53 protein-coding genes, 3 tRNA genes and 1 pseudogene (2 of these 57 cut by a window edge) are annotated in these 57,671 nt (G+C 54.2%); 10 read left to right on the forward strand and 47 right to left on the reverse strand.

What is annotated here, in order from left to right; all coding sequences use genetic code 11:
* From gpJ to AQ981_RS07530, 12 genes and pseudogenes are all read right to left on the reverse strand, one after another.
* Nucleotides 1-6,858 carry the 5' portion of a TipJ family phage tail tip protein gene (gene gpJ, locus AQ981_RS07475; protein WP_058911135.1) on the reverse strand. 3,879 nt of this gene lie to the left of the window's left edge, so only the first 6,858 of its 10,737 coding nucleotides appear in the window; its start codon is at nt 6,856-6,858; the stop codon falls past the left edge of the window.
* 55 nt (nt 6,859-6,913) lie between these two features.
* Complete coding sequence (locus AQ981_RS07480) at nt 6,914-7,525, reverse strand: tail assembly protein (RefSeq protein WP_058911136.1); 612 nt, start codon at nt 7,523-7,525, stop codon at nt 6,914-6,916.
* A gap of 199 nt (nt 7,526-7,724) precedes the next feature.
* A complete protein-coding gene (locus tag AQ981_RS07485) occupies nt 7,725-8,048 on the reverse strand; it encodes a hypothetical protein (RefSeq protein WP_058911137.1) in 324 nt (107 codons plus the stop codon).
* 128 nt (nt 8,049-8,176) lie between these two features.
* The gene (locus tag AQ981_RS07490) at nt 8,177-8,884 is read right to left on the reverse strand and encodes a C40 family peptidase (protein WP_058911138.1); all 708 of its coding nucleotides are present in this window, start codon (nt 8,882-8,884) and stop codon (nt 8,177-8,179) included.
* A 2-nt stretch (nt 8,885-8,886) separates the two neighbouring features.
* Complete coding sequence (locus AQ981_RS07495) at nt 8,887-9,642, reverse strand: phage minor tail protein L (RefSeq protein WP_058911139.1); 756 nt, start codon at nt 9,640-9,642, stop codon at nt 8,887-8,889.
* On the reverse strand, nt 9,639-9,983 hold the full coding sequence (locus AQ981_RS07500; protein WP_058911140.1) for a phage tail protein: 345 nt from the start codon (nt 9,981-9,983) through the stop codon (nt 9,639-9,641). The genes AQ981_RS07495 and AQ981_RS07500 overlap by 4 nt, the downstream gene beginning before the upstream one ends.
* A gap of 6 nt (nt 9,984-9,989) precedes the next feature.
* Nucleotides 9,990-12,077 carry a phage tail length tape measure family protein gene (locus tag AQ981_RS07505; RefSeq protein WP_058911141.1) on the reverse strand — a complete coding sequence of 696 codons (2,088 nt, stop codon included), beginning with the start codon at nt 12,075-12,077 and terminating at the stop codon, nt 9,990-9,992.
* Nucleotides 12,046-12,375 (reverse strand): phage tail assembly protein T, encoded by a 330-nt coding sequence (locus AQ981_RS07510; RefSeq protein WP_058911142.1) that lies wholly within the window; start codon nt 12,373-12,375, stop codon nt 12,046-12,048. Before AQ981_RS07510 ends, AQ981_RS07505 begins: the two co-directional genes overlap by 32 nt.
* A gap of 20 nt (nt 12,376-12,395) precedes the next feature.
* Complete coding sequence (gpG, locus tag AQ981_RS07515; RefSeq protein WP_058911143.1) at nt 12,396-12,815, reverse strand: phage tail assembly chaperone G; 420 nt, start codon at nt 12,813-12,815, stop codon at nt 12,396-12,398.
* Nucleotides 12,816-13,009: 194 nt separating this feature from the next.
* Nucleotides 13,010-13,465, reverse strand: a pseudogene (locus AQ981_RS07520) (phage tail tube protein); the annotation flags it as partial.
* Nucleotides 13,466-13,472: 7 nt separating this feature from the next.
* Nucleotides 13,473-13,877 (reverse strand): phage tail terminator protein, encoded by a 405-nt coding sequence (gene gpU, locus AQ981_RS07525; protein WP_058911145.1) that lies wholly within the window; start codon nt 13,875-13,877, stop codon nt 13,473-13,475.
* Between the two features lie 126 nt (nt 13,878-14,003).
* Nucleotides 14,004-14,699, reverse strand: coding sequence for a YdhT family protein (locus tag AQ981_RS07530; protein ID WP_058911146.1), 696 nt, complete (start codon nt 14,697-14,699; stop codon nt 14,004-14,006).
* Between the two features lie 420 nt (nt 14,700-15,119).
* Between AQ981_RS07530 and AQ981_RS07535 the strand changes: the two genes are divergently transcribed.
* On the forward strand, nt 15,120-15,950 hold the full coding sequence (locus tag AQ981_RS07535; RefSeq protein ID WP_058911147.1) for an alpha/beta fold hydrolase: 831 nt from the start codon (nt 15,120-15,122) through the stop codon (nt 15,948-15,950).
* Nucleotides 15,951-16,176: 226 nt separating this feature from the next.
* Here AQ981_RS07535 and lysC read toward each other — a convergent pair whose 3' ends face one another.
* From lysC to gspC, 24 genes are all read right to left on the reverse strand, one after another.
* The gene (lysC, locus tag AQ981_RS28510) at nt 16,177-16,434 is read right to left on the reverse strand and encodes an Rz1-like lysis system protein LysC (RefSeq protein WP_071608830.1); all 258 of its coding nucleotides are present in this window, start codon (nt 16,432-16,434) and stop codon (nt 16,177-16,179) included.
* On the reverse strand, nt 16,334-16,729 hold the full coding sequence (locus tag AQ981_RS27595) for a hypothetical protein (protein ID WP_154675914.1): 396 nt from the start codon (nt 16,727-16,729) through the stop codon (nt 16,334-16,336). Before AQ981_RS27595 ends, lysC begins: the two co-directional genes overlap by 101 nt.
* Nucleotides 16,708-17,196 carry a lysozyme gene (locus AQ981_RS07545; RefSeq protein WP_058911149.1) on the reverse strand — a complete coding sequence of 163 codons (489 nt, stop codon included), beginning with the start codon at nt 17,194-17,196 and terminating at the stop codon, nt 16,708-16,710. The genes AQ981_RS27595 and AQ981_RS07545 overlap by 22 nt, the downstream gene beginning before the upstream one ends.
* A complete protein-coding gene (locus tag AQ981_RS07550; protein ID WP_058911150.1) occupies nt 17,174-17,371 on the reverse strand; it encodes a phage holin family protein in 198 nt (65 codons plus the stop codon). The genes AQ981_RS07545 and AQ981_RS07550 overlap by 23 nt, the downstream gene beginning before the upstream one ends.
* 165 nt (nt 17,372-17,536) lie before the next feature.
* Nucleotides 17,537-17,863: an antitermination protein N gene (locus tag AQ981_RS07555; protein ID WP_058911151.1), complete on the reverse strand. Its 327-nt coding sequence runs from the start codon at nt 17,861-17,863 to the stop codon at nt 17,537-17,539.
* Nucleotides 17,864-18,420: 557 nt separating this feature from the next.
* Complete coding sequence (locus AQ981_RS07560) at nt 18,421-19,113, reverse strand: XRE family transcriptional regulator (protein ID WP_058911152.1); 693 nt, start codon at nt 19,111-19,113, stop codon at nt 18,421-18,423.
* Nucleotides 19,114-19,305: 192 nt separating this feature from the next.
* Nucleotides 19,306-20,475 carry an ABC transporter permease gene (locus tag AQ981_RS07565; RefSeq protein ID WP_249226286.1) on the reverse strand — a complete coding sequence of 390 codons (1,170 nt, stop codon included), beginning with the start codon at nt 20,473-20,475 and terminating at the stop codon, nt 19,306-19,308.
* Nucleotides 20,456-21,604, reverse strand: a complete 1,149-nt coding sequence (locus AQ981_RS07570) for an HlyD family secretion protein (protein WP_071608831.1) — start codon at nt 21,602-21,604, stop codon at nt 20,456-20,458. Before AQ981_RS07570 ends, AQ981_RS07565 begins: the two co-directional genes overlap by 20 nt.
* Before the next feature lie 159 nt (nt 21,605-21,763).
* Nucleotides 21,764-22,267, reverse strand: a complete 504-nt coding sequence (locus AQ981_RS07575) for a MarR family winged helix-turn-helix transcriptional regulator (RefSeq protein WP_058911154.1) — start codon at nt 22,265-22,267, stop codon at nt 21,764-21,766.
* 289 nt (nt 22,268-22,556) lie between these two features.
* Nucleotides 22,557-24,392: a glycoside hydrolase family 19 protein gene (locus AQ981_RS07580; protein ID WP_058911155.1), complete on the reverse strand. Its 1,836-nt coding sequence runs from the start codon at nt 24,390-24,392 to the stop codon at nt 22,557-22,559.
* Between the two features lie 142 nt (nt 24,393-24,534).
* Nucleotides 24,535-24,978 carry a type III secretion system invasion protein IagB gene (gene iagB / locus AQ981_RS07585; RefSeq protein WP_058911156.1) on the reverse strand — a complete coding sequence of 148 codons (444 nt, stop codon included), beginning with the start codon at nt 24,976-24,978 and terminating at the stop codon, nt 24,535-24,537.
* A gap of 130 nt (nt 24,979-25,108) precedes the next feature.
* Nucleotides 25,109-27,829, reverse strand: coding sequence for a glycosyl hydrolase family 18 protein (locus AQ981_RS07590; protein ID WP_058911157.1), 2,721 nt, complete (start codon nt 27,827-27,829; stop codon nt 25,109-25,111).
* A 267-nt stretch (nt 27,830-28,096) separates the two neighbouring features.
* Entirely contained in the window at nt 28,097-28,894 is a 798-nt protein-coding gene (locus AQ981_RS07595; protein WP_058911158.1) for a prepilin peptidase, read from the reverse strand.
* Nucleotides 28,891-29,376, reverse strand: a complete 486-nt coding sequence (gene gspM, locus AQ981_RS07600) for a type II secretion system protein GspM (RefSeq protein ID WP_058911159.1) — start codon at nt 29,374-29,376, stop codon at nt 28,891-28,893. Before gspM ends, AQ981_RS07595 begins: the two co-directional genes overlap by 4 nt.
* The gene (gene gspL, locus AQ981_RS07605) at nt 29,373-30,518 is read right to left on the reverse strand and encodes a type II secretion system protein GspL (RefSeq protein WP_058911160.1); all 1,146 of its coding nucleotides are present in this window, start codon (nt 30,516-30,518) and stop codon (nt 29,373-29,375) included. The genes gspM and gspL overlap by 4 nt, the downstream gene beginning before the upstream one ends.
* A gap of 15 nt (nt 30,519-30,533) precedes the next feature.
* Nucleotides 30,534-31,550, reverse strand: coding sequence for a type II secretion system minor pseudopilin GspK (gene gspK / locus AQ981_RS07610; protein ID WP_058911161.1), 1,017 nt, complete (start codon nt 31,548-31,550; stop codon nt 30,534-30,536).
* The gene (gene gspJ, locus AQ981_RS07615) at nt 31,547-32,170 is read right to left on the reverse strand and encodes a type II secretion system minor pseudopilin GspJ (RefSeq protein ID WP_058911366.1); all 624 of its coding nucleotides are present in this window, start codon (nt 32,168-32,170) and stop codon (nt 31,547-31,549) included. Before gspJ ends, gspK begins: the two co-directional genes overlap by 4 nt.
* 44 nt (nt 32,171-32,214) lie before the next feature.
* Nucleotides 32,215-32,595, reverse strand: coding sequence for a type II secretion system minor pseudopilin GspI (gspI, locus tag AQ981_RS07620; RefSeq protein WP_058911162.1), 381 nt, complete (start codon nt 32,593-32,595; stop codon nt 32,215-32,217).
* Nucleotides 32,588-33,073: a type II secretion system minor pseudopilin GspH gene (gspH, locus tag AQ981_RS07625; protein WP_058911163.1), complete on the reverse strand. Its 486-nt coding sequence runs from the start codon at nt 33,071-33,073 to the stop codon at nt 32,588-32,590. Before gspH ends, gspI begins: the two co-directional genes overlap by 8 nt.
* Nucleotides 33,073-33,522, reverse strand: a complete 450-nt coding sequence (gene gspG / locus AQ981_RS07630) for a type II secretion system major pseudopilin GspG (RefSeq protein WP_058911164.1) — start codon at nt 33,520-33,522, stop codon at nt 33,073-33,075. The genes gspH and gspG overlap by 1 nt, the downstream gene beginning before the upstream one ends.
* 2 nt (nt 33,523-33,524) lie before the next feature.
* Nucleotides 33,525-34,733, reverse strand: coding sequence for a type II secretion system inner membrane protein GspF (gene gspF / locus AQ981_RS07635; RefSeq protein ID WP_058911165.1), 1,209 nt, complete (start codon nt 34,731-34,733; stop codon nt 33,525-33,527).
* Nucleotides 34,733-36,211, reverse strand: coding sequence for a type II secretion system ATPase GspE (gene gspE / locus AQ981_RS07640; RefSeq protein WP_058911166.1), 1,479 nt, complete (start codon nt 36,209-36,211; stop codon nt 34,733-34,735). Before gspE ends, gspF begins: the two co-directional genes overlap by 1 nt.
* A gap of 14 nt (nt 36,212-36,225) precedes the next feature.
* Entirely contained in the window at nt 36,226-38,163 is a 1,938-nt protein-coding gene (gspD, locus tag AQ981_RS07645) for a type II secretion system secretin GspD (RefSeq protein ID WP_058911367.1), read from the reverse strand.
* A 10-nt stretch (nt 38,164-38,173) separates the two neighbouring features.
* Nucleotides 38,174-38,947, reverse strand: a complete 774-nt coding sequence (gene gspC / locus AQ981_RS07650) for a type II secretion system protein GspC (protein WP_249226287.1) — start codon at nt 38,945-38,947, stop codon at nt 38,174-38,176.
* A gap of 390 nt (nt 38,948-39,337) precedes the next feature.
* Between gspC and AQ981_RS07655 the strand changes: the two genes are divergently transcribed.
* Both AQ981_RS07655 and AQ981_RS25815 read left to right on the forward strand, forming a co-directional pair.
* Entirely contained in the window at nt 39,338-40,912 is a 1,575-nt protein-coding gene (locus AQ981_RS07655; protein WP_058911167.1) for an ExeA family protein, read from the forward strand.
* Nucleotides 40,912-41,721 carry a general secretion pathway protein GspB gene (locus AQ981_RS25815; RefSeq protein WP_071608833.1) on the forward strand — a complete coding sequence of 270 codons (810 nt, stop codon included), beginning with the start codon at nt 40,912-40,914 and terminating at the stop codon, nt 41,719-41,721. Before AQ981_RS07655 ends, AQ981_RS25815 begins: the two co-directional genes overlap by 1 nt.
* A 73-nt stretch (nt 41,722-41,794) precedes the next feature.
* On the opposite strand, the gene AQ981_RS07665 is transcribed toward AQ981_RS25815, so the two are convergent.
* Nucleotides 41,795-42,418, reverse strand: coding sequence for a helix-turn-helix domain-containing protein (locus AQ981_RS07665; RefSeq protein WP_058911168.1), 624 nt, complete (start codon nt 42,416-42,418; stop codon nt 41,795-41,797).
* 669 nt (nt 42,419-43,087) lie between these two features.
* On the opposite strand from AQ981_RS07665, the gene AQ981_RS07670 reads away from it, so the two are divergent.
* The 5 genes from AQ981_RS07670 to AQ981_RS07690 all read left to right on the forward strand — a co-directional run bounded on the left by AQ981_RS07670 (nt 43,088) and on the right by AQ981_RS07690 (nt 48,466).
* Entirely contained in the window at nt 43,088-43,624 is a 537-nt protein-coding gene (locus AQ981_RS07670) for a fimbrial protein (RefSeq protein WP_058911169.1), read from the forward strand.
* A gap of 76 nt (nt 43,625-43,700) precedes the next feature.
* Entirely contained in the window at nt 43,701-44,375 is a 675-nt protein-coding gene (locus AQ981_RS07675; RefSeq protein WP_058911170.1) for a fimbria/pilus periplasmic chaperone, read from the forward strand.
* Between the two features lie 40 nt (nt 44,376-44,415).
* On the forward strand, nt 44,416-46,959 hold the full coding sequence (locus AQ981_RS07680; RefSeq protein WP_082683162.1) for a fimbria/pilus outer membrane usher protein: 2,544 nt from the start codon (nt 44,416-44,418) through the stop codon (nt 46,957-46,959).
* A gap of 12 nt (nt 46,960-46,971) precedes the next feature.
* A complete protein-coding gene (locus AQ981_RS07685) occupies nt 46,972-47,955 on the forward strand; it encodes a fimbrial protein (RefSeq protein ID WP_058911171.1) in 984 nt (327 codons plus the stop codon).
* A 4-nt stretch (nt 47,956-47,959) separates the two neighbouring features.
* Nucleotides 47,960-48,466 (forward strand): fimbrial protein, encoded by a 507-nt coding sequence (locus tag AQ981_RS07690; protein ID WP_058911172.1) that lies wholly within the window; start codon nt 47,960-47,962, stop codon nt 48,464-48,466.
* A 333-nt stretch (nt 48,467-48,799) separates the two neighbouring features.
* On the opposite strand, the gene AQ981_RS07695 is transcribed toward AQ981_RS07690, so the two are convergent.
* From AQ981_RS07695 to uvrY, 6 genes are all read right to left on the reverse strand, one after another.
* Nucleotides 48,800-48,886, reverse strand: a tRNA-Leu gene (locus tag AQ981_RS07695).
* 12 nt (nt 48,887-48,898) lie between these two features.
* Nucleotides 48,899-48,972: transfer RNA gene (locus tag AQ981_RS07700), tRNA-Cys, on the reverse strand.
* Between the two features lie 48 nt (nt 48,973-49,020).
* A tRNA-Gly gene (locus AQ981_RS07705) sits at nt 49,021-49,096 on the reverse strand.
* Nucleotides 49,097-49,247: 151 nt separating this feature from the next.
* Nucleotides 49,248-49,796, reverse strand: a complete 549-nt coding sequence (pgsA, locus tag AQ981_RS07710) for a CDP-diacylglycerol--glycerol-3-phosphate 3-phosphatidyltransferase (protein ID WP_058911173.1) — start codon at nt 49,794-49,796, stop codon at nt 49,248-49,250.
* 54 nt (nt 49,797-49,850) lie between these two features.
* Complete coding sequence (gene uvrC / locus AQ981_RS07715) at nt 49,851-51,683, reverse strand: excinuclease ABC subunit UvrC (protein WP_058911174.1); 1,833 nt, start codon at nt 51,681-51,683, stop codon at nt 49,851-49,853.
* Nucleotides 51,680-52,336 (reverse strand): UvrY/SirA/GacA family response regulator transcription factor, encoded by a 657-nt coding sequence (uvrY, locus tag AQ981_RS07720; RefSeq protein ID WP_058911175.1) that lies wholly within the window; start codon nt 52,334-52,336, stop codon nt 51,680-51,682. Before uvrY ends, uvrC begins: the two co-directional genes overlap by 4 nt.
* A 445-nt stretch (nt 52,337-52,781) precedes the next feature.
* Between uvrY and AQ981_RS07725 the strand changes: the two genes are divergently transcribed.
* Nucleotides 52,782-53,006 (forward strand): DUF2594 family protein, encoded by a 225-nt coding sequence (locus tag AQ981_RS07725; RefSeq protein WP_058911176.1) that lies wholly within the window; start codon nt 52,782-52,784, stop codon nt 53,004-53,006.
* Nucleotides 53,007-53,063: 57 nt separating this feature from the next.
* On the opposite strand, the gene sdiA is transcribed toward AQ981_RS07725, so the two are convergent.
* Nucleotides 53,064-53,786, reverse strand: coding sequence for an autoinducer binding domain-containing protein (gene sdiA, locus AQ981_RS07730; RefSeq protein WP_058911177.1), 723 nt, complete (start codon nt 53,784-53,786; stop codon nt 53,064-53,066).
* A gap of 131 nt (nt 53,787-53,917) precedes the next feature.
* Here sdiA and AQ981_RS07735 point away from each other — a divergent pair, with 131 nt between their 5' ends.
* A complete protein-coding gene (locus AQ981_RS07735) occupies nt 53,918-55,282 on the forward strand; it encodes a CoA transferase (RefSeq protein ID WP_058911178.1) in 1,365 nt (454 codons plus the stop codon).
* Between the two features lie 3 nt (nt 55,283-55,285).
* Here AQ981_RS07735 and tcyN read toward each other — a convergent pair whose 3' ends face one another.
* The 3 genes in view from tcyN to dcyD are tightly spaced (at most 23 nt apart) and all read right to left on the reverse strand, a layout consistent with a single transcriptional unit that may run on beyond the window.
* Nucleotides 55,286-56,038, reverse strand: a complete 753-nt coding sequence (gene tcyN / locus AQ981_RS07740; RefSeq protein ID WP_058911179.1) for an L-cystine ABC transporter ATP-binding protein TcyN — start codon at nt 56,036-56,038, stop codon at nt 55,286-55,288.
* Nucleotides 56,035-56,703, reverse strand: coding sequence for a cystine ABC transporter permease (tcyL, locus tag AQ981_RS07745; protein WP_058911180.1), 669 nt, complete (start codon nt 56,701-56,703; stop codon nt 56,035-56,037). Before tcyL ends, tcyN begins: the two co-directional genes overlap by 4 nt.
* Nucleotides 56,704-56,726: 23 nt before the next feature.
* Nucleotides 56,727-57,671, reverse strand: partial view of a D-cysteine desulfhydrase gene (gene dcyD, locus AQ981_RS07750; protein ID WP_058911181.1) — the 3' portion only. 42 nt of this gene lie beyond the right edge of the window; 945 of the gene's 987 nt are visible here — the last part of the coding sequence; its start codon lies beyond the right edge, outside the window; the stop codon is at nt 56,727-56,729.

Genomic DNA, 57,671 nt, shown 5'->3' on the forward strand with positions numbered 1-57,671 from the left:
AATACCACTACTAAAATCGCCATTAGGAATTAAACTATCGCCACTACCAGCAATAAAGTTCACCGAGTTATTCAGCCTGGTAATATTGATACCCTGACTGGCAATCGTATCCCCCTGTTTAGAAACGGAAGATTCCAGAGCATTGACTGCTGTTTGATTTGCTTTACCGGCAACGTCAGTCTCCAGTTTAGTAATACTTTTTGCCTGGCTGTTAATTTTCCCTTCTGTAGATTCCACGCGAGTAGCCAGACTGCTTAGAGCACTTGCATTAGCCTGGTTTTCGAGCGTATCGGTTATATCCAGAACATATACATGGTCCAGATAAATCGTTGTATGCGCGGTATTATTAACAATATCAAAGCGGGCAAAAGCAGCATTTGCCGGAAAGGCTGCATAGTCATAGGAGAAAGTCTGCCAGGATGTGGTCACATTGGCCGTGTAATCACCTAAGACATCGGAGCTACTAATATTATCAAGCCTATATCTACGCCGTAGACGTATTTCCGCCGCCGCGTTTGCTTTTGCCCGAACCACAATCCGATAACGTCGCGACCCGATAACCGGAATATAAACCGTATAGAGTGTCGCACCAGCACTGGTACTATTGATTAATTTGGCGGCAGCACCCTTATTTTCACCTTCGTTGTTGCTCCATACTACTTGTGAAGAACCGGATAACTGCCACCCCGTTAATCCATTAATAAAGCGTGGGTTGGTCGTAATAGCGTCACCGGATGCGGCATAATCCTGTAATGCCCCATTAATACCCGTGATAGACGCATTCAGATTGGTTATGCTCGAAGACTGGCTTTCGATTTTTCCTTCAGTGTTGGTAACGCGAGTTGTGAGTCCACTGATCGCAGAAGCATTGGCCGTTGCTGCTTTTTGAGCCTCATAGGCCTCAGACACTTCACGAATCACCAAATCGTCAACATACGCGCTCCATCCCCTACCTGATGATCCCAGGCTATCTCTGATTGAGAACCATACAATACCTTGCGAGTACTGACGTGAATCAGAATCGACCGGAACACGGCAAACACCAGCAACCTTAACCCAGGCATCATTTTTTAATGGCTCGGAAGACAGCCCCCCACCCGAATTTGCTGTGCTAAGGGTCGAACTGAATGCTGCAGGCCAGGATGAATAATTGGTTCCCGCTGTACGCCGATCGACAACTGTCAGCCCCATGACAAATGTGCCGGTTGACGGCATATTTGAGGCCCTAATTCTTGCCTCGAATGAAAATACCGCATTGCCACGCACAGAGAAGTAAGATCCTAAAGTACGATCGGCATTACCCGATTCGCTGGCTGAACGCGTTAACTTCAGTGCACGAGCCCCCTCAAAAACAGGGCTATCAACAATGACTGCATTCACTCCGTTATTGAACTGGGTTCCGGTAGCGAATGACTCAAAAGAGCCGTCATGCCACACATTACCTGCGCTCTTTTGCAAAGAGGCGCTAATGCTGGTCAAACTGTCAGCACGGGCTTCATTGTCAGTCACTCGAGAACTCAGCGCCGAGATTGCGCTGGCATTTGTCTCAATTTTAAGCGTATCGGTTATGTCGACCAGCTTCACATGACTAATGGCCACTGCGCCGAGAGAAGAGGCGCTGCCGCTATATGGAAAGAGATATAATTTGGCCTGTTTCGCCACCGTCGTGGAGGTAACAACTCCTGAGTATTCCGTCCATTCGTCACCAAAAACGCTGCGAACCTCATTGTATGATTCGCTGCCATCTTCTGCGATACTCACCAGACGCATTAGCAGCGTTTTGTGTCCGCTAATACCTTTCGCCTTAACAGTGACTTGATATTTTCTTCCCGGTTCCGTGGGGAATGGCGCCAAAACACCGCCAGCCCCTGTCGGAGTCCTGAGTGACGGATTCGAGGTCGTGCTACCTTTTGTCAATATGACTCCCGGGCCACCATCCCCGAAATTCGCCCCCCACTCGACAGTGTTACGATTATCTCCGATTGCCTGCTGCCATAGTCCGGTACCATTTTTAAAGTCAAAGTTAGGAATGAGATTGTCACCCATGCCGGACAGATAACCGATACTATTGTCCAGCAATGTAATACTCTCTCCCTGGCTACTCACCTTATTACCCTGCTGAGTAACAGTCGTCTGCAGTAATGACAGTGCAGATGCATCAGCCTTATTAGTAATATTATTTTCGGCAGTAGTTAACCGACCAGAAAGAGAAGTAATTGAAGACTGATGAGCCGCAATGTCTGTCTCAGTTTTGGTTACACGATTAGTCAGTGCGGTTACCGCGGTACCATTCGCTTTTTTCGCGACTTCAGCATTCGTGGCAGAAAGATCATTCTTCAGTTGGGTAATCTGAGTTCCCTGGCTCGTTATCGTGTTATCCAGTTGAGTTACTGTGGAAGATAACCCGGAAATCGCATTCGCATTTGCGCTAATATTCGCGGCATTAGTCACATCCTCCACAACCACATCATCAATATAGAGATTCCCGCCATTAAGAGACGCATAGATACCAATGATATGATCGCCTGTGGCTGCTGAAGTCCAGGAGATTGACGATTTTGTCCATGCCGTTTTTGTCACATCAAACAGTGCTGCCGCCAGCAATACATTAGTCGAGTTGGCTATTCTCAATTTATGGTTGGCGCTATCCGAAAGCACAGAACCACCCTCATGACGATACCAGCAGGAAATATTATAAGTACGACCAGCAACAAATTTTACCGTCTGTGAAATCTGCGCATTGTTGGTTCCCGCGCCCACCGTAGCCTTTGGCGATATATAACGAGCGATTCTTAATCCGCTAACAGGATTAACAGCATTTAAATAATCCCACGCAGCTACGGTCCCGGTAATACTCCAGTCAGAAAGCGCCCGTTCAAAAGAGGCATTACTCAATAGATTATTCGGAGTATTTACCGCCGTTTTCAGATCATTGGTCAGCGCTGAAACACCGGCATTCAGGGTTATCAGATTATTATTAAGCTGTGTAATCGAACTGCTCTGATTTGTGATATTTCCTTCCGTTGCGCTAACTCGAGTTGTTAGTGCAGTCAGAGCGCTGGCGTCGGCTTTGGCATTAATTTTATTTGTCAGACTGGTATTCTGAGTATTTAAATCACTGCGCAAATTAGTTATTTGTGTTGCCTGAGCCTCTGTCCTGGTATTAAGTGTCGAGAGCTCCGTCTGAATCTCAGAAACAGAATCATCCACTTTCGTTTCCAGCGCCTGGCGCGCCGTCGCTTCGGCTCTGTCGGCGGCGACCCGCGCCTGGCGCTCAGAATAGATAAGCCCCGCGCTGACCTGATTAACATCATTGCCGGTATAGCCGCCGCGCAGTTGGGTGGCCAGCGTTTCGCGCGCCACCGCCTGCGCCGCGTCAGCGTTCGCCCGGGCGGTTCTCTCTTCTTCGACCATCCCCACAGATGCCCCTGGTGCCGGGCGCCCGGTGGCGATGTAGTCAATCAGGAAATAGTCATTTTCCGTCTGCGCCGCAGCCAGATCGATACGGAAGCGGCGAATCACCCCTTCCGAAGGTACATCGGCAATATTGAAGGTGGCAACGCCATCAACGTCATAATCCGGTTCCGGGAAATTTAACGTTCTGGCGTTTTCCCAGCCCGTTGCCTGCGGTGACAGCGTCCACAATTTGCCGGCCCAGCGTGGATTACCCACTTTCTTCACCCGCAGCTTGATGAAATTGTATTTATCGCCGTCGATGTCCAAATCGTTGGGCGATGCCACCGCCGCCGGCGTTTTATCCGCCGGGCGAATCCAGCCCCCCTCAACCCAACCGGGGATGTCCGGATTTGCCGCGCCATTCCAACCCTCGATACCTTTGTCGAAATACCAGATCTTCGCGCTGTCAAACTGTTCACCGGTACCGGCAGACACCTGACTTATCATCTGCGCCAGGCTGTCATAATTGCTCTGCACAATAGTCCGGGTATTTTCGATCGTCGCCACGCGCTCGTTTTTCTCATTGAGAATCGCATCGGCACGCGCCCGGGCCTCATCGGCGATAGCTTCAGTACGCTCCCTGGCCTCCTGTACCAGCGCGTCGTTAAACTGGCTCTGCGCCAGGTCAAGCGCCTGCTGCGCCTGCGCCTGCGCATCGGCGGCTAACGCTTCAGCCTGAGCGCGAGCCTCGGCCACGAGTTGTTCGGTCTGGCTGATACTTTCCTGCAGACTGGCTTCGGTATCGGCGATACTTTTTTGGGTATCGTCCAGCGCTTTTTGCGTTTCCTGAATGGCGTTATCCACGGTTTGCTGAACATCATTCAGGCTGTTCTGCACCCCGCTAATCGCGTCATCAATATCGCCCTGGGTCACCTTGCCGCCGATTTCCGCCAGCAATTCCTGGCCCAGTTCCGTCTCGGTAATTTTCCCGGTCAGATAGCTGGTGATTTCTTCGGCATCCGTCGATGCCTGCCCGATTACTGCGTTGCAGTAATCGGAGCGGTTGCCGGACTTATCGCTGAATACGGCCCGGAACCAACGACGAACGCCAGCCGCCAGACCGGTGATGGCATAGCTGTTCTGGGGATAGGGTACATCCGCCAGCAGGGTTTCATCCGCCAGATCGGCGCTGCCCGAAACATAGAGCGAGGTTTTCAGACCATCGGCAGTACCCTGACCAAATCCCCAGTTCAGATTGATACCGAAGACAATATCAGCGCTGGCCGTCAAACCGGCAATCGCCGCGGGCTTGCCGACTTTGCCGGCCAGCGTGGTTTCCTGTGAATAGGCCCAGCCGCTGGAAATCTCCGCGGCGTTAATGGCGCGCACCCGCACCAGATAACGCCCGGCATAAACGCCGCTGACCTCAAAAGAGGTGGTGGAACCGCGCGGAACATTAACCCAGTTGCCGTTATCACGCCGCCACTGGGCCTCATAGGCGACGGCATTCGCCGCCGGCGACCAGTTAACCCGCATATGATCGACATGGATGCCCTGGTTCACCACCGAGAAAGTCTCAATCACTATCTCCTGCGGCGCCGCCTGATTACCCGGCGGAATCACGCTTACCGGGCGCTGGTCGATAACCACGCCGGTGTCGATGCGGGCATACTTGTCCGGATCGTGGCTGGCGGCGCTGATGGTAAAGGTTCCGTCATTATTATCCGCGACGCTGACCACCCGATACTGCTGGGCATACAGCGTGCCGGACTCGACGACCCAAACCCCCTCCGGCTCGGGAGACTCGCTGTAGCCGGCGGTTACCGTGATGGTGCTGTCGTCAATCGCCGCGATACTGCGGCTCTGGGATACCCCGGATGGCAGGTTGACGATCAGCCGATCGCCGACGCTGGCATCCGGTATCCGATCCAGGGTGATCACCCGACCTTCAACGGCGCGAATACGTCCGCCGTTCACCTTGCCGGACAGCAGTTCATCTGCCACGGTGATAATATACCCGGGCTGCGGGATATTGCCGTCCAGCCCCACCGAGAAGGTCACCACCCGGTCTTTATTGTTGGTCAGAATCGCCCAGCGCCCCTTACGGTTGGCCTCCGACTGGCGGGTACAGCCAATGGCGGTGACTTCCAGTTGGTTAAATCCGTAGCGGGCAACCAGATCTTTTTCAAACACCGGTTCCATGGCGTCAGAATAAGCGTTATCCGGATCGGACCACGACACCAGCGCGCTGGTATAGCGTGATTTAGAGGTACTGCTGGAGTAGACAAACTTGCCGTCAAGCACATTGGCGCGGGTATAGTTAAAGTCGATATCGCGCGGCATATCCGCCATACAGACAATCTGATCGCCGCCGCTATAGGTCATGCCGCGGAAGATAGCCGCGATATCCCGTAACACCGTATAGGCTTCGTTGCGATCCTGAATATAGATATTACAGACGTAGCGCGGCTCAGTCCCGTCGCCGCCTTTGCCATCCGGCACCGGCTGATCGCAGTACTGCGCCACCTGGTAAAGCATCCATTTATCGATATTCGCCGTCGACAGGCGATGCCCGAGGCCAAAACGATCGTTAACCACCAGGTCATAAAACACCCACGCCGGGTTATCGCTCCACGCCCACTTAAACGTCCCGCTCCAGATACCGCTATAGCTGCGGGTTTCCGGGTCGTAGTTGTCCGGTACGCGGATCACCCGGCCGCGCGGCTCACAGGCGATTTGCGGAATGCTGCTACCGAACTGGCTGGAGTCAAATTCAATGTACAACAGCGCGGTATTGGGATAGCTGAGCTTGGCGTCAATCACCTCGGTATAGCTTTCCAGCGACATTTTATCGCCGATTTTCGCGCTGTTAGCATCGACGCTTATTTTACGCAGGCGCAGCGTCCAGCTGGTTTGCGCCGCCGGCAGATCGATACGGTGGCAGCGCTCATAGCCGGAGGTGGTTTTACCGGTCACCGCGCTATCCACTACGCTCTGCCAAGTCCCGCCGTCAGTCTGCAGTTCAATCAGGTATTTCACCGAATTCCCAAGCAGATCGCCATTATCTTCCTGCTTAAACAGGGATGGCCATTTCAGGCGCAGACGAATAGCGGAAAGCTGAGTGTTGGTAAAAGTATGGGTCCAGGCCTGAGTACTGGAAATTTCAATGCCGGCGTTGATCTCATTTTCCGATCCCGGCATCCCCTGGATATAGCTCTGCGACTGGCTCCCGGGGCGGAACTCCCAGCTAACGCCGCTAAAGTTTTTGGTACCATCGGCGTTCTCCAGCGGCGTACCGTCGAGGAAAATGGTCTGCGCATTCAGTTCCCCGGCAAACTCTCCTTCCCCCAGCGCCAGCAACAATTTCGCTCTGGCGACTGACTGTAAATCATCCGGCTGTTCTACGGGCGTGCGCGATTGCGAGCTGCCGCCTTTACGCCCTTTAATCAATTTATTTTCCATATTACACCCATAAAAAAAGCCGCCCGTGGCGACCTGACTGGAATTCTGTGTCGTATTACTGCTTTTCTTCTACGTAAATACCGGCGGAAATAATCGCCCCGCCGATGCGTCGTTTACCGTACAGCAGCGGCACCGGATAGCCCTGGGCGGTGGTATTGGTTACGCCGCCGAACGCGTAGGACGCCTTATTATCGGCGCCGGGGCTCATCGCCAGCCCGGTGGGCTGCGGGAACAGGAGCTGAACAACGCCGCCCAGCATCATTGAAGCGCCGAGCATGGCCGTCGAACCCCATGCGCCGGCGGCGGCAAGCCCCCCCGAAGCGATAACACCGCCGGGAACAAACAGCGATACGGCGACCAGTACGGCGCCCAGGATAGTCTGTAGCCCACCCGCACGTTTACTGCCGATAATCACCGGGACAATACGGATGGTTTCACCCGCCGCCGGGAAGGGCATCTCTTCAAGGTTAATATTCTTTCCCCCGGAGAATACTGCATAGGTCAGCCCCTGCTGTTTACTGCGATTAAGAAATTGCTCAAATCCGTCCAGGGTACAGCACAGCGCCCGTACGGCTTCATTGCGGGTCCTGACAACCCGCTGATGTACTTTTCCGAAGCGTTTACCCAGCGCGCCGCCGAGTTCGATTCGCGTCATTGTTTCTTGCATTTTATCCTCCGCACAGCACCAGCCCGCCCGGTGGCAGGACCCAATGCTGAACGATTAACGGGAGGCCAGTGGCCGGGAGAAATAGCGTGCCAGCCCGGGAATTCTGAGGTTTATATTGAGCCCGGACGGCGCCAGAGTATGTGAAGTTTTGCGATGAGAACGAAAGTGTCAAAACCGCCCGGCGGCGGGTAGATAGCGGCTACAGACAGGACACTGCGGTTTCCGCCCAGTCGCGGTTCATCCCTTTACTCAGGGCATATACCGCAACGTCAGTGCCGCCGTTTTCCCGGGGCCTGACCAGCGCCAGAGCAACCGTCCCCACGAGTGCCCTTGTCGCCGCGATCCGGTAACCGGAATCGGTGCGGCTGCTGGCGATGTCCACGGCAATGTGCTGCCATTGCGCCACCAGACAGCGATTCACCCCGGCGGGCATTTTTGTTGAATGGCCGTTGAGAACCGGCTTTTGCTGTTCGGGACCGAAAGCACAGCCGCTAATAGCGATAATGGCGCTAAGCAGGGCCATTTTTTCATCCTTTACTCCTTAGAGCCTGTCCCGGCAGGCGCATACTGACGCCGTCAGCCTGATAAGATAAGCTCTTAACCCCATCCATAACTGACATCTATAGTGTAACGGTTGAAATAAGGAAAAAACTAACCCAAATCTTTGTAGCGCAGAGTTTTCACCGTGCGTTCCCGCCAGTACCCGCCATAAGGGATCCGCTGGCTGAGACGCCCGTACAGATGGTGCAACAGCATATTGCCTTCCAGCAGTACCCCCGCATGGTTCGCCACCGGCGCCGACACTTGCATGATAGCGACATCCCCGGGCTGTGGCGGCCCGCTGAATTCGCGAAAACCGCATTCAAACCAGTTATCCAGATAGCGATTATCTGCGCCGGACTCCCACCACGGGTAATCGACGCGGTAGTCGGGCAGTTCAATTGCATGGATTTGCCGGAAATAGCTCATCACCAGCCCCCAGCAGTCGGTATGCCCGAGCACGAACGGACGCCCGATAAGCGGCAATTCACCGCGCGGCTGCAGCGTACACAGATCGCCCTCCGGCCAACTGAGGATATGCCAGGGCAGGCCGGTGGCATCGCACTGGGCCTTGTCCAGCTCGCTCGGCTGGCTGGTGGCGTCCGGGTGACTGTGAACAACCCCGATGACGGTCCCCCACGCTTCCGCGGCGGCATAATCTTCCGGGGCCATCTGAAACTGCCCGGTGGGATCGCTGTCCTGGTTGCGGCAGGGAAAATAGCGCGTCTCGCGCCGCCGTTGAACCACCAGTCCGCAACATTCGCGCGGATATTCGCTGGCGGCATGCTGGCGAATGGCATCGATAAGTCGCTGGTCCATCGCTAGCTCCTGATCAGAGACGTCCCCGGAAATCCGCCGAACGGCAACTCGTCATGTTCGCCAAAACGCAACTTACAGGCCGACAGGGTGCCATTGCACTCATCCCGCGCCGGGTCATCCACCGGGTTATTGTGTTTATCGAAGTAGCGGGAGCCGGCATAGTGGCAACCGTCTCCGGAACGATATTTATTGCGGATGCACCAGGTACACAGCGCGTGCAACTGGCGGGACGGTAATAACATGCCCTGCAAATCCAGCGGACTGGAGAGAGTGAACTCCACTACTTCGTTGTTCTCCGCCGATTTACTGTCGATATAGAAAACCCGCAGTTTTTCCTGCTGCGGATCGGCGTTCGGGTTACCTTCCGGGAAGTTGCGGGCGTCGAGATACTGCGCCAGGGTATCGTGAATGGTGACTTTGGCCTGCAGCAGATCGTCGTAATGCAGGCACAGGGCGGTGATCGAACTGTCCAGATTTGCCACCGACAGTTTCGGCTGGGCGCTGGCGCCCTCAGTCGAAGTTTCAATGCCTTCGATATGGCACGGCCAGGCGCGATACTCATTACCCTGCCACCACAGTGATTTGGCGGCCAGCCGGGTTTCATCGCCGCCGGCAGCATCAATTTCTTGCGGAGTATGGGGAATGTTGCAGGCGTGGAAACGCAGTACCTCGCTGATACCAAAGGCACTGCCGTCCACATCAAAAAGCCGGACAGTATTGCCCGGCTCAAGTTTCTGATAATCGCGATGTAAGCTCATGGTTTAAAGGCCTGTTCAAAGGTTGCGCTGACGGTGATGACATTTTTACTGTTAATAACCTTTTGCAGACTGTCTGCACCGACGCGCCAGAGCGCTTTTTCTCCGTACGGCGGAGTGAAGATAAAAGCGCGGGTTTTATGGCGGCGCAGGAAATCATAAATTTCCAGTCCGGTGTCCGGTTTGCCGGTAAAGGAGTAGCTGTAAGAGAGCGTTTCATCGTTCAGGCCGTTATAGCTCACCTGGGCATAGCCATCGCCAAACTGCGCCTTGCGAATCGAGTCTTTACAGGTCGTCGTCGGCTGGCTGGCGGACTGAATACGCCAGCTAAATTCTTCAATCATGGTTGATTACCTTTTATGCTGAGTATTCCAGATAAGCCCGCCCGGGCGAATGGCTTTGGCGATACCTTCATTGATGCTTCTGTCGATCACCTGTTGATAGACTTTACCCAGTTGATCCATGCCCTGAGGATTACTGTCGGTGCCCGGTCCAGTACTTTGCACGGTCACCGGGGCATAGACCGAAACGCCGGAAAGCGCCGGCAATGCCGCTGTACTCTCGCCTACATAGCCGCCGCTGGCGTAGCCGCGCATCAGACGATACAGGTTGCTGACCCCAATCCGGCTGGTGGCCTCTTTGGTAAAGACGAATTCACCACGGTGTACCACGCCGGCAGGCTCATATTTAGCGCCCGGGCCGGTATAGCCGCCCAAAGCGTGTCCCGGACTACCGGGGATCATATAATTTATCAGCCCTGCCATTGCCTGTTTCATTAATAGCTGACTTAACATAGATAAAGTAGAACGGGTAAATTCGGCCCAGTTGGCTTTACCGGTAGTCAGCATACTAAGCATATTGTCGCCAATGGCATTAAAGGTTTTTCCGGCAAATTTCTCAACATCGGCAAGCGTTACTTTTAAAGATTTTCCATATTTACTTAATCCTTGTTTTGCCGCCTCCAGCCAATTGATTCCCCCTTCAACCTGCGATTTATGTTCTCCTGTAGAGTCAGAGATTTCTTTTAAGGATGTGTTCTTTACCGCAGGTGAACCCGGCAACCGAATCTGTTTACCAAACTCATTTCCTTCATCTGACGTGTCCGTCATTTTTAGAAGCAGTACATCCAGTTTAATAATGAGTTCATTACAAACCTTCTCGAATGAGTTACAAACACCAGAGAATGAAGAAGTTATACTATTTGATGATACCTTCCCTAAAGCTTCTGAAGCTGGTTCATTTCTCCTGCTAACGTCCTGAGAAAGATTATTAGATGCATGGCTATTAGTAGCATTAGAAAATATCTCATTAATTGCCTTATTATTTTCCTCTCTTATGGTTTGAACTACAACTTTAAGAGACTCTTCAGAGATAATGAGCTGCTTTAAGCTATTTATATCTTTTTTTAGCACTTCAATTTCACGAAGCTGGTTATTTCTTTGCCGATCATAATCTATATTTATTAAATTATTTTCATATTGATAACCAAATCCAGTACGCTCACGCTCTGGTTTTAATCCCCTCTCAAATTCAGCTAATCTTACTTCTTTTTCAGTGAGTTGCTCTCTATATGGCTTAATATTTTTATTTCTTCCACTCTCGCGCAGTCCATCCGATATTTTCTCATAAATATCATTTGCCTGAAGAATCAACTTTTCTCCAAAGCCAAGGCCAGCCAAATGGTTGTTACTCAGGCGTGTTATCATTGAGCTATATAAATCAGCGGCAGTCTCCCCTGCCGTCCCAACACCCTCCAACTGTTCCTGAAGTGCAACCTTTTCAAAGTCTTGTTTAGACAGATACTGGAACTGACTATTTAACTGATAAGAAGCTAATGTCGGCTGGCTGAATATTTTCTTAAAATGACTTATCGTTTCATCTGCTGATTGCAGCTTAGCTCGATCAGCAATAAGCGCAGTTTGAGCAATTTGCTCCATTTGCTCATATTTGAACTGCCCCGTACTCACAATTTTAGCAAGCACATTAGCTGCCTGCCCAACAGAAATCCCTGCGCCAGCAAGTTGTTGGGATAGCCATTCAAGTTGTTTACTCGTCACATCAAACTGCGCGCCGGTAACTGCAATTTGTTTATTAAACTCAGTAGATTCACTGGCGCCTTCCAGATAAGAGCTCCTCAACGCCTCCCCGGTCCGTAATAAAAGATCTATCGATCCAGAAGCAGAACGTGCCTTTTTAATGAAAGGCATCATATCCAGGGCATTACTCACGTTGCCTGATGTCTTAGCTGCTACCGGAACTTTATCTCTGGCATCGTTCGATGTATTTAGCTGCTGACCAGACATCTTTTTCATGTTCTGAACATAGCATTCTGAAACATCTGCCAACTTATCCAGCTGATTATTCGCCCTTGCCAGCGCCTCATTAAATTCGGTGACGTTAAGTTGATTAACGCCCCGCCCGCCCGTTGACTGGGTCATAGCGTATACCTCCTGAAATACCTTCTGCTTTTGCCATCAGCATGTCGTCATCGGGGTCTTCCTGTTCGGTTACCGTTTCCGTGGGGTTAAAAAGGCTGAACGTCCCCGGACTCAGTTGCGAATCGCGGGAGAAAAGCGCAAAAACGGCATATGTCAGACCGGAAAAATGAGCGTCTAACTGGGCATCGTGAAAATAGTGTTGTTGATAGAACACGGCCCAATCGCCAAGTTCTGTGGATGACATACCGGCGAGCATGGCGCGCCAGTCCGGGCGCCCGAACTCCCTCGCCAGTTTCATAACGAAACGTCGCTCGCCGGTCAGTACTTTTCCGCACTGACGGGTTCCCCGGTCTCGCTTACCTCTCCGGGCGCCATTTCGACGATCGTCTCGCTGGTTTCAACAGGTGCTATCATGCCGGACAGCGTCTTCACCCGTAAATCCGCCTCGGCAATAGCCGTCAGCGGCCAGTGATTCATCACTTCTTCCTGAAGGGAAGTCACCTGCGCTTGTACTTCACTGAGGCACTGGGCTTTATTCTCCAGACCGTGCCACAAAGACATGGCCACCAGCAGCGCGCTGGCGCGAATTGTCGCGCCAATCGTCGCCGACATATCGTCTGAGTCAATACGTTCCAGTTCAGCAAGATATTCCAGATGTTCGATACGCTGCAGCGCGGAGAGTTCGTAGAGAGTGACTTCACTGTCGTTATGGCTGAACAATTCTGATTTCAAAAACATGGTGATCCCTTTGCAATATAAAAGAAATAACGGCAGTAACGCCGTTATTATTATGTGGCGTCCACAGCAATGCACCGCAGAGGCGACTATGGCCTCTGCATTGCAGGACAATACATTGTCACCGGCATCATGCCGGCATTAATCTGGCGAATGACCGGTTAGACGTTGCCGGAATCCTGGGAAGCGGCAATCACATTTTCCGCCAGCGACGGGCGGCCGTTGTTGGTAATTTTCACGGTGCGGGTAATCATCTCTTTTGCCGGAACCGCCTTACCCAGGCTACTGACCCAGCCTTTAAAGATGTCCACCGCGCCATTCGGATAGCACATACGGTATGCGCGTTCGCTGCCGTCTTCAAACCAGGCAACCAGAGACTGCTGGCCGGTTTCACCAGGTTTCCACGCCAGAGTAAAGCTGGATTCACCCGCGGACTTTTCCCCCTGAGAGGTGCGCTTCCAGTCACCTTCATCATCATCCAGGTAGGTATCATCGAAAGATTCCGCGGTCAGTTCACCCGGCGTTAGATCTTTGACTTTCGCCAGTCGCACCCAGCCGGTATCCAGTTGCGGATTAGCGAACGGATCGCCGGAACCGTTGTAAATCCACAGAGAAGTGCCATTGCCTTTAACTGATTCATTAGTAGTAATCATCATATCCTCACAGATTATAAATTAAATTGTATTTAAGAACAGCAGCGCGCCAGAGCATGGTCTCTTCGTCGCGCAAATAATCGCAACCCGCTAACACCATACTTTCCAGTTTATCTGCCAGTTGGGGAATACCTTCTTCAATTAACGGATATACTTTTTCCCCAATAAAGATATCCAGGTCGTTATCGCTATTTTCGGCTGCTGAAAAATAACCAATACGTAGCTCAGCGCTCCAGGTATTACCATCCAGTTCATCGCCGGTATATTTAGCTTCGGTTAAATATACCGCGATGGCAGGTAACCCGGTCGCGTTTATTACGCCCGGGTAACCATCATGCCAGGTGAGATTATCCTGAATAGCAGACTGGAGTGCAGCCAAAACCGCAGCGCGAATTTGAGCATGATTAATCATGATATTTCACTTATAGTTAAAATATTACATAACAGGTAACTCCTTTTCATATCTTTGACACCGGAGTCGAGCCGGAAAAGAAGAAACGGCAATAACTCCTTTTATTCAGGAAATATTTTCCCGGAATCAGACTTCAACGACCTGGCCGTTGTGGTCAATATAGTAGGTCAGACCTGCCAGAATATCGTCCTCCCCTTCATAGACGACAGTAATACGCCGCCGCTGGCCGTCGAACCAGGCAATAGCCGCGGCGCCATTTTTTTCCAGGCTGAAAAGAGACGAAGCGTGGGCAGAAAAAAGCAGTGAGTTTTCACCAGGACTGGCACTGCTATTTTCACCGAGCAGCACGACAACATTATTTTCGCCATCATCAAATACCAGGCTGTTCACACCAGCACTGACCAGCGTAGAATCCGAGACATTCTCCCGGGCATGAATACGGGCATTATATCCCGCGGTGTAGGCATGAGAATCGGTGATGATATCCCAGTCCGGATGCACCTCTTCCATATAGCCAATATCAATGGCGGAATTATCATTCAGCGCGCTGGTTCGCGACGCATTACCGGCATAGATAGTTGAATCAAAGCCGGTGGACGAGATCATAGAACCACTTCCCGGATAAAATCCACCAGCCTGTTCTCTTTCTTCGCTGGTACCAATAATATCATCATAGATATAAGCATTTTCACCGCTGTGCACCAGGTTAACGGGCGACGATTTGCAGACAACATTCTGGTTCGGCGTCGCCAGCGCGACTCCCTGATAAGGTGTTCCGCCAATTAAAAACGCCCCTTCAATAAGGCCGCTAACAGTAGCCATAATATATTCCTCCGGTTGTACTATTTGTTAATCGCTGCTGTAACAATCAACTTGATGCTTAATATTTAATGAGTCGCGGTCCTGCATAACCATGATTCTGCGCAGGTGAGAAACGGCCAATCAAAATTTTCTGCAGATTCTCCCGAGCCTGCCAATGAGTTCATGCCAGACGTAGATAAATTTTTATTCTTTATAAATTAAATGGTTAGAAAATTCTGATACGCCAGTATCGCCGATTTCCAGCGCAACTCTGGAAATCATCTACACTTCACACTGCATGTCAGTCGGACACATTTCGGAACAAACGACTGCCAGAATCCATGGAGACATATCCCCGCAGGAGCACGTTCCGAAAAACAAACAAACAGCCGCTCCGTTCAGAAGACCGGCTGTAAGACCGCAGTAACAAGGAGATACTTTGTGAACAACTCAAACTTCCTGAAACTCAAAGATGGTACACAACTGTTCTACAAAGACTGGGGTAAAGGGCAGCCGATTGTCTTCAGTCATGGCTGGCCTCTCTCTTCTGATGCTTTCGAGGATCAGATGTTGTTTCTGGCAAACCACGGTTACCGGGTCATTGCCCACGACCGTCGCGGGCACGGGCGCTCCTCCCAGCCCTGGGATGGTCATAATATGGATCAATATGCCGATGACCTTGCGGAATTGACCCAGCATCTCGATCTGCACGATGCGGTTCATGTCGGTCATTCCACCGGGGGTGGTGAAGTGGCTCGCTATATTGGTCGCCACGGTACATCACGCGTGGCGAAAGCATCGTTGATCGGTGCCGTTCCACCCATCATGCTGAAAACCGATTTCAACCCGAACGGTTTACCGCGCGACGTATTCGACGGCATTCGTGAAGGGGTAAGAAAAGATCGTTCTCAGTTCTTCAAAGATTTGCCTGATGCGTTCTATGGCGCTAACCGCCCGGGTTCGAACGTTTCTCAGGGGCTGAAAGACAGTTTCTGGCTGATAGGTATGCAGGCTTCTATTAAAGCGCTTTATGACTGTGTCGCCGCCTTCTCGGAAACCGACCAGCGTGAAGACCTGAAAAAAATGACTATCCCTACGCTTGTTATTTACGGCGATGACGATCAGATCGTTCCGCCGATTTCATCCAGCGAAGCAGCGCTGAAATTGCTGCCGCAGGGTCAGGGTAAAGTTTATAAAGGGGGCTCGCACGGTATCTGCAGCACCCATAAAGATCAGATAAACCAGGATCTTCTGGATTTCATTCGTAGTTAATCACTGTAGAAATAATACCCCGGAAACTGGACTGGCCCCATAAACCTGGACAGTTCATGTTAAGCGGCTTTCCGGGCCTGGGTTCAGTATTCTACCGGACTCAGGCCTTTTTCTGTTGGTTGTTGTATTAATGGAAAGCGGTCGTCCTTATTAAAGATTTTACAGCATCCCTCTTCTATAAAATTTGCCCACAAAAAGCCCCACCAGCAGACGTCAGAAAAGCAAATTACTGTGGCGAACGTTCCTTTTCTATTTTCCGCACCGCTTCCTTATCCAGATTACACTGCCCGAGGGCGCTATAAAGTTGCACATTCAGTTCCACGCACGAACCCCAGGTAAAAGGTTCCGGTACATCAGGTAGCGGCGTGGCGGCAAGAAGATGGCTATGGAGCGGCGCTGGCGGTAATGTTACGTATTTGATTCTGGTAGTCGCGCAGGCGCTCAATAGCAGAGGCAGGAACAAGCCTGCCAGCACAATCCTCATTTTTCATCTCCTCGCGCAGATAGACAATCTGCCGCTCCCCTTCGCGGGCTACATGCTGTTTTTCTTGATGAGTCACTTCTGATATCTGGTTGATAATATTAACCACACGGATAAGATTTTCGCTGACCGAGTACGCCTGTTTGATTTCGCCCTGTAAACGCCGGACGCTTTCCTGCTCCTGGCGATAACGATCGTGATAATACCTGGCCGACCATGACAGGGCGGCAATACAGCATGAAATAAAAACTACCAACATGACCTGATAGCGCATTTTCACCGTAACTCCCAGGAACATACCTGATGCTCAATTTCCCGTCGATTAATTAAACCGCGCCATTTTTTACCACCGGCATATACCCAGCGCCGCAGTTCATCGCAGGCGCCATGATAGTCCCGGGAATTAATTTTTTTCAGTAACGTCGATTGTATTACCGCGGCGGGTCCGACATTATAAGCAAAGGAATACAGCGCGGCGCGCTGGGTTTCCATTAACGGTACAGTAATATACGGCTCCAGTTGTCTGGCAACATAGGCTAAATCGGCGGCGGTAAAGTCATCACACTCTTTATCGGTATATCTCTTTCCGGGAATAATATCCTTACCGGTATGGCCATCGCATACCGTCAGGACACCGACAACATCGCGATACGCAACATACTCCCTGCCTTCCAGTCCATGCTTCCCACTTAACAATGCGCTGGCAATGACAATCGCGCCACCGCCTAAAGATGCAATCAATTTATTTCTCAGGGCCGGATTCATGCCCTCCTCCTCTGCGAATTTCATAATCTTTACGTTTATAGTACCAGTTGACAATAAACGTCCCGAGGGTACAAACAATACCGACAATAATCGCCCAGTCATTAAGAGAAATAGCGCCAAGCATAGTGGTAAATGAGCCCCAGCCATAAGCGGAACCACTGGCATATTTATCCATTTCTGGTTTTCACCTCCAAATCAGCGTTAATTAATATTTATCTGCTTCATCCATGGCAAATAACAAAAATATTGTCAAAAAGAGAACCATGCCATTAGCGATCTGCGCACCAGATAAATTTATCCCGGCGGCCAGATAAAAAATTTTGGAGGTTATTGCGACGAGTTAAAACAGTGAAATGCGTTTTTTGATTTTCCCGGCACCGACAGAACATGTCACGCCGTGTTCATTACGCGGCTTGCGGTACCAGATACGATGATTACGACGCTGTATGGCCTCAGCATACATTTCCAGTTGCGCCTGGTACTCGGCCAGCGCATTCAGGTTGATGGGCGAAAGGGATTTTTCCACCCGGGATTTACCACACCCTGAAGATGAAACCACTGATACACTTACCGGTCTGGCTCGCACGCCAACCTGCAGCGGGTTCGCAGCCCGCCAGGCAGCCTGTTTTGCCTGACGACGCTCCCGACGGCGAGATTGTGAATCCATACATCCTCCTCTCAGTAAACTTTAGTACAGGCCGGCCTGGCCGTATGACGGCAAAATGCAATTCACCTGCGCGCCTGTCTGAAGTCCACTTTTGGGGTTTGAGCCCTTTTTCAGGGCAGAATGTTTAAGAGCGACACCATCCTGGCGTGTCGTGCGTCCTGTCAATGTCATCACTATACTAAAAACAACTTTACTTGTAAAGTGATTTACAAATATTTTTGTATGAAACCCGCTAACGAATTGTATTGACAGCACATTAAACTTGTATTTTTTGCATAACCGACCAACGCACAGCGATCTTTGTCGTTCTCTGGCGGTGGCAAAACGGGTAATACACCGCCACAGACCGTGCTTCAGTCACAGAGTGAGTCAGCGCCAATCCGCGCAGCAAACAACACCCACTGCACAGACAGAAAAATCGGCAGGCCGAAGTACCAACAGTCGCCGGTTGCGAAATTCGAGTGAACCGGAGAAGAACGCTTCTCCCGGGGAGAGGAATGGCAATCTTGCCCATCGCCGTTGGCGGCGATGGGTTAACCGCGCGAGAAAGTCATGGATTACAGCAACACAGAGTACCAGAACACCCGGCCGATAATTTCCACTTCGCTGGCCGCGACATCCTGATCCTTATGCTCGACTTTGTTGAAACTGCGTACGCTCAGGCGATTATTAGGTAGCTTATAAAGCTGCTTGATCCGCTTCAGACCGCCATGGTTGATGGCGTACAGTTTGCCATCGACAATGCGCTTGTTATTGGTATCCACCGCTACCGTTGTGCCATCGGGGATAATCGGCTCCATACTGTCCCCGGTCGCCGGAAAACACAGCACCCCGGAGCCATCCGTATTCGCACCCACGCGGCGCAGCGTCGCCTTTGAAAAACGCAGCATGAAACCGTTGTAATCCTCATCCATAACGCGACCATCACCGCAAGCAAATTCAATATCTTTCAGGAAAGGAACTTCGACCTCGTCGTCGTCCAGCGGGGTATTCCTGTCCCAGGCTTTAATCCCGCCCCACTCACCTGCGGCTCCGTTTTCCCCTCCCGGCGCCGTGGGCTCGCCATTCAGCAACCAGGCGACATCACACCCCAGCGCCAGCGCCAGTTCAGGAAGATAGCGTGGTCTCCTGGTCTTTCCATCCTCCAGTTGCTGGATCGCCTGCTGAGAGGTGTTGACACGCGTCGCCAGCTCAGCCTGTGTCAGGCCCAGCTCCCCGCGCCTTTGTTTAACTCTTTCAGCGATACTCATAGTTGTGCCTCAATAAAATTGCCGGCCACCAGACAAGAATTATAGTGTCTTTTTGCCGCACAGCTCGCCATTAATAACAAATTTATTTGTTAAAAGCGACAAGTATTTACTTCAGGCACTCTGCCGGAGACAAAAAAGCCCCGCTGAGCCAGCCGGGGCAAACGTGATAAAGCGGCGCCAGCGCGCCGCAGACTACGTCGCTTCCACCACCAGGCCTTTTCTCGCGCGCTGATGAAGTAACGTAATCACCGCGGCGATAACGGTCAAAAACAGCAGGTATGCGCCATAGGTTGGCAGCATTTCGCCAGTTGACTGGCCGCGCAGGGCGAAATCCCGGAAAAACCGATACTGCCAGACCAGCGGAAACAGGTGACTACCGTAAAAGGCCCACAGCGGTAAATATCCCACCGCCATGGTGGCGCCCCCCATAATGAAACCCGGCGGCACCAGGAACACCATCCTGCTGGCCCCTTCTCCCGGGTTGTTGGTTCCCCAGGCCAGAATCAACGCCAGCCAGCCCAGCGCCAGGCCGGTCATAAACAGACTGGGGACATAGGCAATATAGTTACCGTCAAAGCGCAACTGGCCAAAAACAATCAGTAGCGCGCTCACCAGCGTGATACCAGTGGTGTAAAAGAACGCATACGGCACAATGCGCGCCATCAGGGCAAACGGACCGCGGGTCAGCACCTGCTTTTCCCAGGCGCCGGTGATTTTCAGGCGGCCTATCACCATCAGGGTGGTCAACCCATAAGTCAGCGAGGAAAAAAAGTAGACAAAGGCAATGCTGGTGGCGGTGGTTGACGCGTTGGTCGGGTTAAATAGATGGCGGCTCTTCAGTTGCATTGGGCTAAGGGTCGCTTCCACCTGCTCCGCTCCCGGCACCCAGGCGGCGATCCGCTCGGCGCCGATTTCAGCCCCCAGCTCCGGGATCAGTTCATTAAGATTTTGCAGCACTTCGGCATTCTGCGCCCCGTTGCTGTTATCGGCAAAGTAGCCCAGACGCACGCTGCGCAGCCCGGTTTTCAGGCTTTTCTCCAACCCCTTGGGAATGTACAGCACGCCGATATTCTCATCATGCGCGGTCAGCACCCCCGGATTGACCGGGGTACGCAGCACCCGGGTCACCTCAATGTACGGCGACGAATTAATTTTATGAATCAATTCGGTTGAATACTTTGACCCGTCGAGATCAATAACCGCGATTCGTCCTTCAAACACCGTAGAGTGGGAAAAGACCAGAGAAAACAGTAGCACCACCACTGCCGCCACGGTGAGGGCCGCCTTATGATAGGGGATAAAGTGCCCCGACATCATCGCGCCGATCTCTTCGAGGATCGACTTAACGCTGTTGCGCATCATCCACCTCAACCGTCATCCCGGTCAGTAAACGGGGATTCTCATGGGTATAAATACGCACCTGATACGAGGTCAGATCCGCCTGTCCCCGCTCCCGGGTCATACGTAAATCCGAGAACGACGATGCCGCGGTGGCGAAACGCACCGTTCCCTGGATCCCTTCCCCCAGCGCCGGAACCCGAGCCTGTACCTGAGCGCCCGGCGGGTAAGCGGTGACCATATTTTCGTTTACATAGATATCGACATACTTGCGGTCGGTCTCAAGCAGCACCGCCGGCGCGCCGGGAGGCACCATTTCCCCGGCTTCATAGAGAAGTTTGAGGATCTTTCCTGATTCAGGAGCGGTGAGCGTCAGGCGAGCGAGATCCACCTCCAGCTGGCGCAGATCGGCCTGATACTGGGCCAGTTGCGCGCGCAGTTGCTCAAGGGTATTGGCGCGGTTTTCAATAGTTTCCCGCGTATTGCTGATGGTCTGCAGCGACATACCTTGCGCTTTGCCGCTACCGGCCAGCGCCTGCAACTGAGCGCCGGTGGCGCCAATGGTGGCCGACGCCAGTTGGCGCTCAGTCTGCACCACGGCGGACTGCGCCTGGGTCAGGCTATTGCGGCTGGTATCCAGCTCAGATTGCGAAACGCTGTTGCTCTTTATCAGCCGGGCGACCCGATTCAGTTCGACGCGCGCCAGCCCTTCACTGGCGCGGGCGGCATTCAGCGCCGCCTGGATCTCTTCAATTTTTCGCCACGCAGACAGTTCCGCGAGGCGGTTTTCATCGTGGGCGATGCGCATCGCCGCTTCCTCATGGCGGATCAGCGCCTGCTGGTAGCGAATAGTTGCCTGCAGACGCTCAATGGCAATGCGCGTGTCCACATCGTCGAGGACCATCAGTACCTCGCCCTTGCGTACCATTTGCGACTCTTCGACACCGCGGCGAATCACTTTGCCGGCGACATTCTCAAAAGCCACATTCACTTCATCGGCCGTCAGAACCCCGGATTTCAGGCTTTGGGCGACAGTGACCGCGTCATTGCGCGAACCAAACCCGATAAGGCAAACCCCGGTTAAAAACAGGGCGACAAAAGTCATTGCCGTTTTGACAGCGGGTTTCAGTGTTTTATGTTGTTTAAGTTCCATTTATTTAGCCGGCTAAAGATAAGGTTAAAAAAAAGCCATTGAAGAAAAATCCATCCTGTCCCTGCACTACCTGTGGAAAAGGACCGGAACACACCCGATCCGTTTTCCCTGGCCGCCACAATGCCCCAAAAGCTGCGCTTTTGGGCTGTGCCGGCAGTTTTATCTCTTTTTACGCAGTAACTTGCGCAGCATAGTAATCAGAGATTCACGCTCCGTTTCGCTCAGCACCTCGGCAAACGCGCGGATAGCATCGAAATGACCCGGCAGCGCTTCACGAATCAGCGCCTGCCCGGCGGACGTCAGGGCGATAAGCCGCGAGCGTCCGTCGCTGCTGGTTCGCGACATCGAAATCAGCGGTTGCGGAGCCGACAGCATACGTTTGACCATCACCGAGACAGTCGCCGGCGCCACGCCAATGCGCGCCGCCAGCTCACTGGCGCCGGTATCCCCTTCGGCATACAGCGACATCAGCAGGGTGAATTTCCCCTCGGAAATGTCATAGCTTTTGGCCAGCCGGTCAAAAATGCTCGCACGCACCAGATCGGCGGTGGTGATCAGCGTTAACACCAGATCGACTCCGGAGACGTCAGGTGTGAAATTTTCCCGTTCCTGAACCCGCAGCAATGCTTCACGGGTGGGGAGCTCTCTGGTCTGGTAGTCCAAAATTATGTTCCCATTTATTTAGCCGGCTAAATAATAGCAGCAAAGTAACGAATTGCAACCGGGTTGTTTTAACGCTCACCAGCGTCAGGATGAGATGAGAACTCAGGCAGGAGGGATCGAGCGCGATTCGCTGTGGCGGGATAAACCGCGCTGACGCGGCCAATCGCAAACAGGTCACGGACACCTGAGCGATGTCGCCGCGGAAATGACAACGCCCGAAAAGCGACTTTCGGGCGTGATTGACATAATGACGGCGACCTGCCCGGCCGCCGTTTTCAGCCGGGTACGCTTACAGCGCGCTCCAGGCGTCGGACCAGGCCAGACCTGCGCCCGGCTCATAGTACGCCGGGGCACTGTTACACCAGCCGCTGTACGGGAACGGTTTACACTGGAACAGCTTGCCGTGGTTGTTGACGATATCACCGGCATTGTATTTGCTGTTTGCGCTCCACGCCGGATAGGCCCCGGAAGTCCCTTCGTCCTGAGACGGCGTCTGCGCTTTAGCTTTCACGTTCAGCAGATATGATGTGGTGCTGCTCAGTTCGCCATCACTGACGGTCAGGCTGACTTCATACTGTTGAGCCGTAGCGGCTTCTGGCGCATTAAAGCTGATGACGGCTTTGTCTTCGCCGCTGATGGTCTGGCCGTCCTGGGTGCGCCAGGTATAGGTCAGCGTATTGCCATCGGCGTCGGAAGAGCCTTCAGCGCTCAGGGATACCTGGGCCCCGGCATCCACCGCGCCAATCGGGCCGGCGATGTGGGCGACCGGCGCGTGGTTAACCGGTGCCGGCGTTTCGTCAGCGGGTACCGGCGTTTCATCAGCAGGAGTTGGCGCCGGGGTCTCATCGGCTGGCGTCGGCGCCGGCGTCACGGGTTCTTCATCCGGTTTGGTGGAAGATCCATCATCGTTGACGATATTCACGTTATAGAACTTCTGCACACATTTGGTGTAATCGCCCTCTTTAAAGGCGCTGAACGGGGTCTGGTAACCCACCAACTGGCAGGAATAGGTTTTACCGTCCGGGGTATCCGGGCTCCATCCCCAGTCCTGTTCCCAGTAAATCTTCAGCGCGCCGGCACCGCCTTCATCGAATTGCTTCATATTGGCGCAGCCCAGCACTTCATCGGCCGGTACCGGTACTTTCAGGTAGTTAGCGAACTCTTTGTAGTACTTGATGCGGTTCTGAGACTGCGCGATTTCAGTCGCGCCGCCACATTCCACGCCGCCGTTGATAATTTGCGTGGTCACGCCGAAGCCTGGCACCAGACCATTGGCGCGGTCACGATCGTTCGGCTGCCAGGTACCATCGATAACCTGTAGCATGCTGGGTTTCGGCGGCTGTGGGTAAGCGAAGAAGAAGATGGCGCTCGCCAGGTTCAGCCAGGTATCCGCCACCAGTTCCGGTTTATCCAGCAGAGTACGCACGTCGCCATACATCGCTTCCGAGAACGGGCCGTAGTTGTAGTTGTAAGAAAGCTGTTTCGCGCCGCGGCCAAAATAGCTCAGGAAATCGCCATCTTTATCTTTACCGCAGGGCCAGGTCTGCCCCTGCCAGATATCCGGGTTACATTCGCCGTTATAGCCGCCCTTCTGGCCTTCCGTCCAGCCCATTTCGCGCACGTGCACCAGCGCCTGGCGCCATTCGGCTTCCGGACGCCAGCTTTCATGACCGCCGGTCTCCTGGGCAAAGTGAGCGAACATGGTCGCCAGCTCTTTGCGGCAGATAGCCTCGCTGTCGCGGCCGTCATTGTAGGTTTTACACAGCGCCGGGAATTTGCCTACCGCTTTCAGGAAATTACTGTAGGTATATTCTTTGGCGCGCATCGGGAAAAGATATTCCCAGTCGCTGGCTTTGACGATCCCTTCAACGCGTTTTACGTTGTCCGGATTGCCGGCCCGGCCCGGTTCGATTTGTTCCACCAGGCTGTTATCCAGCGTACGAATCGTGTCTTTGACCGATGCCATCAGCGGGAAGTTGGTCAGCTCCTGCTCTTTCTTTTGCAGATCGCTGGCTTTCATGGTGTAGGGTTCGCTGCTGGTCGCCTGTAACATGGTGGCCTGCGCCATCACCGGCGCCACACAAGCGCCCGCGACCAGTACACTTAATAATGTCCTTTTATTCATCTCGGTTATTCCTGTTAATCACAATAATGGTAGATACAATCTCAGCTTATTTATTAATCCGTTAATAAATAAACCCGGGAGTGTGGTTTTTTTACTTTCTGAAAAACACCGCGGGGTATTTTTCAAAAAACAAAAATGACCATTAACGATATTGCGTGGCGATTTTTATTTCCTGATATTTTGTCCAGACTTTGCGGGCGTATATCATTCGCTGCGCATAATTCTCTTTTTTTAGTCCGGCGTTATAAGCGCCGACCGCTTCCCAGTTATAGCCATAGACCCTGATCATTCCCGATAATATCGATGCGCCAACCATAATGGAGGTACAGGGTTGGGTGATTAGGCGATATTCATCGATCCCTTTGCGCTCCAGCGCCGGGAAATGCGAACTATTAATTTGCATCAATCCGACATCGCGGGTGCCGTCATTATTCTCGCCGACTGCCCAGGGGTTCATTCCGGATTCTACTTTGGCAATCGCATACAGCAGATAAGGATCAACATGGTAATAATGGGCGGCTTTATCCCAGCAATTAGCAAACGCGCTGTGGCTGAGTAGCAGTAATAACCACCATAACCGTTTCATTTTCTCACCTGACGCTTTGCCTGGTTTGCCACACCGTTCGGCGCCCTGACCAGGGTCACACACCACACCCGAGGTAGGGTGTGATGTGTGATGGCGGGCGTATGACACGCCCGCTATTCGGGGAAGAAGATTATTGGCAGTTTGCGGCTGCGCCTTCTTTCACCCATACATCGCTGTTACCGGGTTTATCTCCGCGGGTCCACCATTTGGCGCGGTATACCGAACCTTGATAGGTGGTGGTATCGCCGCCGTTGTAGACCACATCGGAACGCCAGCCGAATTTCACCTGGCTTACCAGTTCCCAGGCATCAGCGCCAAAGCCCGGCGTATTGCCCTGCGTCCAGTATTTCGCTTTCCACACCAGATGGTCAAAACTTACGGTATCGCCATTGTTGTAGATTTTGCTGGCTTCCCAGGCCGGATATTTAGCGGCGTTAGCATCCGCCGGGGTGTCGCAGTTGCCGGTAGCCGTACCTTCATCCGCTGGGGTATTGCCCTCGTCAGACGGCTGAGTGCCTTCATCAGAGGGCTGGGTACCTTCATCGCCCGGATTAGTCTCTTCATCAATCGGCGCAGGCGCCGCTTTCGGCGTCACCGTTACCTGGACATTGGACTGAACGCTGGTTTTACCATCCGAGACAATCACACTCAGCGTGTAGGTCGCTTCTGTGGCTACGTCCGGCGCGGTGATATGCGCGTTGGCGCTATCCGTACCGGTGGCGTTCATATCCGCCGGGATACTCCAGCTGTAGGTCAGGGCATCGCCATCCGGATCGGACGCCTGAGCATGCAGGGAGATGGACTGGCCCGCTTCAAGCGTGACCGCGTCCAGCGCATTCACCACTGGCGCCTGGTTGGCTTTCGGCGCTTTGTTGACCACCTGCACATCCACAGAGTTGCTCAGCCCTTTTGCATCGGTCACTGTCAGACGGAATGACAGAGTCTGATTGCTGGTGACCGCCGGCAGGCTAAAGGTCGCTTTTGCGGAAGTGCTGTTGGCCAGCGCTACCGTGGTTCCGGCGATCTGGGTCCATTTGTAGGTCAGCGCATCGCCATCCTGATCGGTAGAGGCGGAGCCGTCCAGAGTGACGGTGGCCGGACCGGTAACGTTCTGGTCAGTGGCCGTCGCCACCGGGGCGTGATTAGTAACCACCGGATCGACCGGCGCAGAACCGCCGCCCAGCAGACTTTCGTTCATAGCGTTGAGGATATCGCCGTTATCGGATTCGATAGACCAGGCGAACAACCCGCCCAGGTTTTTATTCAGGACATATTTACCTTTCGCCTGAACGGAACGGGCATCATCGTAGGTCACCAAATCGCCGGTGGATTTGTTGAACAGATACGGCGCTTCCGCCGCTGCGTCATATTTATATTCCCAACCCGGTTTGCCCTTCATCTGGTTGGCGATCACCCGGTAATCGACAATACCGTCTTCCCAGGTTCCTTTGATTTTACCGGTTGCGGTACCGGTGAACGGATTGTCACCGGTATAACCATGGACGCCCGTCCAGCCGCGGCCATACATGCCGGCGCCGACAATAAGTTTGCCAGGCTGAACGCCCTGCGCCAGCATCGCTTTCACGGCGTTATCGGTGGTGTAGTTGGTGTCCGGTTTCCAGGACGCGCCATACAGCGCCGTCTGGTGACCGAGGTCGGTATTGCTCCAGCCGCCGTAGAAGTCATAGCTCATCAGGAAGATATGGTCGATATATTGCTGCGCCGTGTTGTAGTCGACATCTTCAATTTTATCGCCGCCGGCGCCGATAGCGGTGGTGAGCTCATAGGTGCGGCCGGTCTCAGCCGACAGTTCATTGAGCATCGCGCGCAGATCGTGCATCAGTGCGGTATAGGTAGCTTTATCCACCTGCGGATTGCCGAGCTTCGCGTTCTCGCCGCCGCCCCCCGGGAATTCCCAGTCAATATCCACGCCGTCAAACACTTTCCAGGTTTTCAGGAACTCTTTCACGGAACCGACAAAGCGATCGCGCAGAACTTTATTGTCCATCTGATAGAACGGATCGGAGAGTGTCCAGCCGCCGACGGATGGCAGAATTTTCAGGTCGGGATGGGCTTTTTTCATCGCCATCAGCTGACCGTAGTTGCCTTTGTAGGGGTCGTCCCAGTTGCTGACGCCCTGCTGCGGTTTCTGCAGCGCGGCCCACGGGTCGTGGATCGCCACGGTGTAATCCTGGCGCCCTGCGCAGGCGCGCTTCAGGGATTCCAGCGCGCCGGAAGCATTGGCGCTGTCGTTGATACCGTCACCGCCGCAAATCGGAATAAAGCCGTACAGCAGGTGGTTCAGGTTAGCGACCGGGATTTTATCGGCGCTGAAGTTACGGTCATAGACCCCCCATTCCGGGAAGTAGGCCGCCACCACTTTATCCGGATGAGTGGCGAAAGACTTATTGTTCTCCAGCAGCGGCGTGGTCATCGGCAGCAGATGGCTACCGTCAGTGTCGGCCACAATAATCAGTTTGCTGGCGCTTTTGGTACAGCCGCTGGCATTACACAACTCGACCTGTTCCTGGTAGCGGCCGCCTTTTTTCACTTTAAAGGTCGCAGAACCAGACGCGCTGCCAGCTCCGGTCCACACGGTCTGGCCATCGAGCAACACTTTTGCCGACGTCGGCGCATCGCCGCTCCACACGTTCCACTCAACCTTGACATCAACGCCATCGTTGTGAACTTTAACCAGATTGTTGTAATCCTGGGCCGCCTGATCCACTTCAACAATGGCAAATTTATCATTGCCGCTGCTAATTGTCGGTGTGCCGGGTGCTGCTGCAAATACCGGGCTTGTCGCCGCCGCGACAAAAAGCGCCAGATATTTAGGCTTCAGAAATTTCATTATTTATTCCCAATAATTTCTTCGTGAACTTTGAAATAGCCATGTCATCCAATAAAACATGGCGCTATAATTTAACGGTTAAATAAGACAGGCAATATTATTGCCCTGATTACAGAGTTTTAACTATTTTCCGCTATGCTCTCTCCCTTTCACACACACACCAGCGAATAATCCTTACTGCCTGTGTGGTCAGCATATCGTCAGTGAATGAAATATTCCTTTCTTTTCACCACCAGGAAAAACCTAAAAAATACTTGACTTAATGATTCAAATAGCAATATGAGCGGACTGCAGAATAAATACGCCAATCCCGGCACAGCTTAAAAATGGACCAAAGGGAATTTGCCGCGAAGCATTATCCGGTTTATATAATACGAAATAACCGATAATCCCCAATATTGCCCCGGACAGCAGCACCAGTGGTAATACCTGCCAGCCGCACCAGGCGCCAAGCGCCGCCAACAGTTTGATGTCGCCATACCCCAGACCTTCCCGCCCGGTGGACAGGCGAAATAGCTGGTATATCAGCCATAACGCCGCGTATCCCGCCGCCGCGCCGAACAGCGCGTCGGTTACCGGCAATGTGTGAAACACGGCATGGGTCAGCAGACCGGCCCACAGCAACGGCTGAGTCAGGCAATCCGGCAATAGCATATGGCGGCTATCGATCATCGCCAGCGGTAACAGCCCGCACCACAGGATCCACAGGGGCAACCAGCCGGACACGGTCGGGAAAAACCCACTACTGGCGGCAAAAAATAGCGCGCTTAACAATTCCACCATCAGCAGGCGTAGCGGAATAGCGTTGCGGCACTGGCGACAGCGGCCACCCAGCAGGCACCAACTGAGCAGCGGAATATTTTCCCACCATGCCAGGGTATGCCCACATTGCGGGCAATGAGAGCCGGGAAGCCAGAGATTCTCCCGTCCGGCGCTGCCCAGGACCATTCCGGGAACCCGTTCACAGACCACCCCAAGAAAACTGCCGACGATCGCGCCAATGCCGGCGCTGATAGCGCTGAATACCAGCGGATTCTCAACGCCCGGCGGCATCACGCCATTCATGAGGTTTTCTGCCAGCTCAGGAGAACCTGGGCTTTTACATCGCTGAGTCGATCCACCGGTACCATCGTGAGTTTCACGGTCTGCACGCCGGAGGCCATATTGATTTCACGCAGCCAATTTTTTAACTCATCCACATTGACGCGCTCAATAACAAAAGCCAGCGTCTGCCCATCCTGGCGAACATCAGTTAAAGGCAAATGGATCTCCTGAGCGCTGGCCTCAATGACATGGCGCGGATTGCTGATGGTCACCTGCCGCACCGCTAAATGATTTTTATCAATTTCTGCGCGCATCCAGCGTAATGTATCCTGTTCACGCCTGAGCGTCGTCTGGCTATTTTTAATCATATTATCCAGGGGAATGATCCCGCCATAATAAACCACCGCACAGCACAATGCCGCCGCGCCTGTTTTGATCAGATTACGCTCACGCGCGCTATATTTCTGATAACGCTGGATGAGCTGCATAATACGTTCTTTCATTTATATTTCCCGATGGCTATCGCCGTCCAGGGCGCCTGTGAGGAGAGAGGCTGCAGTGTAAATTCGAACGCTTGTCCGGCGCGGTCGACAAATTCCTGGAGCGCCTGCTGCGTCGATGCCTGCAGGCTCAGGGTTATCTGTCCCCGGGCATCATCATATTCCACGCTATTGACCTGAACGGCCGGCAGCGACTGTTTCACCCGCTCCAGTTCATCAAGTTGCAAAAAGAAACCTTTCTTCTGTTTCTTAATATTCTGGCCAAAGTGATATTTAATATTGGTTTGTTGACGCAGGCTCGGGAAGTAATGGCGAAAAACCTGGCTGATTTGATCCTGAATCTGGTTTTCCTGCTGAGTCAACATCCACGCCATGGCAGCCCGCGGGCCCATTAATAGCCCCAGCGACAACAGTGCCGCAGCGGCCAGCGCCATGTTAATGCGTTTTGCATACGCCCCATGATGGCTACGGGCGCAGAACTCACCGTGTAGCATATTCGCCTTACAGATTTTCCACTGCGGTTGCGCCAGCAGCAGCGGATGTTGCCAGGGAAGCGTCTCCTGCACATCCACCCCCGGCGGCGCCTCGCCGTAGCAGCGCACCCCGCCAGGCGGGCTTTTCGCCAGCAATATCGGGACCAGCGCATGGTCAGCCACACAGGCGCCGGATGGCGCAAAACGCAGCCAGTAGCTATCGTCCAGCGCCGCCAGAGTATGCCCATTTTCCGCGACCGGCAGCAGAGAGGCGTCCGGTAACGCCTGAATCACATGCAGCCCGGCATCGCTGAACAGCGTCAACCAGTATGACAGCCGCGCGGCGGCAATCGCCACGGCATCCACTTCGCGTCCTCTCTTGCTCAGCACCGTCCAGTGGAGAGCGTCAACGTCGCCAATCAGGGTCTCTTCCGCCATCCATGAGAATGGCGTAGCCTGCGACGATAACCCTTTCTTCGGCAGTGAAAAGTGGCGGAATATCATTTCGCTGGCCGGCAACAGCAGGCAAACCCGCTGCGCCAGCGGGTGTGTGGTCAGTTGGGTCAACGCCCGCGCGTTATCCAGCGCCCCGACCTGCTGGCTGGCGGATTCACACCACCATATTTTCCCTTCCTCGCGGCTGTCGGGACGAATAAAAAGTACCTGTTTCATAGACTATGACTTTTGTTATTCAATCATGCGGTAACGGCGTTGCCAGATAGTCATGTCGCCGGATTCCCCATCGACATGAAGCTGACTGACAACGCGCAGGGTTAAATCATCGCTGGTGCCAGTACTGTTAATCTGAAAATAACGGCTGTTGACAGCGATAATGGTCTGAATCTGCGCCAGACTCTCTTTCACTTGCGGATAGTGCTTTTCCAGTTCGCCGGCAAACGCTTCAACCGACTCCCATCCTTGCGCCGGGCGAGACTCAATCAGGCGCGCGGCATCGTCTGTGGTTAACTGGCCGGTAAACAACGCCGCCAGCAGCTCGGCCTGTTCAGGTCTCAGGGTATTAACGTCTACCCGGCTGTCGGTATCCGGCAGCGCGCACAGCCAGTGACTCACGTTGCCGTAATCGGCAGCCGGGAATGCCGGCAGCAATTTAATCTCGCTCAGGGTGCGCATCATCTGGTTGGCCGGGAGGCGCGGCGGCGTACTGCCCGCCCAGGCATCATTTTCCGATCCCGAGTGCTGAGTGATGCTGTCGGCATCGAGATAATCCAGCAGTTGCCAGTAAACCTCTTCCGCCGTCGCGCTACTCATCCCGGCCCGGGCGAGAAGCTGTTCGACAATTTGTTGCTTCGCGGGCTTTGCCGCCAGCGTCGCCGCACCGGCATTTTGCGCCGCCGGGTCCGCCGCCAGCAGACTGTTAACGTTAAAACAGTTCTGCGCATCCTCAACCTGACTTATCACGGTGTAGTCCTCGCCCTGGGTTTCTTCGGGCTCATGCCACTCCCCCTGCGGCGACAACGCCTTGCTCTGTCCCGCCGTATCGCTCTGCAACCGCTCTTTCACCACGTCCTCCTGACGCTGTATCGCCCAGCGCAATTGTTGCTGGCTGACCTGGTAATGGGTTTTCTGCAGGCTGCGGCAAAACTGCTGGCTAATCTTTGCCGCCAGCGCCGACATCATCACCAGCAGGATCAGGACCACCAACAGCGCGACGCCCTGCTGGCGCGCTGCCGATTGTCTGCTCATGGCTGACCTCCCGGGTTCGCCGGCGCCTGCGGCGTCTCTCCTGGCGCGGGCGTCGGAGTCGCCTCCCCGGTCGCCGAAGGCTCGGCCTGCGGCGCCATGGACGGTTGCGGCATATCCCCGGGAGTGGTAAATACCCAGCGCCAGGTTTCGCCGTCGTCCATGGTCAGCGTCAGTTCCACCCCCTCAGGCTGGTGGCTGCTGGCGCTCCAGTCGTCAGTCCATCCCTGCAGGAAAAAACGCCAGCGCGCTTCTTTAACGTCGCTGAGGATCGGTACTTCTTCCGGTTGTACGCCTGGCAGGCTGTCCAGCGCCGGCCAGATATCGCGCCACAGGCGATGATCGTCGAAACGCCAGCGCACGCGCTCCAGTTGCAGTTGACCGCTAATCCCGCTCAGGGTGGTCAGCTCAACGGTGTTATCGTGCTGGCGAAAAATATCCGTCTCACTACGCGGCGCCCGCGCCTGGAGCTGAAAGAAATCGCGTTCCAGCAGGTTATAGGCGCGCTGTAACTGATTCAGCCGCGTCGCTCTGGTTTCTGTTGCCGAACTGGTGCGCATCGCGCCATCGAGGATTTGCCAGGCCAGCGTGCTGATCAACGCGAAAATCGTCAGCGCAATCATGATTTCCAGCAGTGTGAAACCCTGCTGGCGCTTCGCGCGCGGATTCACGGATGATCTCCCGGCTCAATAATCTGCAGCGACAATACCGGCTGGCTATCGTCGCTTTCGGCATACACCGCAACCCGATCGGCAAACTGGTTTTCCGCGGTTTTCACCCGCTGCTTACGCCAGCGCCAGGTTTGCCCCCCCATGGTTTCACTCCCTTCCTGCTCCACATCGGGAAAAGCGCTTTTCATGAGCCGGGCCTCCGCCAGTTGATTTTCCGCCACCCAACTGGCCTGCAGGGTCTCTGCCAGCCCGTGGGTAAAGCGCACATTCAGTGATACCGAGTTCATCAGCGCCAGCGCGGCGGTGGAAAAGATAACCAGCGCCACCATCACTTCCAGCAGGGTCATTCCCCGTTGCTGCGCGACAGGTTTACTCATCACTTTCCACCCGTACCGGCGCCGCCCCCAGGGATATCACCCGAAAGCGCTGCGCTTTATCGAAACTCTGGAGCATCAGTGTGAAACGGCCAATTTCGCCATCCGGTAAAAACACAATTTGCGGCCCGGCGTCGAGAGTCGCCGCCAGAGGCTGCGGGCTTAGCGAGACGTGCATCTCCTGAGGAAACACGCCGCGGGTTTCAATACGCCCGGCGTTTAAAGGCGCCCAGTGACGCGCACCGTTTTTTTCCTGCAGTTTTACCAGTTGATATTCATCAGGTGTAATCACCAGGCCGATAATATTTCCGTCCATCACTGCTCGATCGGAACCATATTCCACCAGGGATTTAAATTGCTGACCAAATATATCCGGCCCACTACGTGAGGGTATCGTGGATACCACCATCATGGCGCAGCTGGCGAAAATAACCAGCGCCAGAATAATTTCCAGCAATGTAAATCCACGCTGCTTTGTCATTAGTTATCTTTTTTATCTAAAGACCAGTTGGCAATATCATCGGCGGTATTAGCCTCGGCATCCGGCCCGGCGGAAAAAATATCTATCGAGCCGTGTTCGCCGGGGCTGACCAGAATATAGTCATTGCCCCACGGATCCTGCGGCAGGCGGCGAATATAACCGTCAGCGCGGTAGCCTTTAGGAATCGGCGCGATTTCCGGTTTCGTGACCAGCGCCTGCAGCCCCTGCTCGGTGGTCGGGTAGCGGTGATTGTCCAGTTTGTACATATCCAGCGATCCCTCCAGCGCCACAATATCGCTGGTGGCTTTCTGAACATCGGCCTTTTCTTTATTACCCATCAGATTCGGCACCACCATACTGGCCAGTACGCCGAGAATAACAATCACCACCATTAATTCGAGCAAGGTAAAACCCGCCTGTTGCGCCAGGTTTTTGCGTTTCATTGACATAATTAACCTACCATATTGTTGAGCTGAAGAAGTGGCTGCAATATGGACAACACGATAAATAACACGACCGTTGCCATTGTCACCACCAGAGCCGGTTCAAATACCGACAGCGTTAAGGTAATTCGGTGTTGCAGCGCCGATTCCTGATTTTCCGCGGCGCGTTCCATTAATGGACCAAGTTCGCCGCTCTCTTCCCCCGAGGCGATCATATACAGCATGGTGGGCGGGAATAAGCGCGCCTGTTCCAGCGCCGCATATAATGACGCCCCCTGGCGTACGGTATCCGCCGCTTGCTCCAGTAACTGGCGGGCATAGAGATTTTCGATGCCGTCCATGGCGATATACATACCCTCCAGCAGGGGAACACTACTGGCCTGCAGGATACTCAGGGTGCGGATATAGCGGGCGCTGTTAATCGCGCAAACCAGCTTTTTCAACGGCGAGCGCTTCACCAGCCATGCGTGGAATGCGAAGCGATTTTTCTCTTTTTTCAGCCAGGTTTTAAATACCGCCAGCGCCCCCGCCAGTCCCCCGCCGATATACAGACCCCAGGCCTGTAAAAAATCGCTCACGGCGATCAGCGTGCGGGTGGTTATCGGTAGCTGCTGCTTCATATGGGTAAACTGATCGATAACCTGCGGCACCACCGCCACCAGCAAAATACAGATCACCGCTGTCGCCACCACCGTCAGGGTGATCGGGTAGACCATCGCCTGCGACAGTTTGCTTTTCATCTTCTGGCGCTGCTCGTTGTACTCCGCGAGTTTTTCCAGCACATCGCCGAGATGGCCGGTTTTCTCCCCCGCCATCACCAGGGTGCAGTACAACTTGTCGAAGGTGCGCGGAAACTGGCTAAACGCATCAAACAGGGTGTGGCCTTCCACCACCTTGTCGCGTATCGCGGTAACCATCGCCGCCAGTTTTTTATCCTCGGTCTGGCGGGAAATCGCCTTCAGCGCGCTTTCCAGCGGCAGCGCGGCATTCACCAGCGTCGACAACTGGCGAGTAAACATCGACAGTACCGGCGTGGAGAGCTTCACCCCTGTCCGGGTTTTCTTTTCCGCCGCCCGTTCGCTGGTCGGCTCAATGCTCACCGGCATCAGATTCTGCTCGCGCAGTGCCTGGCGCGCCTGTTTAAGCCCCTCGGCCTGTAGAGTACCGCGCTGGGTTTTCCCGGCGGCGTTGGTGGCGGTCCATGCGTACCAGGCCATTATTCATCGCCTCCGCGCTCGGCGGTGACGCGCATCACCTCCTCCAGAGAGGTAATACCGCTGACCACTTTCAGCAGCCCGTTTTCCCGCAGGCTGTAAGCCTGTTTAAACAGCTGCGTTTCGATAGCCATCTCATCTTTATCTTCATGGATGGCGCGGCGCATCGCGCTGTCCACCACCAGAAATTCATGGATCCCGGCGCGTCCCTGATAACCGCTCTGCCGGCAGTGCTCGCAGCCTACCGCGCGATAAATCGCCTGCGGTGGCTGTTCCATAAAGCTGAATAGCGCGTTTTCATTGTCATCCAGCGCGCTGGTGGTGCGGCAATGGGGGCACAGCCGGCGCACCAGACGCTGGGCAATCACCCCCAGCAGCGATGAGCCGATTAAAAATGACTCCAGCCCCATATCGCGCAGGCGGGTTATGGCCCCCGCCGCGCTATTGGTATGCAGGGTCGACATCACCAGATGGCCGGTCAGCGAGGCCTGGACGGCGATTTGCGCCGTTTCGCCATCGCGAATTTCGCCGATCATCACCACGTCCGGGTCCTGGCGCAGGATCGCGCGCAGCCCGCGGGCAAACGTCATGTCGACGCGCGGATTCACCTGGGTTTGCCCGACCCCTTCCAGCTCATACTCAATAGGATCTTCAACCGTCAGAATATTGCGCTCATCGCCGTTCAGCGCCGACAGAATCGCGTACAGCGTGGTGCTTTTCCCGGAGCCCGTCGGGCCGGTTACCAGAATGATACCGTGCGGCCGGGCGATCAGGCCTTTAAGCTGTTGCAGCTCTTCGTCAATCAGGCCGAGTTTGTTGATATCCGGCTTCAGGTTGCTTTTATCCAGCAGACGCATCACCACTCGTTCGCCGTACTGCGACGGGATAGTGGAAACACGCACATCAATCGCTTTGCGGCCAATGCGCAGCGAGATACGGCCATCCTGCGGCAGGCGTTTTTCGGCAATGTCCAGCTTCGACATGACCTTGATCCTCGATACCAGCAGCGGCGCAAGCTTGCGCGCCGGCTGGAGCACCGGGCGCAATATGCCATCGACGCGAAAACGGATGCTCAGCGTACGCTCGAAGGTTTCGATATGAATATCCGATGCCCCCTCTTTCACCGCTTCGCCGAGAATGGCGTTAATTAAGCGAATAACCGGCGAGTTTTCATCGTTATCCAGCAGATCTTCGTTATCCGGAATCTCCTCGGTTAACGCCATCAGGTCGATATCGGCGTCGATATCATCCACCAGCTGTTGCGCTACGCCACTGGTTTGCTGCCAGATTTTAGCCAGCATCTCTTCAAATGCTTCCGGCGCCAGCATCACCGGCGTGAAGGAGCGCGCCAGTACCCGGCGCATTTCCAGCAGCGCAAACGCCGGCGCATCATCGCGGATATACACCTCGTCCCGATGCAACAACACCCCATGCTGTTTTGCGTAACCGCTGCTGCATAAATATTTGCTGAGTTCGTCCACGCAACACTCCTGGATTAACCTTTAAACGGATTACGCGCCGTTGACGATGTCGATACCGCATGGCTGGTCGCCGGCGGCGGCGATGACAGATCCGGGAAAGCCGGCAGAACGGCATTATCGCCCGGTTCCACAATACCCAATTTGCCCTCTTCCACGCGCTGCTGCTGGCGAGCGCGAATCTGGTCATATTTCTCTTTCGACGCCGCGCTGTAGTTGTCGTCATCACGCAATACGGTGGTGTGAATAAACACCATCAGGTTGCGCTTCGAGGTGTCCTGCGAGGTGTAGCGGAACAGTTGACCCACCAGCGGAATGTCGCCGAGCAGCGGGACTTTCGAGACATTCTGTTTGGTGACGTTTTCCATCAACCCGCCCAGCACCACGGTCTGGCCGCTGTGGACCATCACTTCGTTATTGATAGTCCGGGTGTTGAACGTCGGGCCAAGGCTGGAATCTTCGGTTGAATTCGCATCAACGCTGGAAACTTCCTGCTCAATCTTCATGTGGATCATGTCGCCGTCGTTAATCTGCGGCACAATCTTCAGTTTGGTCCCCACTGTCTTGCGTTCAACGGTGTTAAACACGTTGTCGCCAGTGGTGGTCTGCGAGCCGGAAAGCACCGGCACATCCTGGCCGACGTTAAACGACGCTTCTTTGTTATCCAGCGTCACCACGCTGGGGGTGGACAGAATGTCGTTTTTACCGCTGTTCGACAGCGCGGTTAGCAGAGCGCCAAAATCGCCGTTAAAGAAACCGGTCGCCAGGCCGGTAAAACTGGCGCCTTTGATGTTGCCATTCTTGATTTGGCTGATAGGCAGCCCGGTGGAACCAAACTGCACGCCGCCGTGTTTACTGGTCCACTGAACGCCGAGATCGAGACCGGAACCGTCCTGGACTTCAGCGATAATGGCTTCCACCAGCACCTGGGGACGGCGAATATCCAGTTTATCGATCACTTTTTCCAGTGAGTTCATGACATTAGGCTGCGCGGTGATTACCAGAGAGTTGGTAGCCTCATCCGCCGTAATGTTCAGATCCGTCGGCGCGGATGGCGATTTGCCCTTAACCGCGCCCGGTTTGTCTTTCAGTTGCTCGCCGATACCCGTTAATACCGGTACTACTTTGGCGGCATTAGCATATTTGAGGTAGAAGACGCGGGTATTGCCCTCGTTGTTCTGTTCACGATCGAGCTGGCTTATCAATGCCCGGGTGCGCTGGCGGGCATCCTGCATCCCGCTGATGACCAGACTGTTGGTTTCAGTGTCAGCCACCACTTTGGTCGACAGTTGCGGCGCGTTCTGTCCCTTCTGCTCTTCGTTGTTGAGGGTATTCAACATATCGGCAAGCTCTTTTGCCGAGGCGTAACGCAGCGGGACAATTTCCCGACGCTGCATCCCGGAGTGGTCGACGCGCTCAACCAGGTCCACCAGGCGATTGACGACCGACGCTTTACCGGTCAGCAGCAGCACATTCGAAGGTTCAAAATGCACCACATTGCCGATGCCCGAAGCGTCATTCAACTGGCGCAGCAAAGGCGCCAGCTCACGCACCGGTACATTTTCCATACGCACAACCCGGGTGATGATCTCATCGCCTTTACCGGGATTTTTACTGTCCGCCAGCGGCGCTCCGGCGGTGCGCGCGACTGAAGAACGGACGATTTTAATCATTCCGTTATCCATCGGAATGGCGGACAGACCGTATAAATCCAGCACACTCAGGAAAAACTGGTAATATTCATCCTCGGTGAGCACATTATAAGTGCGTACCGAGACGGTTCCCTGAACAGAAGGGTCGACCAGAATAGTTTTATTCAGATTACGACTCACTGTATCAATGAATTCGCGAATATCCGTATTTTTAAAGCTGGCGCTAAAATTTGCCGCCTGCAGCGAGCCGGAAAATAGCGACAGCGCCGTCAGCGCTGCGCAAGCCCACGGTAATTTTTTCATGACATTACACTCATTCATTGTTGAGAACATTAATCCTTATGTTTTCAAGATGCGTATTACGCCTGACGACGATTTGCGCTTCTCTCATTTTTGACCAGTTGGCAATGATATTTTTCGCCTGCTGGTCCTGCGTCATATCGGCGGCATTGATGCGGACCACCACATCGTTTTTTTCCAGGCCGCTATGATTAAAAAAATCAGACGCATTTTTTGGATTAATTTTATAACCGGCCAGATGGCCCTCGCGGATATACGGTTTCAGCACCAGATAATCATCAAGATGCAGACTTTCCAGACTGCTGCGTTTTGGCGCCGCGCTCTGCGGCTCAGCGCCAGTGACGCCTTTAAAATAGTCCGGTTTTTTAAGCGCCAGCGTCTGAGTAGCGCCGCCATAGTGAACCACCACGCTGTCGCGATTAATGGCCTCTATCCAGGTATCATCATAGCCGGCAAGAGCTTCCCCTTCGCGGTAGCTCTGTTGGCCGGCGCTGGTTTTTATCATGGCAAATGAAAGCCAGGGCTCATCGCTACTGACGATCCCCTCCACTTCGGCTACCAGCGGCTTTTTAGTTTCAGAGGCGGCGTTATTCTGCGCCGCCGCAGGCTGAAACAGCGTAAAGGCTTGCGCCGCGCGCGCCGGACGCGGCGCCGGCTCAGCGCCGTCCAGATTATCCGCGGCGCGCTGGTACGCCTTACAGACCACATACCCCTGTTGCCCGCTCACCAGCAGCACGATAAACATGATGCAGGGCGCAACAAACCGGGAATAAAACTCCATTCTCATGGTTTAACCAACCTTTATAGCACCGTTACCAGCGGCGTAATCTCGCCCTGATGCGGGAGTCATATTTGTTGAGCGAATATTAATGTGGCAGCTAAAACGGTACTACTTTTGTAGCTGCTAACTTTACGGTAAATAATCGTTGACAGGCGGTTATGAGTCTGACAGGAAGGCGAGAATATTTTTCTCCACCATGGTTGATTGCTATTCAGGCGGCTTTCTTTTAATTTTCCCGGTGACAACATCGCCTGCCGCAGATGTATTAACGCATTGTTAATTGCGCAGTGAATAGCGTAATTAACCACACCGTCGCCGGGCTGACGTTATAAAAATAACGCCGCCGGTAATATGAATAACCCGTAATCCGTTACTGAACCGAGCGATCAAGATTCTATGTACCTGAATCATTTTAATTTCAATACACTGCCATTTCAGCGGGTAACGCGCCCGGCGGGGGCGTTTTTCGTCGACTATCACCAGGATGTCTATACCCTGCTGGAGGAGAAGACCCGTATTCCGGGGTTGGTGGGACTATTTTCAGATGATGAAACGCTGTTAAAACAATTCACGGATAAGCTCAGCGCCGGTCACGCCACGACATTAACAGTGAATGCTTTCCCGAAACTTTCCGCCGAGACCCTGTTATATAAACTCAACCCGACGGCGCAACAGGCGGCTCTGCCGGTTCATGTCATTGATGCGTCACTCGAGCAGTGGCGCGCCCGGGCAACGGCCAAAAAACCGGGAGCGTTGATTATCCTTAACACCCTGCACGCCATGCGCGACGGCTGCTGGAAGATCCTCGGTATGCTGCTGGCGCGCGCCGAAGAGCTGTCGTTTCCGTTAACCATTTTACTTACCGGCGCTCCAAACCAGCTGGCGCGCATCGTCAGCGTCCCCGGCCTTAACCAACGGCTCCACACCCGCCATCTGCTGCGCCCGCTTTCGCGCGCCGAGAGCCGGGAATATCTCCAGCGGCAGTTAACCGAACACGGCGCCGGGTCGGCCCCCTTCAGCGCCGGGCGCGGGCGGAAATTGTATGCAATGACCCGGGGAAACATTACCCGGCTCAATAAACTGGCCCATCTGGCGCTGCTGGCCGCCTGGACCGAGCGGGCGCCACAGGTCAGCGCTCGCCACCTGCGCCTGGCGGCGAGCGAAGTGTTACCCTCGCGTCTGGCGCTGAAAAAACTGGCGACCCTCGGCCTGCTAAGCGCAGTAGTTTGCGCCGCCGTCGGCTGGCGCCTGCCCGCATCGCAGCAGGCCTGGCTGCCATTTACCCTGCCGGTACCGGCAAGCTGGCACCGACCCGCGCCACAGGCCGCGCCGCCGGCGCCGTCGATCGACAACGAAGTGGTGAATTTCGCCGATGCTATGCATCAGCTGTATAAGATGTGGGGTTACGAAGCCAGCGGCGATGACACGCTGTGCCAGAACGCCAGCCGGGTCGGCCTGATGTGCAAACAGGGTAGCGCGCCGCTGGCGGAGCTGGAAAAAGAGGGTTATCCATGGATCGGCGAGATACGCGATGGCGGCCATCTCAATTATGTCGTGATTGCCCGGGCGGATAACACATCGCTCGATCTGCTGCTCAACGACCGTACCTGGCAGGTAACGCATGACTGGTTCGTCACTCACGCCACTGGCAACTACACCCTGCTGCACCGCCTGACGCCGGATGGCCATGACAATATCAGCGCCGCCAGCAGCGCGCGGGATATCGCCTGGCTGGATACCCAGCTCGGCCAGGCGCTGAAGCGTCCGCCCACCCACAGTAGCGCCTGGACCAGTAGCCTGGTACAGCGGATCCGCGATTTCCAGCATCGCGTGGGCATACATGCTGACGGTATTCCCGGCGAAGATACCTTAATTTATTTGATGCGCGCGACCAATATGACGCCAGCCATCGCCACCGACGTCCAGCCCGCCGAACGGGACATAGCCACACAGCAAGGGAAAACATCCTGATGTCTACTATTTGCCTGGCCGCACACCGTAGCTATACCACGGGGGATGCAGTCTATTTTACCTGGCGGGTGCCGGGTCTACGCAAATGCTGCGCCGGCGCGTTTTACTGGCTGACTGGCGCTTGTCTGCTGGTGGCCGCCGGTCTGTACGCGCACCTCTACTGGCAATACCGACACCCACCCACGCCTGCGCCGGCGCGTAAAGTCGCGGATGCGCCGACCCGATTGTCGCCCATGCATTATGTGCTGGTGACCAAACCTTTTCCCGACCGACAAGCGACGCCGGAGCCTGATGCCGCACCGCCGCCCGATACCATGCCCCACGACATCCTGCCGGATGACAGTGCCGAGGATAACGACTGGACCCATACACCGGACGGCGCATTAGCCACCCATACGCTGCCGCCCGCGGCGGATCAATCGCTTTCGCTCAAAGAGCGGCTATTAAAAGCGTTGCAGGAACAGCAGCGGGAATATCCGCCCTCTGCGCAGAGCGATAGTGCAACGTCGCCGGAAGAGATGCCCGCCGGGGAGCAGGATGGCACCGGAAAGAGCCCTTATCCGCCGTTAAGCAGTCAATTACAAAGCGTGCAGCGACAGGTGCCCGCGCTGAATTATCAGTCGCACCTCTATTCATCAGATGCGCCGCTAAGCAAAGTGGTGATTAATGGCAAGACGTATCACTGCGGCGATAAACTGACACCCGAAGTCACGATTTATGATATTCAACCCCAGACGCTCACGCTGTCGCTGAGTGGACATTATTATACCCTGCCGGCCCTGAAAAACTGGCAACCGCCAGTGTCATAAATAACGACTCCCTGCATCAGCAAGGAGTGATCTTAAAGCGTCAGAGAGGAGACAGATGTGAGATGTTAACGCATTAATATTTTTCGGGCAGCGTATTCAGCTTAACCAGGCGCCCTTTTTCGATCACCACATATTGGCCTTTTTTCAGCTCGGAAAGAATTTTGATGATCGTACTGCGGGCCAGATTGGTATATTCCTGAATATAATCATAAACGTTAATATCACGTTTATAGAGCGCCATCAGTTCGTTGATTTCGATAAGAAACTCGCGAATGATGGTATACGCGCTGCGCGCCACCAGCATGTCATCGCGCTTGTTCAGGATACAGATGTACCATGATAAAACTTTGGTTAACTCCAGCCAGCACTGGTGATGGGCAATCAGTTGCAAAAACGCCTCTTTCGGGACGATACGCACTACCGTATCGGCACAGGCGACGCCGATTATCTGATCGGTTTGATAGAAGATATTGCCAAGGCCAAAAATCATATTACTGCGCAGTGGGAACATACACAGTTCGTCAGACCGGCGGCGAAACTCCATTTCCCCATTGAGAATCACATAAAGATTCCCTGAATCGGCGCTGGAGATTCTTTGCCATTTCTTTAACGTTTTTTCTTCATAACCTTTGGTTAATTCAATAATCGTATTCAGCTCTGCGTCGGGTTTTAACGCTCTACCGTAAATGCTCAACATGATTTTTCTATACCTATCGAAAATAAAACAATATGAAATTTCTCGCGACAATATGCTAACAAATTATCAACCTGAAATTTCTACTGTACTGTATGGAGGCATCATCATATGAAAATTAGCGAATGAAATGAGATGTTCGCCGGAAAGGAACGACAAAATATAATTTTCTTTTTATGAAACCAGGTAACTCGGACTAATCTTAGTTCAGAAAGGTTAAAAGTCAATCGCTATCTGAATAGTAATACTGTTGTTACACCTTAATATTTTGTTCTGCCATGATTTTTATCAGCAACCGCCATAGAAAAGCTTATCATCGACATCTGTAACAGAATAGCGACTCCCCCGCCGACTGACGATATAAAAAAAGGGGTATGCAGAAGCCGCCATTCCAGCCCCAAACCCCTGTAACTCAATGAATTGCTGAAAATAAAAAAATTCAAGTAAAAAAGAAACCACTAATGTCTGCGCGAAGAGATTAATCCCGGCTGCGCTTCTGATTAAATAGCCCCCGGTTTGTGTTTCTGTCTTATTAAAACCTGGCCCGGCACAACTATTCCATTCACATTCCGTTAATTGCCCGCGCCCTATCAAGGCCCGGAATAGCGATATCAGATATCGCGAAGGGACAGGTTGTGCATGACTGTAAAGGAATTGACTAAGAGGTCTGTTATGAGAAAGGTTGCTACGAGTTTGTTAATCGTCTCAACATTATGTGGTTCAGCTTCAGCATTCGCTGTAACCAATGGCGAAGGTCAGGTTAACTTCAGCGGTGAAATTATCGATTCCGCCTGTGAAGTGGTCAATAATCTGAGCGATCCGCTGAATGTCACCATGGGTAAAGTATCGAAAACGGCGTTTACCGGCCTGGGATCCACGGCGGATACCACCCAATTCAATATTGAGTTAAAAAACTGCCCTGAAACGGTAACCACGGCGGCCATTACCTTTGGCGGCACCCCCGACGCCGATAATGCCAATGTACTGGCGATCACCCCGGATACCGACGCGGCCAGCGGCGTGGCGCTGCAGTTGCTCGACGCATCGCAGCAGCCGCTCAACCTGTATACCGCTTCCAGGCCTTATCAACTCCAGTCGGGAACCGGGGTAAATACCCTTGAGTTTGCGGCGCGCTACATTCAGACCAAATCGGAGATTGTCGCCGGACCGGCGAATTCGGTTTCCACCTTCACCGTGGTCTACAACTGATCATTTCACTCCAGGATAGTGACTATTCAGCCGCGGCGAATAGCCACTATCTCTCCTGATTATTAAGAGAAAACATATGCGACACGGTTTACTTCTGACTGCGCTTTTAATGACAGCAGCAACCGCACACGCAGGCGTCATTATTGGAGGAACGCGTCTGGTCTATCAGGGAGAGAAAAAAGAGTCATCAATCGGCATCTCTAATCCGGATACGCTGGACTATCTTGTCCAGTCGTGGGTGGATAATTGCGATAAGAGCGCGGCAAAAGCGCCGTTTCTGATTACCCCGCCGCTGTTTCGCCTTGATGCCCGGCAGGATAACGTGCTGAGGGTGGTGCGCACCGGCGGAAATCTGCCGCAGGATCGTGAATCCATGTACTGGCTGAATATTAAAGCTATTCCGTCCTCGCCCCATCCCCAGCACGTGAATATGTTGCAAATCGCCGTAAAAACCCAGATTAAACTGATTTATCGGCCCAGCGGCATCACGGGAAAACCAGAACTGGTCGCCGATAAACTACAGTGGCGTAAACAAGGAAATACCCTGACCGTTACTAACCCAACGCCGTTTTATATGAATTTCCAGAAAGTGGTAGCGAATGGTAAACAAGTGAATGGCATCACCTGGGCAGCCCCTGAAAGTGATACGCATTTTCAGGTAACCTCCATCACGCCCGGGTCGACCATCTCCTGGTCGGTGATTACCGATTACGGCAGCATCAGTAAAACATTCACCAGCACGCTGCATTAATCGCGCGAAATTATTATCGGTAATCCGGACTGAAATAATCATGGGTATCAATAACTTTAAGCGGTTACTGGCACACGGCTCCCGCCTGCTTGTTTTTCTGATCGTGGTTACCGCCTGTTCAGGAAGCCGCGCATGGGCGGAGGATTATTTCAATCCGGCGCTGCTGGATATAGACACCCCCGGGCAGGGGAAAACCGATCTTTCCATTTATGAAAAGGGCCCGGGTCAGGCACCGGGAAAATACCGCGTCACAATATTCATTAACAATAAACAAACTGATAACCGTGAAGTTGAATTTCACCTGCAACATAATTCCGCCGGGCACGCCACTCTCCAGCCCTGTTTTACATTACATGATCTTAAATCACTGGGTATCCGGATCAAAAAATATCCCGGGTTAAACGGTGGCGCCCGTTGCGCAAGGCTGGATGCTATCCCCGGCGCCTCAGCGACATTTCGGGTCAGCCAGCAGCAATTGCTGCTGAGTATTCCCCAGTCCGCCCTTGGCCAGATACCGCGCGGCTATATCGCCCCGGAGGAGTTTGATGAGGGTATTAACGCCGGTTTGCTGAATTACAGCGTTACCGGCAGTAATAGCCGCGCCCGGCAGGCCGGAATGAGCGATACCAGCAATCAGTATGTCAACCTGCGTCCCGGTCTGAATGTTGGCGCCTGGCGCGTACGCAACTATTCCACTTTCAGCCGCAGCCAGAGCGGTGGTAACAGTCAGTCCGATTTCTCTTCCGTGTACACCTATGCCAGGCGCGACATCATCGCCATGAAAAGTGAAGTGACGGTGGGTCAGAGCAGTACCCCTGCCGATGTCTTCGACAGCGTCCCGTGGACCGGCGCACAGCTGGCGTCGGATGACGACATGCTGCCGGACAGCGAAAAAGGCTATGCGCCGATCATTCGCGGCATTGCCCACAGCAATGCGCAGGTGGTGGTGCGCCAGAACGGCTACATCATCTATCAGAATACCGTCGCGCCGGGGGCCTTTGAGATCAACGACCTCTATCCCACCGGCAGCAGCGGCGACCTGAATGTCACCGTGAAAGAGACCGACGGCAGCGAACAACATTTCGTGGTGCCTTATGCTTCGGTCCCGGTTTTACAGCGCGAAAAACATCTGCGCTACCACATCGCCGCCGGACGCTATCGTTCCTACGACAGCAGTGTAGAAAAAGCGCCGTTTATTCAGAGCAGCGCGATTTATGGCCTGCCCTACAACTTCACCCTCTATGGCGGCATTCAACAAAGCAAGCACTATCACTCACAGGCCGCCGGCGTGGGGAAAAACTTTGGCGGACTCGGCGCGTTCTCTGTCGACGTCACGCGGGCAAAGGCGTTAATTAAGCAGCGGGCCAGCAGTACCGGCCGCTCCTGGCGTATCCGCTACAGCAAAGATTTCGCCAGCACCGGTACGAACTTCTCCCTTGCGGGTTACCGCTACAACAGCAAAGGGTTTTATACCCTTGAAGATACGCTGGACTCCTGGACCAGCAACGATGACTGGTCCACGCCGCAGCAAAAACGCGCCCGCACCGAGGCCACGATTGATCAGAACCTGGGCGCAAAATGGGGCACCCTCACGCTGAGCCTGGTCCAGGAGCGCTACTGGAGCCAGCAGCAGAACATGACGTCAGTCAGCATGAGCTACAACAATAGCTGGCATGGCATCAGCTACAGCCTGAGTTACAGCCTGAATCAAAACACCAGCAACCATCAGGACGATGACAACAGCGATGATAACGATCGCCTGATTTCACTCAATGTCTCAGTCCCTCTCGATCGCTGGATGCACAACAGCTGGGCGAGCTACAACCTGAACAACAGCAAAGACGGCACCACCCAAAATATCGGCCTGACCGGCACCGCTCTGGAAGGCAATAACCTGAACTGGAACATTCAGGAAGGGTTCAGCACCACCGGCAGCGGCAGCTCCGGCAACGCCAACATTGATTACAAAGGCACCTACGGCGAATTCAGCGGCGGCTTCAGCCAGGATAAATACCAGCGTAGCGTTAACTATGGCGTCCAGGGCGGCGTGGTGGTCCACGGCAACGGCATTACCCTGAGCCAGCCGCTGGGAGAAACCATCGCGCTGGTTAAAGCCCCCGGCGCCAGCGGGACGCGCATCGCCAATCAGACTGGTGTGAAGACCGATTTCCGCGGTTACACCGTGGTGCCCTACGTCAACGCCTGGCGCCATACCACGATCGCCCTGGATACCGAAAGCCTGCCGGACGATACCGATGTCAGCCAGGCCGCTCAGGTGGTGACGCCAACCCGCGGCGCCGTCGTCCGCGCGACGTTCCATCCGCGTAGCGGCAACCGGGTAATGATGACACTGTCGCATAACGGTAAACCGCTGCCCTTCGGCGCGACAGTGACCACCAGCGACAACGACAGCGAATTTATCGTTGGCGATAGCGGCGTGGTGTATCTGACAGGACTGACGCCGCGCGGCCAGTTGCGGGTGATCTGGGGAGACGCCGCACAAACCCGCTGTACCGCTCGCTATGAGCTCCCCGAAAACGCGCCCCATGGCCAAATTACTAACCTGTCGGCGCAGTGCCGCTGAATGAGAGCCCAGATGAATATAGTTCGATTACTCAGTATGTTACTGGTGTTATGCGGGAGTTTGCTATGCATGCCGCACGCCCATGCCTCAGGATGTTCGACTCCCAACATCCCCTACGAAGCTTCGATGGCGGAAATTCGCGTATCCAGCACCCTGCCCCCCGGTAGCATAATCCCCGGCACCGAGCAAAATATTCAGGTTCACGGCGCGTGCGATGTTGACCGCGCCGGACAGCCGATTATCGCCTGCTACTACGGAACCGGGCAAGAATACCCCGGTTATCCCGGCGTCTATGAAACCGGCGTCGACGGGATTGGTATTACGCTTATCAACGATCAGGGACAGCGGATTAAGGGCGGCGGCATACTGTGCGACACCCGGAATACCCCCCTGGGCTATATCTCTGGCGACGGCAGTAATTCGTTTAATTTTGGCGTGACGCTGGCGCTGGTAAAAACCGCTGACCAGGTTACCAGCGGCACTCTACAGCAGGCGCAAACAGTCTTTGGCATCGGTATTTATGGCGAAGAAGGCATCGGCTCGCCCAATCAGATCGCCTACGCCGGCAATGTCAACTTCAGCACCGTCACTTGCTCCCTGTCACCACAAAATTTTGCTATTACGCTGGGCGATTTCCCGGTCAGTGATTTTAATGGACCGGGCTCCACCACCCCAGAAAGACGATTTGAAATCGGGATCACCTGCAATGATACCGTTCAGCCTGAGCTCATGGTTTCCAGCGCCGATGGTTATGAGACTGACCATCCGGGGGTGATCAAACTGACCCAGGAAAACGGCGTAGCGTCCGGCGTCGGTATTGAGCTGACCGTTGACGGCATGCTGGCAAATTTCGATCAGTACGTTAACACCGCCAGCGAGGCCTTCAGTAATGAAACACTCAGAGTCCCTCTGACGGCCTGCTACTACCAGACTGGCGCTACGGTTGAGCCCGGCAGCGCTAATGGCGTCGCCACCATTACGCTCGCTTATAAGTAATGCCATGAAAAAATATCTGCTTTTACTTATCACCAGTTGTCTTAGCCCGACCATTCACGCCGAGGCTATCGAGATACAGATGACCGGCAATATTTTTGCCAATACCTGCTCGGTAGACAGCGCCAGTCAGGATTTAAGCGTCGATCTGGGACAAGACAGCGCCGGGAACTATAAAGATGTCGGCGATACCGGCGCATGGAAAGATTTCGATTTGACGCTATCCAAATGCCCTTCCACTACCACGCTGGTGACGGCGCAGTTTAAAGGTCAGGCAGACAGTACCCATCCAACCCGATTCGCCAACACCGGCACCGCCGGCGGACTGGCGCTGGAACTGGGCGATCGTCAGGACAGAATTTTACTGGCGCCGCAGGCCAGTTTCAGCGTGCTGGTTAATCAGGACACCCACACGGCGGATTTCCCGCTATCGGCCCGCTACTACTGCACCAGCTATCCGGTCACCGCCGGCACGTTTAACGCCACGGTACAGGTGACCTTTACCTACCAATAAGCGCCCCTCATGCAAGGAGCTTCTTGCGCCGCCCGGCAACCGTTCAGCCAGGCGTTTTTTTATTCCGATTCCAGCCGCTGCAGATTGCGGAAATTCACCTTTTTCCGCACCTGACGCAGGCTATACCCAGCCTGCACTCACCATCATGTCTGCGGCGTGGCAGGGTACCGGCTTGCCGGTCGCCAGAATCATATCCAGGTTTAACAGGAAAGCCAGACTGCACCGGGGGATACTTAATTCTGCCGCCATTTACCAAATTGCAGGCATAAAAAAACCGCCTGACGGCGGTTTTACACGACACTGCTTATCATTGATTTTATTCGTTATTTCCCATGGTACCCGGAGCGGGACTTGAACCCGCACAGCCCGAAAGCCGAGGGATTTTAAATCCCTTGTGTCTACCGATTCCACCATCCGGGCTCGGGAATAAAATGGAGGCGCGTTCCGGAGTCGAACCGGACTAGACGGATTTGCAATCCGCTACATAACCGCTTTGTTAACGCGCCAAATTTTTGCCTTACGGCCACACCAGAGAGACCCTGATGCCTGAAATCTGGAGCGGGAAACGAGACTCGAACTCGCGACCCCAACCTTGGCAAGGTTGTGCTCTACCAACTGAGCTATTCCCGCAAATCATCAAGCTGAGTTAATTGCTTGATTCTTTTTATCTTCTGGCAAACGGTACCGCCTTTCGATGCGATGCATTCTACTTACCTGACGCAGTGAGTCAACGATATTTTTAATGATATTGCACCGTTTGCTGAATTTTACGGCGAAACGATCACTGTTCAAGCAAATCGCCGCGCGCCGCGTTCAGATAGTGTAGCATCGACCACAGCGTCAGGACCGCCGCCACAAATAGCAGCCCGGTAGCAAGATACTCGATCCAGTAGTTCGGCCGCCACAGCAGGCCGATCAGCGCCAGCATCTGCGAAGCCGTTTTTACTTTACCAATCCACGAAACCGCCACGCTGCTGCGCTTGCCAAGTTCCGCCATCCACTCGCGCAGCGCGGAAATGATGATCTCCCTGCCGATCATTATCGCAGCCGGCAGCGTTACCCACCAGGTGTGATAATGCTCGACCACCAGCACCATGGCGACGGCGACCATGACCTTATCGGCCACCGGATCGAGAAAAGCGCCAAAGCGCGTGCTCTGATTCCAGCGCCGCGCCAGAAAACCGTCAAACCAGTCGGTAATCGCCGCCATACAAAAGATCAATGCGCACAGAAACGGCGCCCAGACAAATGGCAAATAAAACGCCACGACGAAGAACGGAATAAGGACAACGCGAAACAGGGTAAGTAGAGTGGGTATATTAAATCGCATAGTGCCGCTAACGGTTTGTCATCTGTGAAGTTGTTCTATGTTGCTACATAGAGATCAATGTTTCAACGACCAGTAGATCTTTTCTGCCAGCGCCTGCGAGATACCCGGCACTTTTGAGATTTCGTCAATACTGGCGTTCATCAGAGGTTGCAGCCCACCCATATATTTGAGTAGCATCTGGCGGCGTTTCGGCCCAATTCCTTCGATGGTCTCCAGGGTACTGGTGTTTTTAACTTTGGCGCGTTTCTTACGGTGACCGCTAATCGCATGATCGTGAGATTCATCGCGGATATGCTGGATAACATGCAGCGCCGGGGAGTCCGGCGGTAAGGCAAAGCCCTCCCCCTCTGGCTTAAGAAACAGCGTTTCCAGCCCGGCTTTGCGATCGCTGCCTTTCGCCACCCCCAACAGGAGCGGGTGACGTTTGTCCCAGGTCACGTCGAGTTCGTCGAAGACCGCTTTCGCCTGCCCCAGTTGCCCTTTCCCGCCGTCAATCAAAATCACATCGGGGATCTTACTTTCATCGATCGCTTTACCGTAGCGGCGACGCAGTACCTGATTCATGGCCGCATAATCATCGCCCGGCGTAATGCCGGTAATGTTATAGCGACGGTACTCCGCCCGCAAAGGACCGTTTTGATCGAATACCACGCAGGACGCGATGGTCTGCTCCCCCATCGTATGGCTGATGTCAAAGCACTCCATACGTTTCACTTCCGGCAATGTCAGGACTTCCGCCAGCGCTTTCAGCCGCTGGCTGACCGTTGATTGCTGAGACAAACGCGTCACCAGCGCGGTAGCCGCATTGGTACGCGCCAGCTTCAGGTAGCGCGCCCGATCGCCGCGCGGTTTGGTCTGGACATTGATGCGCCGCCCGGCGACTTCGCTGAGGGAGTCCGCCAGTACAGTTTTATCCGCCAACGCAAAATCGAGCAGGATTTCCCCCGGTAGGGTACGCGTCTGGCTGCCCTGGAGGTAAAACTGGCCGACAAAGGTTTCCACCACCTCCGCCAGCTCAGTACCGCCAGGCACTTTCGGGAAATAACTGCGACTGCCGAGCACTTTCCCCTGACGGATAAACAGCACATGCACACAGGCCATGCCGGCGTCGAAAGCTACACCGATAACATCCAGATCGTCGCCGGTATTGGAAACAAATTGTTTCTCCGTCACCCGGCGGACCGCCTGAATTTGATCGCGGATACGCGCCGCTTCCTCAAATTCCAGCTGCTGGCTGGCCTTTTCCATCCGCGCCACCAGTTGGTTAATCACCTGATCGTCTTTCCCGGAAAGAAACAGCCGCACGTACTCCACCTGGCGAGCATATTCCTCTTCGCTGACCAGTCCGGCGACGCAGGGCCCCAGACAACGGCCGATCTGGTATTGCAGGCAGGGACGGGAACGGTTGCGATAAACGCTATTTTCACACTGGCGGACCGGGAATACTTTCTGGAGCAGAGTCAGCGTTTCACGCACCGCGTAGCCGTTTGGAAAGGGACCAAAATATTCCCCTTTGGCATGTTTGGCGCCCCGGTGCATCGCCAGGCGCGGATGGGTATCCGCGCTGAGAAAGATATAGGGGTAAGATTTATCGTCGCGCAGCAGCACGTTATAACGCGGCTGATACAGCTTGATATAGTTATGTTCCAGCAGCAGCGCTTCCGTCTCGGTGTGGGTCACCGTGACATCAATATGCTGGATCTGGGCCACCAGCGCTTCGGTTTTGCGGCTGGCAAGATTGCTGCGGAAATAGCTGGCGAGACGCTTTTTGAGGTCTTTCGCCTTGCCGACATAAATAACCGTGCCGCCAGCGTCATACATGCGATAGACGCCAGGCTGGCTGGTTACCGTTTTCAGGAACGACCGGGAATCGAACACATCACTCACTGACTGGTTAACGTCTCCGCACTGCACAAGCCATGCCGAATCGCCAGATGCGTTAACTCAACATCACCGCTAATGTTCAGTTTACTAAACATACGGTACCGATAGCTGTTAACCGTCTTCGGGCTCAGATTCAGTTGCTCAGAGATTTCGTTGACCTTCTGGCCTCGGGTAATCATGAGCATAATCTGCAGTTCGCGCTCCGACAAACTGGCAAACGGAGATTCGGTTTTCTCCGGCTCAATCTGGCTTAACGCCATCTGCTGCGCAATATCAGAAGCGATATAGCGCTGGCCTGCGTATACCGAACGGATGGCGTTCACCACATCCTGCGGCGCCGCCCCCTTGCTCAGGTAACCTGCGGCGCCAGCCTGCATAACCTTTGCCGGCAGCGGATTTTCCGTGTGTACCGTCAGCATGATAATTTTAATATCAGAGGAATAACGAGCGATTTTACGTGTTGCTTCCAGCCCGCCGATGCCGGGCATATTCATATCCATGAGCACCACATCGACCGGGTTAGCGCGACACCATTTGACGGCGTCTTCACCGCAGCTCACCTCACCTGATACTTTAATCCCCTTTATGTCTTCAAGAATGCGTCGTATCCCTGCGCGCACCAGTTCGTGGTCGTCAACAAGTAGAACGTTGATCAAAGGATAAATCTCCAGATTTAGGGATAACGCTGCTGATTACTAACTCTCAACATATTAACGGGTTTTAAGTCAACTTTAAAACGCAAAAAATGCATTCTTGCGATCGCGTTCCAGCTTTCAGGAATTATATGTTACATGCAGTATACAGCAGTTTAGCAGGGGTAAGTTTATATCTTCGTGGAATAACGCTGTCTAAACGTCTTGCAAAATATTTCTGGACGAACTCCCCCGGGGCTTATCCGCTATTTAGCTCGCTCAGTTTTAACCTGTTGAAATATTTTTTTAAAGAAACCGTTACAAATCAGATTTATCGTCTAAAAGAATCACTCTTTAGGGTTACATCCCCCGCTGCGATGGCTAATGAAAAGCCGCCAGGCTGTGATATACTCCGCAACCTGCATTAACCGCTATTGGCGGTGATCTACCTGAATACAGAGGAAAATAAATGAGCGCACCTGATTTCTCCACGAATGATAACGCCCAGGAACTGGCGCTGGAAGTAAGCTGCCTGAAGGCCTTGTTTACCCAGATGCTGAAAGTCATGGGCCAGGCCGACGCGGGTAAGGTCATCATTAAGATGGAAAAAGAGATTGCGGAAATGGAAAACAAGGCCCACGCGGAAGTGTTCAGCAACACAGTTAAGCAAATTAAACAAGCCTACCGCCAGTAATCAGCGGATGGCTGAACGTGACGCGACTTTCAGCCATCTGAATTTCCGGATGGTCGTCTAAATTAAACCGAGCGCAGCGGCATAACTGGCAATCTGGGTTTTATTCGGCGCCTCAAATTTCTTCTGCATATTTTTCTGGTGAAAATTAACCGTATTTTCTGAAATAGAGAGAATAATGGCGATCTCCGCCGACGTCTTCCCTTCCGCGGTCCACTGTAAAATCTCCCGTTCCCGCTTGCTCAGGCGCATCTCTCTTACCGCTACGCTGTCATGCTGCAGGCGCAACAAGCTTGCCATCCCGATTTCATTAAGATATTGAAGACGCATTGAAATTTCCTCTTCCGCCATCCGATGTTTTTTATTATTCCGCAGGGCGACCGACAGGAAAGCATTGACATTCTGCGGCCCGGTGAGGCTGCGGGTATAGCCGCTGCATAAACCGTGATCCTGCGCGGCGCCCCAGAATACTTTGGCGTTGGCAAAAAGCTCGTCATTCCAGGCTAATAATCCGCGAAACGCATTACACGGCTGCATCACCGGATCGATAGCAAAATAATTTTCCGCCTGGTACACCTCCCGCCACGCCGCCGGATAAGTGGTGTGAACGGTCAACCTGGGACGGGTAAACGGGATGGGTTGCCGGATACAGAAGGCAAAATAATCAAAATCCAGTAATTCCGTCTCGTGGCGCATAGCGGCGAATATCTGTCCGGCATCATCGATGCCATTAAAAATGACGGCCATTTCCTGTCGCCAGGTAAAAAAATTGCTTCCCTGCATAGTACCGGAAATCCCCTGATATGATTAATTATGCCAATATGCCTCTGCTGGTTAACATATTGTTGAGCTTTCCTTATGTAAAGGGGTGATTTTAACTTTTGGGATTCCCCCCAGCTTCCGGAGGAAACAACATGTCTGACGCGTCTTCGCCGCAGCGCCTCTTCGCGCAGCTTCATCAACAACTTCACGGCGTCTCTGCCCCGCCGCCGGAGGTACATTTTGATCACTCTGGCGCCTTGCCCTCTTGCTTCGCCGTCAGCGCCCTTGCCTCCGCCAGTATCGCGCTGGTGGGCAGCGCTCTGGTGAAATTAACCCGGCGCGATCTGCCGCTGCGCGTTGATCACCGGCTGGCGTCAATGTGGTTTTCCACCAGCCATCAGCCAGTCAATCGCCGCGCACAAAAGTTATGGGATCCGTTTGCCGGCGATTACGCCACCCGCGACGGCTGGATCCGCCTGCATACCAATGCCCCTCACCATCGGCAAGCCATGGAATCGGTACTTGGCAAATATCGTGACCGGGAGACCCTGGCAAACCAGGTGGCGCAATGGCGCAAGGAAACCCTTGAAGAAAATATCGTCGCCGCCGGCGGATGTGCCGCGGCGATGCGTAGCATGCAGCAATGGCAGCGTCATCCCCAGGGGCAGGCCGTCAGCGATGAAGCGCTGATTGCCAGTGATATCCGCGATGGCGCCCGTATAGCGCAGCGCATGTCCCCGCTCTCACGGCCATTGCTGGGAGTACGGGTGCTCGATTTAACCCGCATCATTGCCGGACCGGTGGCGACCCGGTTGCTGGCGGGACTTGGCGCGACAGTATTGCGAATCGACCCGCCGGACTGGCGCGAACCGGCGCTGGAAGAGGAATTGACGCCGGGCAAACGCTGCGCGCGCCTCGATCTCAAATCGTCGCAGGGCCGCGAACAGCTGGCGCAGCTGGTGCGTAACGCCGATATCGTCGTACACGGCTACCGGGCCGATGCGCTGGAAAAACTGGGATTTGACGCCGACACGCTGCGCCAGCTCTCTCCCGGGCTGGTGGATATCTCGCTGAATGCCTGGGGATGGCGCGGACCGTGGCGCAATCGTCGCGGTTTCGATAGCCTGGTGCAGATGGCCTGCGGCATCGCCGCAGAAGGCCAGCGCTGGAAACAGACGACGCATCCGCAGCCGCTACCGGTCCAGGCGCTGGACCACGCCACCGGCTATCTGATGGCGGCGGCGGCGCTTAACGGCCTCTATCACCGCGAACATCTGCAACAGAGTTACCAGGCGCAGCTGTCGCTGGCCGCCACAGCGCATTTCCTGATGCAACAAACGGCCAGCGCTGCCGGAGAATTTCAGCCCTGGCAGCCCCGGGACTGCGATCCAGCGCTGGAGTTTTCGCGCTTCGGGCTGGGCTACCGACTGCGCTTCCCGCTTGAACTGCCGGGAACGCCGGTGTGCTGGTCCCGGGAACCTGTGCCGCTGGGCAGCGCTCTCCCCTGCTGGCCATAGCAGTTATTGAGTGAGGAATTTATCCAGGAACTGGCGGGTTCTGGCCTGCTGCGGCGCGGCGAACAGCGCCCGGGCCGGTCCCTGCTCGACAATCCGCCCCTGATCCATAAAAATAGCCCGATCCGCAACATCGCGGGCAAAGCTCATTTCATGGGTGACGATCACCATGGTGCGTTTCTCCTGCGCCAGTTGGCGAATGGTATTCAGCACCTCGCCCACCAGCTCAGGATCCAGCGCCGATGTCGGTTCATCAAACAGAATCACTTCCGGGCGCATCGCCAGCGCCCGGGCAATCGCCACCCGCTGCTGCTGGCCGCCGGAAAGCTTGCGCGGGTAGCGGTTTTCTTTGCCGCTCAACCCGACTTTCTCCAGCAGCGTCCTGGCCCGGTTTTCCGCCTCGGCCTTCGGTTCGCCTTTGACAATCACCGGTCCTTCAATGATGTTTTCCATCACGGTACGATGCGGAAACAGATTGAAATTCTGGAAGACAAACCCAACGTGCTGGCGCAGCTCGCGCACCCGGGCTTTCTGGCGACTCATCGGCAGGGCGGCGTCAATGGTGATATCGCCGACGCGAATCGTGCCGCTCTCCGGCTGCTCCAGTAAGTTAATACTGCGCAATAGCGTGGTCTTCCCGGAGCCGCTGGGGCCAATAATAGCCACCACTTCACCAGCGGCGACCTCCAGACTGATACCGTGCAGCACCGTCTGGCCGTGGAATTGTTTGACAAGGTTCCTGACTTCGATGGCGCTCATTGGGGATCCTGCTCCTGGCGATTAAGCCGTTGTTCAAAGTAGTTCTGCAGCGCCGATAACACCGTCGCCATAACCCAGTAAATCAGCGAAGCCGCCAGATACATGGTAAACACTTCAAGGGTTCGGGACGTGATCAATTGCGCCTGACGAAACAGCTCCGGCACCTGAATCGTCGCCGCCAGCGAGGTGTCCTTCACCAGGCTGATAAAACTGTTGCTCAGCGGCGGCAGCGCGACCCGGGCGGCCTGGGGCAGAATGGCGCGGCGCAGCGTTTGCCACGGCGTCATCCCGATACTGGCCGCCGCTTCCCACTGCCCTTTATCAATCGAGGAGATGGCCGCGCGCAGGGTTTCCGCCGCATAAGCGGCGGTATTCAGGGACAGGCCGATCATCGCCGCTGGCACCGGATCGAGTTCAATACCGAACTGCGGCAGGCCGTAATAGATCATAAACAGCTGGGCAATCAATGGCGTACCGCGGAAAATAGAAATATAAAACCGCGCCAGCCAGGAGACTGGCCACAGAGGGGACAGGCGCATCATGGCCAGCAAAAATCCCAGCAGCAGTCCAAAGAACATCCCGCCAAGACTGAGCTGTAGAGTAAATACCGCTCCTCTAAGCAAATAGGGCGCTGACTCCAGCACCAGTTGCAGACTTTCTTGCATTATTTATAAGCATCCTGTTGGAATCAGACGTGTGGATGGTAGGCAAACAGCGCCGGCGCGCCGCCGGTATGGATAAACAGTAGCGGACCGTTATCCCTGAATCGCCGTTGGCTGATACCGTCGATCAGGCCGGCCATCGCTTTCCCGGTATAAACCGGATCGAGCAGGATCCCTTCCAGGCGCGCCAGCAGTTTTACCGCCTCATCGCCGGCTTCATTCGGCATCCCGTATTGCGGCGCGAAGTAGTCATCCCACAGCAGGACAGGCGCCCGGGCTTCAAGCTCCAGCGCTGTGGCGATCTGCTGCTGAAGATTTACCACCTTCGGCATCTGCTGTTCGACGCTGCGCGACACCGTTACGCCGATCAGCTCCGCGTCAGGCATCACCTGTTCGAGGCCAACTGCCAGCCCGGCGTGAGTCCCGGCGCTGCCGGACGCCACCACCACCGAGGAGATCGCCACGCTATCCGCACACTGTTGGGCGATTTCCAGCGAGCTTTCCACATAGCCCAGCGCCCCCAGCGCATTCGAACCGCCCACCGGTACCACATAAGGGCGGAATCCCTGAGCCTCAAGACGCGTCGCCAGCTCCGCCAGTTGCGCGTCAGGAGCGTCGAGGGCGGCGCACATTTCGACCTGGACATCGAACAGGTCCAGCAGCAGGCGATTGCCGTTAGTCAGGTAGTTTTCTGCCCGGGTGCCAATCGGGTTTTCCAGTAGCGCCACACAGTGCAGGCCGAGTTTCGCCGCAACGGCGGCGGTTTGCCGCACGTGGTTGGACTGAATCGCCCCGGCGGTCACCAGCGTATCGGCGCCTTCGCGCAGCGCATCGGCGGCGAGGAACTCCAGCTTACGCAACTTGTTGCCGCCCAGCGCCATGGGGGTCACATCGTCGCGTTTAATAAAGATTTCCCGGCCAAGATAATCAGAAAGCCGCGGCAGATACTCCAGCGGCGTCGGCGCGCCGAT

Source organism: Entomohabitans teleogrylli (assembly GCF_001484765.1).
Taxonomy (GTDB): Bacteria; Pseudomonadota; Gammaproteobacteria; order Enterobacterales; family Enterobacteriaceae; genus Entomohabitans; species Entomohabitans teleogrylli.

Coding starts and splice junctions, on each gene's coding strand:
- gspG (WP_058911164.1), bottom strand. CDS start 33,522: ATGTCAATGAAACGCAAAAACCTGGCGCAACAGGCGGGTTTTACCTTG.
- AQ981_RS07505 (WP_058911141.1), bottom strand. CDS start 12,077: ATGACCCAGTCAACGGGCGGGCGGGGCGTTAATCAACTTAACGTCACC.
- gspH (WP_058911163.1), bottom strand. CDS start 33,073: ATGACAAAGCAGCGTGGATTTACATTGCTGGAAATTATTCTGGCGCTG.
- AQ981_RS07545 (WP_058911149.1), bottom strand. CDS start 17,196: ATGAATCCGGCCCTGAGAAATAAATTGATTGCATCTTTAGGCGGTGGC.
- AQ981_RS07565 (WP_249226286.1), bottom strand. CDS start 20,475: ATGATGCGCAACAGCGTTAAGTCGATCCTCGAAGAGATCGGCGCGATG.
- gspF (WP_058911165.1), bottom strand. CDS start 34,733: ATGGCCTGGTACGCATGGACCGCCACCAACGCCGCCGGGAAAACCCAG.
- AQ981_RS07670 (WP_058911169.1), top strand. CDS start 43,088: ATGAGAAAGGTTGCTACGAGTTTGTTAATCGTCTCAACATTATGTGGT.
- AQ981_RS07510 (WP_058911142.1), bottom strand. CDS start 12,375: ATGAAACTGGCGAGGGAGTTCGGGCGCCCGGACTGGCGCGCCATGCTC.
- AQ981_RS07560 (WP_058911152.1), bottom strand. CDS start 19,113: ATGAGTATCGCTGAAAGAGTTAAACAAAGGCGCGGGGAGCTGGGCCTG.
- AQ981_RS25815 (WP_071608833.1), top strand. CDS start 40,912: ATGTCTACTATTTGCCTGGCCGCACACCGTAGCTATACCACGGGGGAT.
- AQ981_RS07500 (WP_058911140.1), bottom strand. CDS start 9,983: ATGATTGAAGAATTTAGCTGGCGTATTCAGTCCGCCAGCCAGCCGACG.
- AQ981_RS07675 (WP_058911170.1), top strand. CDS start 43,701: ATGCGACACGGTTTACTTCTGACTGCGCTTTTAATGACAGCAGCAACC.
- sdiA (WP_058911177.1), bottom strand. CDS start 53,786: ATGCAGGGAAGCAATTTTTTTACCTGGCGACAGGAAATGGCCGTCATT.
- gspC (WP_249226287.1), bottom strand. CDS start 38,947: ATGAGAATGGAGTTTTATTCCCGGTTTGTTGCGCCCTGCATCATGTTT.
- gpG (WP_058911143.1), bottom strand. CDS start 12,815: ATGTTTTTGAAATCAGAATTGTTCAGCCATAACGACAGTGAAGTCACT.
- AQ981_RS07550 (WP_058911150.1), bottom strand. CDS start 17,371: ATGGATAAATATGCCAGTGGTTCCGCTTATGGCTGGGGCTCATTTACC.
- tcyL (WP_058911180.1), bottom strand. CDS start 56,703: ATGCAAGAAAGTCTGCAACTGGTGCTGGAGTCAGCGCCCTATTTGCTT.
- iagB (WP_058911156.1), bottom strand. CDS start 24,978: ATGAAACGGTTATGGTGGTTATTACTGCTACTCAGCCACAGCGCGTTT.
- AQ981_RS07680 (WP_082683162.1), top strand. CDS start 44,416: ATGGGTATCAATAACTTTAAGCGGTTACTGGCACACGGCTCCCGCCTG.
- lysC (WP_071608830.1), bottom strand. CDS start 16,434: ATGAGGATTGTGCTGGCAGGCTTGTTCCTGCCTCTGCTATTGAGCGCC.
- AQ981_RS07480 (WP_058911136.1), bottom strand. CDS start 7,525: ATGCAAGAAACAATGACGCGAATCGAACTCGGCGGCGCGCTGGGTAAA.
- AQ981_RS07495 (WP_058911139.1), bottom strand. CDS start 9,642: ATGAGCTTACATCGCGATTATCAGAAACTTGAGCCGGGCAATACTGTC.
- AQ981_RS07665 (WP_058911168.1), bottom strand. CDS start 42,418: ATGTTGAGCATTTACGGTAGAGCGTTAAAACCCGACGCAGAGCTGAAT.
- AQ981_RS07595 (WP_058911158.1), bottom strand. CDS start 28,894: ATGAATGGCGTGATGCCGCCGGGCGTTGAGAATCCGCTGGTATTCAGC.
- gspJ (WP_058911366.1), bottom strand. CDS start 32,170: ATGATTGCGCTGACGATTTTCGCGTTGATCAGCACGCTGGCCTGGCAA.
- gpU (WP_058911145.1), bottom strand. CDS start 13,877: ATGATTAATCATGCTCAAATTCGCGCTGCGGTTTTGGCTGCACTCCAG.
- AQ981_RS27595 (WP_154675914.1), bottom strand. CDS start 16,729: ATGTTCCTGGGAGTTACGGTGAAAATGCGCTATCAGGTCATGTTGGTA.
- AQ981_RS07530 (WP_058911146.1), bottom strand. CDS start 14,699: ATGGCTACTGTTAGCGGCCTTATTGAAGGGGCGTTTTTAATTGGCGGA.
- gspM (WP_058911159.1), bottom strand. CDS start 29,376: ATGAAAGAACGTATTATGCAGCTCATCCAGCGTTATCAGAAATATAGC.
- AQ981_RS07555 (WP_058911151.1), bottom strand. CDS start 17,863: ATGGATTCACAATCTCGCCGTCGGGAGCGTCGTCAGGCAAAACAGGCT.
- AQ981_RS07485 (WP_058911137.1), bottom strand. CDS start 8,048: ATGGCCCTGCTTAGCGCCATTATCGCTATTAGCGGCTGTGCTTTCGGT.
- AQ981_RS07725 (WP_058911176.1), top strand. CDS start 52,782: ATGAGCGCACCTGATTTCTCCACGAATGATAACGCCCAGGAACTGGCG.
- gspK (WP_058911161.1), bottom strand. CDS start 31,550: ATGAGCAGACAATCGGCAGCGCGCCAGCAGGGCGTCGCGCTGTTGGTG.
- AQ981_RS07570 (WP_071608831.1), bottom strand. CDS start 21,604: ATGGAACTTAAACAACATAAAACACTGAAACCCGCTGTCAAAACGGCA.
- AQ981_RS07735 (WP_058911178.1), top strand. CDS start 53,918: ATGTCTGACGCGTCTTCGCCGCAGCGCCTCTTCGCGCAGCTTCATCAA.
- gspI (WP_058911162.1), bottom strand. CDS start 32,595: ATGAGTAAACCTGTCGCGCAGCAACGGGGAATGACCCTGCTGGAAGTG.
- tcyN (WP_058911179.1), bottom strand. CDS start 56,038: ATGAGCGCCATCGAAGTCAGGAACCTTGTCAAACAATTCCACGGCCAG.
- gspL (WP_058911160.1), bottom strand. CDS start 30,518: ATGAAACAGGTACTTTTTATTCGTCCCGACAGCCGCGAGGAAGGGAAA.
- AQ981_RS07685 (WP_058911171.1), top strand. CDS start 46,972: ATGAATATAGTTCGATTACTCAGTATGTTACTGGTGTTATGCGGGAGT.
- AQ981_RS07690 (WP_058911172.1), top strand. CDS start 47,960: ATGAAAAAATATCTGCTTTTACTTATCACCAGTTGTCTTAGCCCGACC.
- AQ981_RS07580 (WP_058911155.1), bottom strand. CDS start 24,392: ATGAATAAAAGGACATTATTAAGTGTACTGGTCGCGGGCGCTTGTGTG.
- gspD (WP_058911367.1), bottom strand. CDS start 38,163: ATGAAAAAATTACCGTGGGCTTGCGCAGCGCTGACGGCGCTGTCGCTA.
- AQ981_RS07490 (WP_058911138.1), bottom strand. CDS start 8,884: ATGGACCAGCGACTTATCGATGCCATTCGCCAGCATGCCGCCAGCGAA.
- AQ981_RS07590 (WP_058911157.1), bottom strand. CDS start 27,829: ATGAAATTTCTGAAGCCTAAATATCTGGCGCTTTTTGTCGCGGCGGCG.
- AQ981_RS07655 (WP_058911167.1), top strand. CDS start 39,338: ATGTACCTGAATCATTTTAATTTCAATACACTGCCATTTCAGCGGGTA.
- pgsA (WP_058911173.1), bottom strand. CDS start 49,796: ATGCGATTTAATATACCCACTCTACTTACCCTGTTTCGCGTTGTCCTT.